The sequence below is a fragment of the Shewanella sp. TB7-MNA-CIBAN-0143 genome (genome assembly GCF_040310065.1).
GTDB lineage: Bacteria > Pseudomonadota > Gammaproteobacteria > Enterobacterales > Shewanellaceae > Shewanella.
In genome coordinates, this window is record NZ_JBEOPL010000025.1 from 1 (window position 1) to 57,671 (window position 57,671).

General features: G+C 40.7%; 48 protein-coding genes (1 of these 48 running past the window's edge). 26 read left to right on the top strand and 22 right to left on the bottom strand.

Annotated elements, in window-relative coordinates; all coding sequences use genetic code 11:
- Window positions 1-202: 202 nt before the first annotated feature.
- The 3 genes from AAEY97_RS17860 to AAEY97_RS17870 all read left to right on the top strand — a co-directional run bounded on the left by AAEY97_RS17860 (window position 203) and on the right by AAEY97_RS17870 (window position 3,699).
- Window positions 203-700: a VC2046/SO_2500 family protein gene (locus tag AAEY97_RS17860; RefSeq protein WP_101088401.1), complete on the top strand. Its 498-nt coding sequence runs from the start codon at window positions 203-205 to the stop codon at window positions 698-700.
- A 131-nt stretch (window positions 701-831) separates the two neighbouring features.
- Entirely contained in the window at window positions 832-1,119 is a 288-nt protein-coding gene (locus tag AAEY97_RS17865; protein WP_192114836.1) for a DUF406 family protein, read from the top strand.
- A gap of 339 nt (window positions 1,120-1,458) precedes the next feature.
- On the top strand, window positions 1,459-3,699 hold the full coding sequence (locus AAEY97_RS17870; protein WP_351000533.1) for a sensor domain-containing phosphodiesterase: 2,241 nt from the start codon (window positions 1,459-1,461) through the stop codon (window positions 3,697-3,699).
- Between the two features lie 198 nt (window positions 3,700-3,897).
- On the opposite strand, the gene AAEY97_RS17875 is transcribed toward AAEY97_RS17870, so the two are convergent.
- Window positions 3,898-4,389, bottom strand: a complete 492-nt coding sequence (locus AAEY97_RS17875) for a YchJ family protein (protein WP_351000536.1) — start codon at window positions 4,387-4,389, stop codon at window positions 3,898-3,900.
- A complete protein-coding gene (locus tag AAEY97_RS17880) occupies window positions 4,379-4,981 on the bottom strand; it encodes a YybH family protein (RefSeq protein ID WP_242445209.1) in 603 nt (200 codons plus the stop codon). Before AAEY97_RS17880 ends, AAEY97_RS17875 begins: the two co-directional genes overlap by 11 nt.
- 124 nt (window positions 4,982-5,105) lie before the next feature.
- Here AAEY97_RS17880 and smrA point away from each other — a divergent pair, with 124 nt between their 5' ends.
- The gene (smrA, locus tag AAEY97_RS17885; RefSeq protein WP_101088397.1) at window positions 5,106-5,708 is read left to right on the top strand and encodes a DNA endonuclease SmrA; all 603 of its coding nucleotides are present in this window, start codon (window positions 5,106-5,108) and stop codon (window positions 5,706-5,708) included.
- Window positions 5,709-5,933: 225 nt separating this feature from the next.
- Here the strand turns inward: smrA and AAEY97_RS17890 are convergent, their stop codons facing one another.
- Window positions 5,934-7,775, bottom strand: a complete 1,842-nt coding sequence (locus AAEY97_RS17890) for a M2 family metallopeptidase (RefSeq protein WP_101088396.1) — start codon at window positions 7,773-7,775, stop codon at window positions 5,934-5,936.
- 195 nt (window positions 7,776-7,970) lie between these two features.
- Here AAEY97_RS17890 and psrA point away from each other — a divergent pair, with 195 nt between their 5' ends.
- Together psrA and AAEY97_RS17900 are read left to right on the top strand one after the other, a co-directional pair.
- The gene (psrA, locus tag AAEY97_RS17895) at window positions 7,971-8,612 is read left to right on the top strand and encodes a TetR family transcriptional repressor PsrA (protein ID WP_101088395.1); all 642 of its coding nucleotides are present in this window, start codon (window positions 7,971-7,973) and stop codon (window positions 8,610-8,612) included.
- An 11-nt stretch (window positions 8,613-8,623) separates the two neighbouring features.
- Entirely contained in the window at window positions 8,624-10,900 is a 2,277-nt protein-coding gene (locus AAEY97_RS17900; RefSeq protein WP_162023030.1) for an acyl-CoA dehydrogenase, read from the top strand.
- 379 nt (window positions 10,901-11,279) lie between these two features.
- Here the strand turns inward: AAEY97_RS17900 and pyk are convergent, their stop codons facing one another.
- Complete coding sequence (gene pyk / locus AAEY97_RS17905; protein WP_101088393.1) at window positions 11,280-12,719, bottom strand: pyruvate kinase; 1,440 nt, start codon at window positions 12,717-12,719, stop codon at window positions 11,280-11,282.
- 425 nt (window positions 12,720-13,144) lie between these two features.
- Window positions 13,145-13,999: a MurR/RpiR family transcriptional regulator gene (locus AAEY97_RS17910; protein ID WP_011637353.1), complete on the bottom strand. Its 855-nt coding sequence runs from the start codon at window positions 13,997-13,999 to the stop codon at window positions 13,145-13,147.
- Between the two features lie 337 nt (window positions 14,000-14,336).
- On the opposite strand from AAEY97_RS17910, the gene zwf reads away from it, so the two are divergent.
- From zwf to AAEY97_RS17935, 5 genes are all read left to right on the top strand, one after another.
- Window positions 14,337-15,806, top strand: coding sequence for a glucose-6-phosphate dehydrogenase (zwf, locus tag AAEY97_RS17915; RefSeq protein ID WP_101088392.1), 1,470 nt, complete (start codon window positions 14,337-14,339; stop codon window positions 15,804-15,806).
- A gap of 9 nt (window positions 15,807-15,815) precedes the next feature.
- A complete protein-coding gene (gene pgl, locus AAEY97_RS17920) occupies window positions 15,816-16,514 on the top strand; it encodes a 6-phosphogluconolactonase (RefSeq protein WP_351000543.1) in 699 nt (232 codons plus the stop codon).
- 11 nt (window positions 16,515-16,525) lie between these two features.
- On the top strand, window positions 16,526-18,352 hold the full coding sequence (edd, locus tag AAEY97_RS17925; protein WP_162023032.1) for a phosphogluconate dehydratase: 1,827 nt from the start codon (window positions 16,526-16,528) through the stop codon (window positions 18,350-18,352).
- Between the two features lie 21 nt (window positions 18,353-18,373).
- Window positions 18,374-19,018, top strand: a complete 645-nt coding sequence (locus tag AAEY97_RS17930; protein ID WP_101088389.1) for a bifunctional 4-hydroxy-2-oxoglutarate aldolase/2-dehydro-3-deoxy-phosphogluconate aldolase — start codon at window positions 18,374-18,376, stop codon at window positions 19,016-19,018.
- A 268-nt stretch (window positions 19,019-19,286) separates the two neighbouring features.
- Entirely contained in the window at window positions 19,287-19,799 is a 513-nt protein-coding gene (locus tag AAEY97_RS17935) for a DUF1993 domain-containing protein (RefSeq protein WP_101088388.1), read from the top strand.
- Between the two features lie 73 nt (window positions 19,800-19,872).
- Here the strand turns inward: AAEY97_RS17935 and AAEY97_RS17940 are convergent, their stop codons facing one another.
- A complete protein-coding gene (locus tag AAEY97_RS17940; protein WP_351000547.1) occupies window positions 19,873-20,007 on the bottom strand; it encodes a hypothetical protein in 135 nt (44 codons plus the stop codon).
- A 62-nt stretch (window positions 20,008-20,069) separates the two neighbouring features.
- Between AAEY97_RS17940 and AAEY97_RS17945 the strand changes: the two genes are divergently transcribed.
- Window positions 20,070-20,765 (top strand): aspartate/glutamate racemase family protein, encoded by a 696-nt coding sequence (locus tag AAEY97_RS17945; RefSeq protein ID WP_351000550.1) that lies wholly within the window; start codon window positions 20,070-20,072, stop codon window positions 20,763-20,765.
- 161 nt (window positions 20,766-20,926) lie between these two features.
- Here AAEY97_RS17945 and adhE read toward each other — a convergent pair whose 3' ends face one another.
- The gene (adhE, locus tag AAEY97_RS17950) at window positions 20,927-23,524 is read right to left on the bottom strand and encodes a bifunctional acetaldehyde-CoA/alcohol dehydrogenase (protein WP_101088386.1); all 2,598 of its coding nucleotides are present in this window, start codon (window positions 23,522-23,524) and stop codon (window positions 20,927-20,929) included.
- Window positions 23,525-24,250: 726 nt separating this feature from the next.
- Between adhE and AAEY97_RS17955 the strand changes: the two genes are divergently transcribed.
- From AAEY97_RS17955 to AAEY97_RS17975, 5 genes are all read left to right on the top strand, one after another.
- Window positions 24,251-24,934, top strand: a complete 684-nt coding sequence (locus AAEY97_RS17955; RefSeq protein WP_351000553.1) for an HAD family hydrolase — start codon at window positions 24,251-24,253, stop codon at window positions 24,932-24,934.
- Between the two features lie 20 nt (window positions 24,935-24,954).
- Window positions 24,955-25,917, top strand: a complete 963-nt coding sequence (locus AAEY97_RS17960) for a sugar-binding transcriptional regulator (protein ID WP_101088384.1) — start codon at window positions 24,955-24,957, stop codon at window positions 25,915-25,917.
- 200 nt (window positions 25,918-26,117) lie between these two features.
- Window positions 26,118-27,833, top strand: a complete 1,716-nt coding sequence (locus tag AAEY97_RS17965; RefSeq protein WP_351000556.1) for a purine-cytosine permease family protein — start codon at window positions 26,118-26,120, stop codon at window positions 27,831-27,833.
- Between the two features lie 150 nt (window positions 27,834-27,983).
- Window positions 27,984-29,504, top strand: coding sequence for a mannitol dehydrogenase family protein (locus AAEY97_RS17970; protein WP_351000559.1), 1,521 nt, complete (start codon window positions 27,984-27,986; stop codon window positions 29,502-29,504).
- Window positions 29,505-29,509: 5 nt separating this feature from the next.
- Complete coding sequence (locus AAEY97_RS17975; RefSeq protein ID WP_101088381.1) at window positions 29,510-30,430, top strand: carbohydrate kinase family protein; 921 nt, start codon at window positions 29,510-29,512, stop codon at window positions 30,428-30,430.
- A 131-nt stretch (window positions 30,431-30,561) separates the two neighbouring features.
- Here the strand turns inward: AAEY97_RS17975 and AAEY97_RS17980 are convergent, their stop codons facing one another.
- From AAEY97_RS17980 to AAEY97_RS18020, 9 genes are all read right to left on the bottom strand, one after another.
- The gene (locus AAEY97_RS17980; protein WP_351000563.1) at window positions 30,562-31,938 is read right to left on the bottom strand and encodes an anti-phage deoxyguanosine triphosphatase; all 1,377 of its coding nucleotides are present in this window, start codon (window positions 31,936-31,938) and stop codon (window positions 30,562-30,564) included.
- A gap of 9 nt (window positions 31,939-31,947) precedes the next feature.
- Window positions 31,948-32,535 (bottom strand): 5'-deoxynucleotidase, encoded by a 588-nt coding sequence (yfbR, locus tag AAEY97_RS17985; RefSeq protein WP_162023040.1) that lies wholly within the window; start codon window positions 32,533-32,535, stop codon window positions 31,948-31,950.
- Between the two features lie 112 nt (window positions 32,536-32,647).
- Window positions 32,648-33,862, bottom strand: a complete 1,215-nt coding sequence (locus tag AAEY97_RS17990) for a pyridoxal phosphate-dependent aminotransferase (RefSeq protein ID WP_351000567.1) — start codon at window positions 33,860-33,862, stop codon at window positions 32,648-32,650.
- Between the two features lie 280 nt (window positions 33,863-34,142).
- Window positions 34,143-34,703: an elongation factor P gene (gene efp / locus AAEY97_RS17995; RefSeq protein ID WP_011637369.1), complete on the bottom strand. Its 561-nt coding sequence runs from the start codon at window positions 34,701-34,703 to the stop codon at window positions 34,143-34,145.
- Between the two features lie 49 nt (window positions 34,704-34,752).
- Window positions 34,753-35,940 carry an elongation factor P maturation arginine rhamnosyltransferase EarP gene (gene earP, locus AAEY97_RS18000; protein ID WP_351000570.1) on the bottom strand — a complete coding sequence of 396 codons (1,188 nt, stop codon included), beginning with the start codon at window positions 35,938-35,940 and terminating at the stop codon, window positions 34,753-34,755.
- Window positions 35,941-36,033: 93 nt separating this feature from the next.
- Window positions 36,034-36,561 carry a flavodoxin FldA gene (gene fldA / locus AAEY97_RS18005; protein ID WP_101088376.1) on the bottom strand — a complete coding sequence of 176 codons (528 nt, stop codon included), beginning with the start codon at window positions 36,559-36,561 and terminating at the stop codon, window positions 36,034-36,036.
- 51 nt (window positions 36,562-36,612) lie between these two features.
- Window positions 36,613-36,885 (bottom strand): LexA regulated protein, encoded by a 273-nt coding sequence (gene ybfE, locus AAEY97_RS18010; protein WP_011637372.1) that lies wholly within the window; start codon window positions 36,883-36,885, stop codon window positions 36,613-36,615.
- An 8-nt stretch (window positions 36,886-36,893) separates the two neighbouring features.
- Window positions 36,894-37,115 carry a DUF2788 domain-containing protein gene (locus AAEY97_RS18015; protein ID WP_059744892.1) on the bottom strand — a complete coding sequence of 74 codons (222 nt, stop codon included), beginning with the start codon at window positions 37,113-37,115 and terminating at the stop codon, window positions 36,894-36,896.
- Window positions 37,116-37,213: 98 nt separating this feature from the next.
- Window positions 37,214-37,987, bottom strand: coding sequence for an alpha/beta fold hydrolase (locus AAEY97_RS18020; RefSeq protein ID WP_351000573.1), 774 nt, complete (start codon window positions 37,985-37,987; stop codon window positions 37,214-37,216).
- A 299-nt stretch (window positions 37,988-38,286) separates the two neighbouring features.
- On the opposite strand from AAEY97_RS18020, the gene seqA reads away from it, so the two are divergent.
- From seqA to AAEY97_RS18035, 3 genes are all read left to right on the top strand, one after another.
- Entirely contained in the window at window positions 38,287-38,910 is a 624-nt protein-coding gene (seqA, locus tag AAEY97_RS18025; RefSeq protein ID WP_351000576.1) for a replication initiation negative regulator SeqA, read from the top strand.
- 53 nt (window positions 38,911-38,963) lie between these two features.
- Window positions 38,964-40,607: a phosphoglucomutase (alpha-D-glucose-1,6-bisphosphate-dependent) gene (gene pgm, locus AAEY97_RS18030; protein WP_101088373.1), complete on the top strand. Its 1,644-nt coding sequence runs from the start codon at window positions 38,964-38,966 to the stop codon at window positions 40,605-40,607.
- Window positions 40,608-40,746: 139 nt separating this feature from the next.
- Window positions 40,747-41,214 carry a hypothetical protein gene (locus AAEY97_RS18035; RefSeq protein ID WP_351000579.1) on the top strand — a complete coding sequence of 156 codons (468 nt, stop codon included), beginning with the start codon at window positions 40,747-40,749 and terminating at the stop codon, window positions 41,212-41,214.
- A gap of 117 nt (window positions 41,215-41,331) precedes the next feature.
- Here the strand turns inward: AAEY97_RS18035 and katG are convergent, their stop codons facing one another.
- From katG to dacB, 4 genes are all read right to left on the bottom strand, one after another.
- Window positions 41,332-43,518: a catalase/peroxidase HPI gene (gene katG / locus AAEY97_RS18040; protein WP_351000582.1), complete on the bottom strand. Its 2,187-nt coding sequence runs from the start codon at window positions 43,516-43,518 to the stop codon at window positions 41,332-41,334.
- 243 nt (window positions 43,519-43,761) lie between these two features.
- Window positions 43,762-45,309 carry a putative bifunctional diguanylate cyclase/phosphodiesterase gene (locus AAEY97_RS18045; RefSeq protein WP_351000585.1) on the bottom strand — a complete coding sequence of 516 codons (1,548 nt, stop codon included), beginning with the start codon at window positions 45,307-45,309 and terminating at the stop codon, window positions 43,762-43,764.
- Between the two features lie 391 nt (window positions 45,310-45,700).
- Window positions 45,701-47,113, bottom strand: coding sequence for a TonB-dependent receptor (locus AAEY97_RS18050; protein WP_335692329.1), 1,413 nt, complete (start codon window positions 47,111-47,113; stop codon window positions 45,701-45,703).
- A 285-nt stretch (window positions 47,114-47,398) separates the two neighbouring features.
- On the bottom strand, window positions 47,399-48,970 hold the full coding sequence (dacB, locus tag AAEY97_RS18055; RefSeq protein WP_351000588.1) for a D-alanyl-D-alanine carboxypeptidase/D-alanyl-D-alanine endopeptidase: 1,572 nt from the start codon (window positions 48,968-48,970) through the stop codon (window positions 47,399-47,401).
- 717 nt (window positions 48,971-49,687) lie between these two features.
- Here dacB and pssA point away from each other — a divergent pair.
- The 5 genes from pssA (at window position 49,688) to AAEY97_RS18080 (ending at window position 54,824) form a co-directional block, all read left to right on the top strand.
- Window positions 49,688-51,028, top strand: coding sequence for a CDP-diacylglycerol--serine O-phosphatidyltransferase (pssA, locus tag AAEY97_RS18060; protein ID WP_192114855.1), 1,341 nt, complete (start codon window positions 49,688-49,690; stop codon window positions 51,026-51,028).
- 71 nt (window positions 51,029-51,099) lie between these two features.
- Window positions 51,100-51,903: a tRNA-uridine aminocarboxypropyltransferase gene (locus AAEY97_RS18065; protein ID WP_192114856.1), complete on the top strand. Its 804-nt coding sequence runs from the start codon at window positions 51,100-51,102 to the stop codon at window positions 51,901-51,903.
- Window positions 51,904-52,053: 150 nt separating this feature from the next.
- Window positions 52,054-52,407, top strand: a complete 354-nt coding sequence (locus tag AAEY97_RS18070; RefSeq protein WP_101088488.1) for a hypothetical protein — start codon at window positions 52,054-52,056, stop codon at window positions 52,405-52,407.
- A 135-nt stretch (window positions 52,408-52,542) separates the two neighbouring features.
- The gene (locus AAEY97_RS18075; protein ID WP_351000592.1) at window positions 52,543-54,552 is read left to right on the top strand and encodes a RecQ family ATP-dependent DNA helicase; all 2,010 of its coding nucleotides are present in this window, start codon (window positions 52,543-52,545) and stop codon (window positions 54,550-54,552) included.
- Window positions 54,549-54,824: a hypothetical protein gene (locus AAEY97_RS18080; protein ID WP_011637386.1), complete on the top strand. Its 276-nt coding sequence runs from the start codon at window positions 54,549-54,551 to the stop codon at window positions 54,822-54,824. The genes AAEY97_RS18075 and AAEY97_RS18080 overlap by 4 nt, the downstream gene beginning before the upstream one ends.
- A gap of 325 nt (window positions 54,825-55,149) precedes the next feature.
- On the opposite strand, the gene eco is transcribed toward AAEY97_RS18080, so the two are convergent.
- The gene (gene eco, locus AAEY97_RS18085) at window positions 55,150-55,716 is read right to left on the bottom strand and encodes a serine protease inhibitor ecotin (protein ID WP_351000593.1); all 567 of its coding nucleotides are present in this window, start codon (window positions 55,714-55,716) and stop codon (window positions 55,150-55,152) included.
- A gap of 398 nt (window positions 55,717-56,114) precedes the next feature.
- Between eco and AAEY97_RS18090 the strand changes: the two genes are divergently transcribed.
- Window positions 56,115-57,137 (top strand): GGDEF domain-containing protein, encoded by a 1,023-nt coding sequence (locus AAEY97_RS18090; protein WP_351000595.1) that lies wholly within the window; start codon window positions 56,115-56,117, stop codon window positions 57,135-57,137.
- Window positions 57,138-57,335: 198 nt separating this feature from the next.
- Here AAEY97_RS18090 and AAEY97_RS18095 read toward each other — a convergent pair whose 3' ends face one another.
- Window positions 57,336-57,671: the 3' portion of a bifunctional acetate--CoA ligase family protein/GNAT family N-acetyltransferase gene (locus AAEY97_RS18095; protein WP_101088362.1), read on the bottom strand. The gene runs 2,367 nt beyond the window's last position; the window shows 336 of its 2,703 coding nt (coding positions 2,368-2,703); its start codon lies off the right edge, out of view; it ends in the stop codon at window positions 57,336-57,338.

Below are 57,671 nucleotides of genomic sequence, written 5' to 3' on the forward strand. Positions count from 1 at the left end.
GGAGAAGGATTCGAACCTTCGAAGGCTGAGCCGTCAGATTTACAGTCTGATCCCTTTGGCCACTCGGGAACCCCTCCTCAATTGCGGTCGCCATAGTAGTCAGAAACCTTTTATATGTAAAGTGGATAATTGAATATTTTACTAAAGTTTATGACTGTTTGGTCGATAAAAAAGCATCGAGCAGTGGTAGTGATGTTTTTATATGCAAATTGAGTCAACATTAGTCAATGAGTTACAAATAGGGAGCCGATTAAACGTTGCGATTGAAAACAATCGTCGCGGTGAATTTGGTTTGCTATTGGCTATGTTGTCAGTTGATGCTCGCGATATGGCTCAATTTCAGTTAGATAATGATGTAGAAAGCACACAAAAACTGCGACAACAATTTTCTGTACCTCAACCCCAGTTATTAGTAGATGATATTTCTATTCACCCAGACACTATTGATAACGCGATGTTATTTCAGCAGCAAGGCGCACGGCAGTTTCAACTACAACAAGCATTGACACCTGAAGCGCTAGTGATAAGAGGCGCTCAATCTGATGCGATGGTTGAAGTATTAAGTAACTGTGATTACTTAACTAAGCATAAAGCGATTAATGCTTACCAACAACACACCCCATTAGAAGATATGCATTTTTTAGAACAACTCAGCACGCAACGTAAAATATCTAATACGTTATCTTTACAACTGGCTTAACTGCTGAGATTTCAGGCTAAAATCCTGAGACTATCATTTAATTTTGATAATTGTGAGCATGGCAAATAAAAGCTTGCCAAAACTCAGTTATATTTGCCATTTGACGTGGTTCAAACAGATGGGGTGACATAATGATTAAGCAAATTAAACAGCAGCAAGGAAATGTCAGTGACAGTTGTACTGAATGCGGCAGTTATGTAGATATTGGCGCTGTTGTGGAAGCAGAAGATACGTTATTACTGCTTAGCTTTGTAGGAGACGATGCCTTATTGCAAGCTCAATCTATGCTGCAAGTGGCTCAAGAGCGTTTTCCTGAAACTAAAGCGGACATTATTGATGAAGATAGCACTATTTCTTTAAAGCTTGATTTTGCGTTCAGCGTAGAGAAAATGATTTTTCAACTTGAAAATCAACTGTAGATTTCAGTCGTTTGTATTAGAAATATACACTGTCATATAATTGATGTTAAACACATTTTGTGGGAGTGGGTTTAGCGTGTCAACAATCCAAATAAAGCGTAACAATATATTAGTAAAGGATTGCTGTTTTTGAGTATCGCGTGTAATCTGCTTTACATAACAAAAAGGTATAGTAGCGCATGATAATATAACGTTATTCATACCTTTAACGCGAACTTCACTCCCTATGTATTATTGTAACATTATCACTCAAATTCTGATTTTCAGAACTAATAATAACAAGTGTACTGATTAATAATGTAAAAATTTAGGGTTATGAAGCCATTTTTCGGGATGTAAATGAATCGAAAAGAGCAACAGCACTTATTGGAATTAATTGTAAATTCCAGTGCTAAACAACAAGGTGATTTCACAAAAACTGCAGAGTTAGTGTGTCAACTGCTGCGTGAGTATTTCGCTGCGTCATTTGTATCCGTGTGGACTCTCGTAAGTCAATCTGCGAATGATGATTTTACTGCTGATGATGAAGACAATTTTACTTGTCAGCATACTCTAGTAGCCAGTAAGATTGATGAAACATTGAGTCATTTATCTCACCTGAGACACATCACAATAGATCCTCAATATTTTAATGAATTACGATCTCACCGCTATATTTTATCCTCTGATAACTCGCACATAAATCTCGTTGAAACATTTTCAGATTACTACCAACATCATAATATTGTCACCAGTATCGATATTGCCATCCGAATTAATGGACATATTGAAGGTGTGTTATCGGTTGAAAGCTGTGAAAAGGTCAATTGGATAAAATCTGATATTCAGTTTGCTATTCAATGTGCTGACCAATTAGCTTTGACGCTAGCGACTCGTTATACCTATGATAGCAATGAACAAATTTACTTATTGCGCAATGCAACCGAGCAATCCGAACATGTCGTGATGCTGGTGAATACCGATAGTCTAATCATCGAGTATGTTAATAGTGCCCATGAGAAAATGACAGGGTTGCCACGGGAAACTGTTGAGCACCATAGTGCATCGAGTCTCGATATTTTTAGAAATACCCCACAATTACTTGACCATGTAATCAGTAAATTACGTAATAGTGAGATTGTTAAAGGTAACCTTAAGCTCGCGCGGATTGATGGCAGTGAATATTGGTTAAATTACCATATTACCCCGTTTGTAACGGAGCAGGGTAAGCATTATGCGTTAGTGTCTAGTTATGATAATTCGGCAGAATATTTACACAAAGCGGAATTAGAGCGTTTAGCATGGCATTGTTCTTTGACAGGCTTGCACAATCGTAGTCATTTTACTCCTCAATTAGATCGTGCCACTGCTGGGATACTGATTCTGATTGATTTATTAGGCTTCAAGCGCTTTAACGATACCCATGGTCATGTTCAAGGCGATAGTCTTTTAATCGAAATCGCACGGCGCTTAAAACACTTTGCTGTATCTGTTAATGCTATTGATGTTGCCAGAATAGGTAGCGATGAATTTGCTGTGTTATTGCCACCCATGCACTCTGGGACCGATATTGAACAAATGATCAGCCGGCTATATATGAACCTAGCTGCGCCATCGGTTATCTCGCGTGAGAAAGTTGAGCCCAAACCGGCGCTTGCAGTGGTTGATATTAAGTCTGTTGTTGGGATGTTTGCCCCGTTATCTTGTGCCGATATTACCTTGCAACATGCAAAAAAGAAAAATGGTGCACATTACCAGTTTTTTAATGAAGCACTACTTGAAACGTTTACCACCAACGCTGAAATAGAGCGTGATTTACATAGTGCTATTCGTGGCCGAGAATTTGAGTTGTATTATCAACCCTTAATGGATTTACAACATAATCAGTATATTGGCGCTGAAGCATTAATCCGTTGGAATCACCCTAAAAAAGGCGTGTTATATCCAGGTGCGTTTATCGAAATCGCAGAACAAACCGGGTTGATTAACCAAATTGGCGAATGGGTATTAGAAACGGCCTGTAAGCAACTGAATTTATGGCAGCATAAAAACGTCAATATTACGATGCATGTGAATGTTGCTGCGAGGCAATTTTTTAGTGGCAACTTGTACGAACAAGTTTGGCGCTTAATCACCCGTTATCGTATCAAGCCTAAAACGTTAATTCTTGAAATCACTGAAACTGAACTCATGGGTGACATTCGCTATGCTATCAATCTATGCCATGAGTTGGCAGAGTTAGGCGTCGGTTTAGCGATTGATGACTTTGGGACGGGTTACAGTTCAATGAAGTACTTAAAGCAATTTCCGATATCTAAATTAAAAATTGATCGCTCGTTTATCATGGATATATCTTCTAGCCACGAAAGTCGTGAGATTGTCAGTGCGATTATCGCGATGGCAAAAGCATTGAATATTTCGTTAACTGCTGAAGGGGTTGAAACTAAAGAGCAAGAGGAGTTTTTAACATTAAGTGCTTGTCATCATGCACAAGGATTTTTGTATAGCCCTGCAATCCGTGTTAATGATTTTGCTTTGTTTATTAATGCCCATGAGTCTAAACCGCAGAAGTTAGTATTAATGAGCAATTCATTGGTTTAGTCAGCGTATTCCTTGTTGTGCGAATCGGACTTTACTGATGACGATTAAGATTGTGCAACTCGCATCGATTGCTATTTCGTCTCTATTGTTAATTAGTGCCCATTTAAATAATGGTTTTTACGATTGCTCAGTATCTACATCGTCACTCTGCACCAGTATTTATTATCAATAATAAGGGCTAAGCATTATCTATTGATGTTAACTCATGCGCTTAGCACAACACTGTTTAAACTTTTTTCCGCTGTAACAGATACAAGCATCATTTCTGCCGGGTAAACGAGTTTGCATTTGCTGTCCATCGGTGTAAAACCATAAGCCATCTTTTTTGATAAATGACGAACATTCATAAACCGCATCAATATGCTTATTTTCAATAAACCACGCTTTAAATGTCACTTCACCACAGTCAGCCTGTTGATTCGATGATAATACCTGTAAACCTAACCACTGAGTTTTACCTTGGGCAAGCTGTTGTTCAGTCAAGCCGTGTAAATAGTCTGGATGATGCGTGGCAATCAAGTAGCTAAACTGACGTAATACAAAAGCACTATAGCGAGAGCGCATTAAACGCTCTGGCATCTCTGCTACAACAAGACCGGCATGATAGGCTGCACAGCACTGGTAGTAGGGCAAACTACTGCCACACGGACAAGATGCCTGCTTTATCGCGGATAAATCACTATTGTTCATCAGGTAATTCTTTTGACGTGGCAGCGATAAATTGTCGGCCGTAATAAAGATTCGGTACTGGTTTAGCGTCATAGTAAAAATGTGGCGCGGCGTGAGTGTTAGAGTCGACACTAATTTTCCACTGTTGTTTACTGTCTTTGGTAAACACAGTCACAAATTTACCGGCAAACTCACTGACCGGTTCGCCAGATTCTTTTCCTGGGTGAAAACGGACTAAATAATAACCGATGTCAGTTGCGCTATTTGGCTCGCTATAACGTACAAGTACACGAAAATCGACTTCAAGTTTAGCGTTCTTACGTTTAATTTTATTAAAAAATCGGCTATACAGATTGAGGATATTTTCTTTACCGCTAATAATTCCTCTGTCTTGTGTTTCAGAAATATAAACTGCATCGTCAGTATATATGTTTTCCATAGCGGCTAAATCGAGTTGTTCAAAAGCGTTAGTCAATTTTGTAAAATTGGCATTCAAAACCTGGTGAGGGATCGATTCAGTGGCATAAACATTCGAACTGCTAACGCACAGGCTCACTGCAAGAAGCAGTGAAGATAGCCATGGCGTATTCAAAATGGTCAATATTCTTATCAAGGAATTATTCTCTTTTTATCTAATGTAAATCAATAATGGCAAGCGATACCGTTAGCACAACTATAAATTATTGAGCAACTTTGCTAAAGGATAGAATCTTTACAAAGTATGTAGGAGGTGACATATGTCGTTAAGTGATGACGAATTATTTTTGCAAGAAATGGCCGATGTGACCCCTCTTAAATATGAACATCAACCACAAACCACCCAAATATGGCTTAATCCATTAAGTTTAACAGATGCGCAACTGGCAAAGCGAGCGGCAGCTGAGCAACATGAGTTGTTACAGTTATTACCCACTGAGGCTTATTTATTTGCACCCCTTAAGCCAGACGATGTGGTGAGTTATAAAATGGATGGCATCCAAGACCAAGTATTTAAACAACTTAGTCTTGGAAAATACCGTTTTCAAACCGTATTAGACTTACATGAATATCGGCTTTTACAGGCTCGTGAAAGCTTACTTAATTGTGTGTTAAGTGCTTATGAGCGCGGCGAACGTAACATACTGGTTATCCATGGAAAGGGGTATAAAAGTAAACCTTATCCAGGATTGCTTAAATCCGCAGTCTGTCATTGGTTACGCTTTATTGACCCCGTAATCGCATACCATTCGGCTACTAAACAGAGTGGTGGCGTTGGCGCTGTATTTGTGATGCTAAAAAAATCACAGCAAAAAAGGATTGAAAATAGTGAGCTGAATAGAAAAGGTCGCGGTTTTAGATAGGTTTTAAGCTAATTAATTATCGGTATAAATAAAAAGGACGCCAATTTATATTGGCGTCCTTTTCAAGAGTGAATTAATTAGATGATAAAATGCGAGTTTCTGAGTGACCATTTATTTGAGTCAGCTACTGATTCAGCCCTATTATTTATTAATTCAACTAATTGCTATAACCCTTTAGTACAGATCATTAGTACAGTTCATTAGTACAATTGGTCATCACTAGCGTTACCAGCCACACTGACGATTAGCTTGGGTATTTTGCTCATCTAACCACACTTGCAAAGGTGCAAAGTAATCTAATACTGCCTTGGCATCCATTTTATCGGAACCCGTCACTACACTCAGTGCTTCCGGCCAAGGTTTGCTGGCGCCCATTTCGAGCATTTCATTCAACTTAGCCCCCGCTTCTTTATTTCCATAAATGCTACAGCGATGAACTGGGCCGGTATCACCTGCAATATCACACAGTGCTTTGTGGAATTGGAACTGCAAAACATGCGCTAAGAAATAACGCGTATAGGGAACATTACCAGGAACATGGTATTTAGCACCAGGGTCGAAGTCGGCTTCAGTACGTTCAATTGGCGCTTTAACACCTTGGTACTTTTCACGTAAGTCCCACCAGGCTTGGTTATATTGCTCCGGTTTAATGGTGCCGTTAAATACTTGCCAGCGCCATTGGTCGATCATCAAACCGAAAGGCATAAAGGCAATTTTATCTAATGCTTGCTTTAACAATAAGCCGATGTCTTTTGACGCATCGGGTACGGTTTCGAGCAAGCCAATTTTTTGCAAATATTTAGGAGTAATCGATAAGGCAATCGTGTCACCAATGGCTTCATGGAAACCATCGTTGGCAGAGTTTTTAAAGATAAACGGCTGATTTTTATAAGCACGTTGATAAAAGTTATGGCCTAATTCGTGATGAATAACGCTAAAGTCTTCAGCATTTTTCTGAATGCACATCTTTATCCGAAGATCATCTTGGTCGTCTAAATCCCATGCAGATGCATGACACACCACATCACGGTCTTGAGGCTGAACAAACATTGAGCGAGTCCAGAATGTTTCTGGTAATGCACCAAAGCCAAGTGAAGTGAAAAAGCCTTCAGCTTGTTTGACCATTTTTGTTTCATCGTAGCCATTCTGGGCTAACAATTCGGTAACGTTGTAACCTGGGTCTGCATCTTTAGGTGCGACACTATTATAAATCGTGCCCCATTGCTGAGCCCACATATTGCCCAATAAATGTGCAGGGATAGGGCCTGTTTTAGGTGCAACGTCGTCACCGTATTGCTCATTTAGTTCACCACGAACATAACAATGTAATGAATCATATAGAGGCTTAATTTGTGCCCATAGACGATCTAATTCGGCAGAGAATGCTTCTGGCTCCATGTCATACTGACTTCGCCATAATTCAGATAAGTCGGCGTAGCCTAAATCTTGTGCACCTTGATTAGCTAATTCGACTTCTCGTTCAAATAGTGGACGCATTGGTTTGGCTATTTCACGCCAACCTTTCCAAGCTTCTAAAAGCACTGCAGGGTCTTTCGACTCTGCCATTATATTGGAAAGCTCTGGTTGAGTGAGGCAGCGACCGTCGGCAAAGCAGTATTTGCCTTTACCATATAAACCGTTAAGTTCAGACGCGATGCTGGCAAGTTCTGCGTTTTTAGCTGGGTCTAGAGGGGCTGGTAAAACAAGGCTACTGCGTAAGCTGTTAAGTTTTCTTGCATTAACAGCATCAAGCTCTACATTGGCATATTTCGCCGCTTCAGTTGCATAGCGCACAGATGTTGAGGTGACTTTTTCACCCATAGCGGCAGACAACGCCGCGGTGTCATCAGTGATAAAATTGGAATAAATCCATTCAGCCCGATTAGCTTCAATTGATAAATTGGCTAAATCGGCTTCAGCTCTATTGACAAAATCGATAGCCGCAGCAGTATCTATCTTTTCAGTAGGTATCTGAGTGGTCGCAGTCGTGTCGCTACAGGCACTTAAGCCTAATGCTATTGAAACAATAAGTGCAATTTGAGACGGTCGTTTTAAAGGCAAGTTCATGTTGTGTGCATCCTTGTTTTTATTATCGGCATCAGTGTACCGAAAAACAGCATGTATTGCATATTAGTTAACAATCTGGTGTGGTTGTTACGATTTTTGTTATTTGTCTTAATAAAGAAAGCTGACAATTTCGATTGACATCTGTGCGCTCAATGATTAATTTAAACAGGTGTTTAAATTAACTTGGGTCTGGGAATGGCAAGCCGTACTGATACAAAAACAAGAATACTCGATGCAGCTGAAAAGTTGTTTGCTGAAAGAGGTTTTTCTGAAACGTCGTTACGACTGATCACCAGCAAAGCTGAAGTCAATTTGGCATCTGTTAATTACCATTTTGGTTCAAAAAAAGAATTAATTCGAGCTGTGTTAGCAAGATACTTAGATGTCTTTATGCCCAGCGCCGCGGTAGAGATTAAACGTATACATCATGCGCCTGAGAATGCGTCACTAAACGAGATTTTTTCTGCTTTAATTAAACCGTTACTTGAACTCAATAAAGTACGCAACGGTGGCACGATTATTTTCTTGCAGCTGTTAGGTCGCGGTTATATTGAAAGCCAAGGTCATTTGCGCTGGTTTATTACCACGCATTATGGTGAGCATTTAGCGACGTTTGTACAAGCGGTATCAGCCAGTGCACCTCACATACCTGCAGCAGAAATGTTTTGGCGTTTGCACTTCACTTTAGGGACTATTGTGTTCACTATGGCTTCTGCAGATGCATTAAATGAAATTGCCACAGCAGATTATGGTGAACATAACAATATTGAAGCCATTATCCGTAAAGTAATCCCCTACATGGCAGCAGGCGTTGCTGTCCCTGTGTTAACAAACTAAGAAGGTATAAAATGAGTATCGTCATATTGCTAGTTATAGCGATCATTGTCCTCTTTGGCGTGCGTAATATCAGGATGCAATTTATTACGCGTCCAGTATTTTCGTTTTTCAAAAAAGTATTGCCTCCTTTGTCGAGTACCGAGAAAGAAGCAATGGAAGCGGGTGATGTTTGGTGGGAAGGTGAGTTATTCCGCGGAAAGCCAAACTGGAATACCTTACACAGCTACGGTAAACCAACGTTAAGCGCTGAAGAACAAGACTTTATTGATAATCAAGTTCAAACCGCATTAACCATGATCGACGATTTTGATATCGTCCACAATCGCAAAGATCTTCCGCCAGAGTTATGGCAATACTTTAAAGAACAAGGTTTCTTTGCGTTAATCATTCCTAAAAAGTACGGTGGACGCGAGTTTTCTGCTTATGCAAACTCAACGATTGTAGCCAAGATAGCCACGCGTAGTGTCAGTGCTGCCGTGACCGTAATGGTACCTAACTCTTTAGGCCCTGGAGAGTTGTTGACCCATTATGGTACTCAAGAGCAAAAGGAGCGTTGGTTACCTTCACTTGCTGTTGGTAAAGACATTCCCTGTTTCGCGCTCACGGGCCCAGAAGCGGGCAGTGATGCTGGTGCGATACCCGATATCGGTGTTGTTTGCCTGCGCGAATTTGAAGGCGAAGAGACATTAGGTTTAAGCCTAACGTGGAACAAACGCTATATTACCTTAGCACCAGTTGCTACCGTGCTCGGTTTAGCGTTCCAAATGCGCGATCCGGACGGTTTACTCGGTGACGTTAAAAACATAGGCATTACGTGTGCGTTGATCCCAACTGACCATAAAGGTGTTGAGATTGGTCGTCGTCATAACCCATTAATGATGGCGTTTATGAACGGTACAACAAGTGGTGAAGATGTATTTATTCCATTAGATTGGATTATTGGTGGACCACAGTTTGCCGGTAAAGGCTGGCGTATGCTGGTTGAATGCTTATCTGCAGGACGTGGTATCTCATTACCTGCTCTGGCAACCGCATCTGGCCATGTCTGTACCAAAACGACCACAGCCTACAGTTACGTTCGTCAGCAGTTTGGTATGCCTATTGGTCTTTTTGAAGGCGTACAAGAAGCGATGGCGCGTATCATCGCCAATACTTACCAGCTGGAAGCTGCACGACGTTTAACCACACAAGGTATCGACTTAAAAGTTAAACCTTCAGTGGTGACCGCAATTGCAAAATACCACATGACAGAGCTAGGCCGTGATGTGTTAGAAGATGCGATGGACATCCAGTCAGGTAAAGGTATTCAATTAGGGCCTAAAAATTATTTAGGTCATGCTTATATGGCAACACCTATTTCAATTACTGTAGAAGGTGCAAACATTCTTACTCGTTCATTGATGATTTTTGGTCAAGGTGCAACCCGTTGTCATCCATATGTTTTGGCTGAAATGGAAGCCGCAGCAATGGAAGATGAAACTTCTGCATTAGATCGTTTTGATTCTTTGTTGCTAGGTCACATTGGTTATGCGATGGGTAATGCATTACGTTCATTTGGTAGTGCATTAACAGGCAGCCGTTTTGCCAGTGCACCAGTGAGTGGCCCAACGCAGCAGTATTATCGTGACATGACGCGTATCTCTTCGTCACTGGCCATTATGACTGATTTATCGATGTTAATTATGGGCGGGGACCTTAAGCGTAAAGAAATGCTTTCTGCGCGTATGGGGGATGTACTAAGTCAGTTATATCTTGCATCTGCAACGTTAAAACTGTTTGAAGACAATGGTCGTCAGCAAGATGATTTACCAGCCGTACATTATGTGATGACTGAGCGTTTACATTTAGCGGCTAAAGCGCTTAATGACGCGATTCGTAATTTCCCGAGTAAAATTGCTGCGGTATTACTACGAGTGTTGATTTTCCCATTAGGTAACCACTTTAATGCACCAAGTGATAAATATGCAGTTGATTTAGTCAAAGGTATGCTTAAGCCTGGACCTGCTCGTGATCGCATTACTTTCCTTTGTGGAGAGTTTGAAGGTGACACTAGTGGTATTGCTGAAGTTGAAAATGCGTTCTTAGCTAAATATGCAGCGAAAGATTTGTACAAGAAGCTTAAGAAGGCACAACGTAGTGGCCATATAAAATCTAAGCTTCCTATGCTTGAGTTATTTGACGTGGCGTTAGAGAAAGACATTATCACTGAAGCTGAGCATAAACAGCTTGTTGAGGCGGACGTATTACGTTTAGCTGCTATCAACGTGAATGACTTCGAGAAATTATAATCTCAGTTGATTAATTTGATATAGATCTTTGAAACAAATTGGCCCTGACTTTGTCGGGGCTTTTTTTATCCATCACGTTCTGGGGGGGAAGCTGTTAAGCGAATAAGCGAACAAGCGAATAAGCGAATAAGCGAATAAGCGAATAAGCGAATAAGCGAATAAGCGAATAAGCGAATAAGCGAATAAGCGGATAAGCGAATAAGCGAATAAGCGAACAAGCGAATAAGCGGTTGCGAGGTTTAACGTCACTTTATTGCGCTATGTCGCAAGAGCTCAAAAATAACGGATAAAAAAGCCAATCCGAAGATTGGCTTTATTATTAACGAGTGTATATCACTGCATGTACGTTAGTGAATGTTACTCGTTATGCTCGGCTTGATTAAGCAACGATCAACACTTTGCAAGTGTTAGTGCCACCGATGGTTTCCATCGCGTCACCTTTAGTCATCAAGACCATATCACCACTGACTAAATAACCTCTGTTCACCATGCAATTTAATGCTTCTTTAGCTAGCTCATCGGCAGGGTACGCAGTTGAGTCAAACTCAATTGGTTGTACACCACGGTACATTGCCATGCTGGCTAATGTCTTTTGATGACGAGATAATGCAAAAATAGGTAAACCAGAGCTAATACGTGACATTAATTTAGCTGTCGCGCCAGATTCTGTTAACGAAATAATCGCTTTAACGCCAGGTAAATGGTTAGCCGCATACATGGTTGAAAGGGCAATTGTTTCTTCAACAGAAGAGAAGCGTTGATCCATGCGGTGCTTAGACACATTGACACTTGGGTGTAATTCAGCGCCTAAACAAACGTTAGCCATTGCCATAACGGTTTCTTCAGGGAAGTCACCAGCGGCAGTTTCTGCTGAAAGCATTACCGCATCAGTACCGTCTAACACTGCGTTAGCCACGTCCATTACTTCTGCACGTGTTGGCATTGGGCTGGTAATCATCGACTCCATCATCTGGGTCGCAGTGATCACAGCTTTGTTGAGTTGACGCGAGCGTTCAATTAGGCGTTTTTGTACGGCAACAAGTGCAGCATCACCAATTTCGACACCCAAATCACCACGAGCAACCATGACTACATCTGATGCGCGGATAACATCATCCATTGCTTCATCGCTTTCAACGGCTTCAGCACGTTCAACTTTAGCGACAATTAGCGCTTTACTGCCGGCTTCAAGTGCTAACGCACGTGCTAGATCAAGATCAGCACCAGTACGTGGGAATGATACAGCTAAAAAATCAACATCAATTAAGGCTGCAGTTTTAATATCTGCCATGTCTTTTTCAGTTAGGGCCGGAGCGGTTAAGCCGCCACCTTTCTTATTGATGCCTTTGTTATTAGATAACGGGCCAGCTACAGTAACCGTTGTGAAGACTTTGTGGCCTTCAACACGGTCAACTCTTAACTGCACTCGACCATCATCAAGCATTAGTATATCGCCAATGACTACATCATTAGGCAATTGCTTGTAATCAATACCAACTTGTTTATCATCGCCTTCGCCTTTTGCTAAGTCAGCATCAAGAATAAAGCTATCACCTAAGTTAAGTTTGATTTTTTGGTTATCTTTGAAGGTAGAAATACGTATTTTAGGACCTTGTAAGTCACCTAAAATAGCGACATGCTTGCCCAATTCTTTAGCGATTCTACGTGTATCTGTAGCACGTTTTAAATGATCTTCTGGTGAACCATGTGAGAAGTTAAGTCTAACAACGTTAGCTCCTGCGGCGATAATTTTACGCAAATTGTCATCGCGGTCAGTTGCTGGTCCAAGTGTCGTAACGATTTTAGTTCTGCGGAACATAAGATACTCCGTTAATGATAAGAAAGATTTTTTGTTAAATTGAATTTGGTTATTTAAAGTACTTAAACAATCTTAGCACTTAAATGATGCAACTATATTAACAGACATTCTGGGAAAATGTAGTAAAGTTACCAACAAAATGATCGTTTTTAATATGTAATTTATGTGACAGATTAGCGATTTTTATAATAAAAAAGGCCAAACAGACTAAACCGTTTGGCCTTAAGAACAATATTTGATTGCTGTCGATGAGATTTTACGCGATCAAACATAACTGAATTGTGTAATTATTTACCAGTTATCTTGAAAGCTTCATGCAAAATTATCACTTTATAGAGTATAGACTCTATCTTTATGCAGCCTAAAACAAACAATTTACGCAGTTAAATAATCCAAAAGATATGTTTATTTAACCGTCCATCAATTTAGATGGTTAAATCCTTGTTCACGCGAGATTCTTTCAACACTTCTTTTACACGTTTTAAATTATCACGGAAACGAGGGCCGCGGCGTAAGGTAAAGCCTGTTGCCAACACATCTATAGTAACCAATTGCGCTAAGCGCGATGCCATCGGTAAATACATGTCGGTGTCTTCGGGCACTTCCATCGTTACAGGCAATGTACACTCATAAGACAATGGTGAGTTACGGGCGGTAATACCAATCACAGCAGCGCCGTTTTCACGTGCAATACGAGCTATTTCAATCAGTGATTTAGTCCGGCCAGTATGCGAAATCAATACGACCACATCGCCTTCATTACAGTTAATACAGCTCATTCGCTGCATTAACACGTCATCGAAGCATATTACTGGTACATTAAAACGAAAGAACTTGTTTTGTGCATCGTGGGCTACAGACGCTGATGCACCAAGGCCAAAAAACGAAATAGTCTTGGCTTGAGTGAGAATATCGACCGCTTTATTTATCGCTGATGTATCTAAACTTTGACGGGCAGTATCGAGCGATGCCATTGAAGATTCGAAGATTTTTGTTGTGTACGATTCAGGCGTATCATCTTCTTCAACATGTCGACTAACATAAGGTGTACCGTTAGCAAGACTTTGAGCCAAATGTAACTTAAAATCAGGGAACCCTTTTGTGTCTAATCGACGACAAAATCGGTTAACAGTTGGTTCACTAACATCAGCCATTTTGGCTAATGTGGCAATACTTGAATGTATAGCTGTTTGCGGTGAGGCTAATATGACTTCGGCAACTTTACGTTCCGATTTACTAAATTGGGTAAGGCTTTTTTGAACCTTTTCAAGGGTATTCATAAGCAAGCATCCGCTAAAAAGTAGCTAAAAGTAGGTAATGTAATTTTATATCATAACTTACAGGAATTACGTGATTTAAGTTATTTATTTACCTTTGACAGTAATCTGTAGTTATTTTTCAAGACATAGATCACGATTGAATGGTTCTCAAGCCTTGTAATTGGTAGAAAATCATAGCAGATAATAGATACACATGACTAGATTAACAACAATAGAATAAATGCAAATTAAAGATGCAATATTTAAATTCTGTTGTTATATTACAACAAAAGTGTGCTTTTATTCATCGACCGAATTCGAACATGACACACACATATTATTAGGAGAGCTTTCAGCAATGGGCAAATCAATTGGAGCCAAGGCTTGCGACTTCGTACTTTTCGGTACAAAAGGCGATTTAGCTAGGCGTAAATTATTACCTTCTCTATATCAGCTAGATAAAGCAGAATTACTTGATAAAGAAACCAAGGTAATCGGTGTAGCAAAAGACGCATTCACTCAAGAAGAGTTTATCGCCCTCGTTACTAAAGCACTAAATACATTTGTTAAAGACGAACTTTGCCCAACAACGTTAGCGCGCTTCCTCAGTCGTTGTCATTATATCGGTACTAATTTTACAGATCCTGAAGGCTACAGTGCCTTCCACGATTTACTTGAACCAAGTAAACGCGTCATGGTGAACTACTTCGCGACACCTCCTTCGATTTTCGGTGCCATCTGCCGTTGTTTACATGCACAAGACCTTATTCAATCTGATACCCGTGTTGTGCTGGAAAAGCCAATTGGTACCGATTTAGAATCATCGCATGTGATTAATGACCAAGTTGCCGAGTTCTTTAATGAGAACCAGGTTTACCGCATAGACCATTACTTAGGTAAAGAAACAGTACAAAACTTGATTGCTTTGCGTTTTGCTAACTCATTGTTTGCCTCTAAGTGGGATAATCGCACGATTGATCATGTCCAGATTACTGTAGCTGAAGAAGTAGGTATTGAAGGGCGCTGGGGCTACTTTGATGGCGCAGGCCAAATGCGTGACATGATCCAAAACCATTTACTACAAGTGTTAACTTTGGTTGCGATGGATCCTCCAGTCAATTTAGACGCTGACAGTATTCGTGATGAAAAAGTAAAAGTACTCAAGTCACTGCGTCCAATTAACCAAGACAATGTGTATGAAAATACCGTTCGTGGTCAATACAGTGCGGGTTTCTTAAAAGGCTCGCCTGTTCCTGGTTATCTCGAAGAAGAAGATGCCAATACACAATCAAACACCGAAACCTTTGTGGCACTTCGTGTTGATATTGATAATTGGCGTTGGGCTGGTGTGCCATTCTATTTACGTAGTGGCAAGCGTATGCCGTTCAAGAGCAGTGAAATTGTGGTGTATTTTAAAAACCCACCGCATAACTTGTACCGAGCAAGCTTGCGTAATCTGCCACCAAACAAATTGACCATCCGCTTACAACCTCATGAAGGGGTTGAAATTCAGATGATGAACAAAGTTCCTGGTCTTGAGCAAAAGCAACGTCTACAAACGACCAAGCTTGATTTAAGTTTCAGTGACACTTTCAAAAACGAACGTATTGCAGATGCATATGAACGTTTGTTATTAGAAGCGATGCTTGGTAATCAAGCGCTGTTTGTGCGTCGTGATGAAGTTGAGCAAGCGTGGAAATGGGTCGATGGCATCATTCAATCTTGGGAACAAAGTGGCGAAAGGCCTAAGCCTTATCCTTGTGGAACATGGGGACCTGTGGCATCGGTTGCATTGATAACCAAAGATGGTCGTTCTTGGGACGAGTAGGGAGCTTACATGATTAAAGATACTGTATTTAAATCGTTCGACACTCCAGCTGATTTAGAAGCTAAATTAGCCGACAAAATTGCGAAGCAATTACAAGATGCTGTCGACACTCGTGGCAAAGCCAGCTTAGTAGTATCGGGTGGTTCAACACCGTTGAAATTATTTGAGCTATTAAGCCATAAGCTCGTCGACTGGAGTGATGTTTATATTACCTTGGCTGATGAACGTTGGGTTGGCTCTGATGAAAAAGATTCAAATGAAAGATTGGTTCGCGAGCATTTATTGCAAAACCGCGCTGCCAGTGGAAAGTTTCGTGGTTTAAAAAATATGTTCGCAACCCCTGAAGCCGGTTGTGATATGACCAGCGAATCATTGGCTAATTTCCCGCGTCCTTTTGATGTGGTGATATTGGGGATGGGTACTGATGGGCATACTTGTTCGTGGTTCCCTTGCAGCGCAGAACTTGATAATGCATTAACCACTAAAGCTTTGTGTGTTGCGGTCAATCCGACTACGGCTCCACATGCACGTATCACTTTGTCTAAAGATGCCATTTTAAATAGTCGTCAGATTTATTTGCATCTTGTCGGAGAACCAAAATTATCTGTTTATCATCAGGCTCTTGAGAATGATGATGTTACCCAAATGCCCATTAGAGCCGTATTAGCGCAGCGTAAAACGCCCGTTGATGTGTTCTATAGCGCGTAAGGAGTTTTACCATGCACTCAGTAGTACAAGCCGTCACCGATAGAATTATCGCACGCAGTAAACAGTCTCGTTCAACGTATTTAACGGCCTTAAACGATGCCAAAGCTAAAGGTGTTCATCGTAGCGCCCTAAGTTGTGGCAATTTGGCTCATGGATTCGCGGCCTGTCAGCCAGCGGACAAAGACTCTTTACGTCAACTGACGAAAGCCAATATTGGTATCGTAACCGCATTTAACGACATGTTGTCAGCGCATCAACCCTACGAAACCTATCCAAATATGCTTAAGCAAGCATGTGTGGACGTAGGCAGTGTGGCGCAGGTTGCTGCCGGTGTTCCTGCTATGTGTGACGGCGTGACTCAAGGTCAGCCGGGCATGGAGTTAAGTCTACTGAGTCGTGAAGTCATTGCGATGTCTACTGCGATAGGTTTATCGCACAACATGTTTGATGGCGCGTTACTGCTGGGTATTTGCGACAAAATCGTCCCGGGTTTATTAATTGGCGCGTTAAGTTTTGGTCATTTGCCGATGCTATTTGTGCCTGCTGGGCCAATGAAGTCGGGTATTCCAAACAAAGAAAAAGCGCGTATTCGTCAACAATTTGCTCAAGGGCAAGTTGATCGTGCTGTACTGCTTGAAGCTGAAGCTAAGTCATATCATAGCGCTGGCACTTGTACTTTCTATGGTACGGCTAACTCTAACCAGTTAATGCTTGAAATTATGGGCTTACAATTACCTGGTTCATCGTTTGTTAATCCTGACGATCCATTACGTGATGAATTGAGCAAAATGGCTGCTAAACAAGTTTGTCGTTTAACGTCAATGGGCACTCAGTACACACCAATTGGTGAAGTGGTATCTGAAAAGTCAGTAGTGAACGGCATTGTGGGTATTCTTGCGACAGGTGGTTCAACTAACTTAACCATGCACATTGTCGCAGCAGCTCGCGCCGCTGGCATTATCGTTAATTGGGATGATTTTTCTGATTTATCTGACGCAGTACCATTATTAGCCCGCGTATATCCAAATGGTCATGCCGACATTAATCACTTCCACGCTGCTGGCGGCATGGCATTGTTGATTAAAGAGTTACTTGATGGCGGTTTATTGCATGAAGATGTCAATACCGTTGCTGGTTACGGCTTGCGTCGTTATACCCAAGAACCTCGTTTGCTTGATGGCGAACTTAAGTGGGTTGATGGTGTGACAGAAAGCTTAGACAAAGAAGTATTAACCCACCTTGCTACACCGTTTCAAAGCAATGGCGGCTTGAAATTATTGAAAGGTAATTTAGGTCGTGCGGTGATTAAAGTGTCTGCAGTACCTGATAATAATCGTGTGATTGAAGGTCCTGCGATTGTGATTGATGATCAAAACAAACTCGACGCACTATTTCAGGCAGGCGAGCTTGACAGAGATTGTGTTGTGGTTGTTCGAGGTCAAGGCCCTAAAGCTAATGGTATGCCTGAGCTTCACAAGCTCACACCTTATTTAGGCACCTTACAGGACAAAGGTTTTAAAGTGGCGTTGGTCACCGATGGCCGTATGTCTGGAGCTTCTGGTAAGGTTCCTGCTGCCATTCATTTAACCCCAGAAGCACTTGATGGTGGTCTGATTGCCAAAGTTGAAAACGGCGATGTGATTCGTGTTGATGCGACAACGGGTGAATTAACCCTGTTTGTAGACGAGAAAACACTTGCAAGTCGAACTGCAGGTAAAGTGGATTTGCATCATTCAAGTTATGGCATGGGCCGTGAATTGTTTGGCGCGCTTCGACGTAGTTTAAGCAGCCCTGAAACAGGTGCTCGCAGTACTAACGCTATTGATGAATTATATTAAAAATAAAAGGAAGTCGGTAATATGATTGAGCCTAATAACTGGTTGCTTCAACCACATGACGTGTTTAAACGCAGCCCGGTAGTTCCGGTCATGGTCATTAATAAAATTGAACATGCTGTACCTTTAGCAAAAGCCTTAGTGGCTGGCGGAATTAGTGTTTTAGAAGTTACTTTACGTACTCCTTGTGCGTTAGAAGCGATTGCTAAAATTGCTAAAGAAGTGCCTGAAGCATTGGTAGGCGCAGGGACTATTTTAAATGAAGCTCAGCTAAACCAAGCGGTTGCTGCTGGTTCACAGTTTATTATCACTCCTGGTGCAACGGTTGATTTACTAAAAGCCGCCAAGAAAGGTACTGTGCCATTGATCCCCGGTGTGGCTAGTATTTCTGAGATCATGGTGGGTATGGAGTTGGGTTACACTCACTTCAAGTTTTTCCCAGCAGAAGCTTCTGGTGGCGTCAATGCACTGAAATCATTCTCTGGCCCATTGTCTGATATTCGTTTCTGTCCAACAGGCGGTATTAGCCCTGCGACTTATAAAGATTACTTAGCACTATCAAATGTTGATTGTATTGGCGGTAGCTGGATAGCACCGACTGATGCAGTAGACAACGAAGAGTGGGATCGCATTACCCAACTGTGTAAAGAAGCACTTGCTGCACTGTAATCTCTTTATTGTGTGATGATTCAAAAACCAGCATCTGCTGGTTTTTTTATATGTATTTACTGGTGTTTTATTAGAAACCGTATAATGTTTAGCACATTGATGCAGCTTACTAAAATACTCACTAATCACTATGATATGTGAGATAAACTTTTCATAGCAGCACCATTCATCGCGATTCCATAAAATGATGATGAATGATTTAACACAAATTTATTGATGGTTTAAGTCGATAACAAAGCAAGTTCATTCATATTAAGAGGTATTCTCCATGCTTTATGATTTAACGGTTGTACAATTTAGTAAAATGCTTAATAACCTAAGTGCAATCCTTGTCAAAGGTGAAGGCTTTGCAGAAGCTAAAAAAATTGAAATGTCGGTGTTACTTAATTCACGTTTAGCGCCTGATCAATTTAACTTAACTCGCCAAGTGCAAATTGCGTGCGATACAGCCAAATTAGCCGTCGCGCGTTTAACTGGCCAAGAAGATAGTGCGCCAAAACATGAAGATAATGAGACGACATTAGCGGAGTTACAAGCTCGTATCGCTTCTGTTGTCGATTATTTGGCCACGTTTACAGCCGAAGACTTTGCTGGTGCAGAAACGCGTAAAATTACTCATCGTCGTTGGGAAGATAAATATCTTACTGGGCGTGATTTCGCTTTTGAACATGCCATTCCTAATATTTATTTCCATGTGACAACTACCTATGCAATTTTGCGTCATAATGGTGTTGAAGTGGGCAAAAAAGACTACTTAGGTGCAATGCCATTTAAGTCGTAACCAACAAAACACTTATCCATTGATAGCACCATTTTATATGGCTAGAATAAAACCAGCATTAGCTGGTTTTTTGTTATCTACCTAAAAATGAATCTACCACAGTCAGGTATTTATCGTCAGTCAAGACACCTTGGAGCCACAAAGCGGTTAATCGACCTAAACCTGAAATAGACAATATCGATCCGCCATTAAGCTTGTTATCCCACATTATGTTTCTATCATGATAATAATGTCTTTATAGACCTACAGCATTCAGTGACCGGAGTGAGTATGAAAACAATCGGTATGATAGGTGGTATGAGTTGGGAGTCGACACTCAATTACTACAAAGCCATTAATCAAGGCGTGAAGTCTGCTCTAGGCGGACTGCATTCAGCCAAGATTTGTTTATACAGTGTTGATTTTGCTGAAATAGAAACCCTACAACATAAGGGGATGTGGAATGACACTGCTATTCACTTATCGACTGCAGCGAAAGCGGTTGAAGCTGGCGGGGCAGATTTTTTGTTGATTTGTACCAATACCATGCACAAAGTGGCTGATGAGATCCAAGCACAAATCTCTATACCCATTTTGCATATTGCTGATGCCACTGCTGAGGTGTTGTTAGCCGATGGGATCAGTAAAGTCGGCCTACTCGGCACGCGCTTTACCATGGAACAGGACTTTTATAAGCAGCGGATAAGCGATAACTATCCCATTGAAGTACTAGTACCTTCATCAGACGAGCAAACATTAATCCATGACGTGATATATCAAGAGTTATGTCTGGGCACGATTAATCCGCAATCACGGCAATGCTATCTTGGTATTATTGATAAATTATATGCACAAGGAGCTGAGGCGGTAATTTTAGGTTGTACTGAAATAGCCTTGCTAGTGCAGCAGCAACATACCCATGTTCCTTTGTATGATACGACTCAAATACATGCCAATAAGGCCGTTATGCTGGCATTAGCTCAGTAGACAGTTTTCGAGATAATCAACAGATTGTAAACGACACTTTGCTCCGCTAGCCGTGTTGATTTGAAACAGACTCGTTTTCGGATGCATGTTTAAGACATAAAAAACGCCTTACAATATGGTAAGGCGTAATGTTAAAAGCTTACTGCTTATTATCGAATCGACTAGTCTTTATAAGCTCGGCCATAGAAGCTGTCTAATAACACTTGTTTTAGCTCTTTAATCAACGGGTAACGTGGATTGGCGCCAGTACACTGATCATCAAATGCATCTTCAGCCAGTTCATCCAGTTTGGCGATAAAATCTGCTTCATTAACGCCAGCATCTTGAATTGATGCAGGAATACCAATAGTTGTTTTTAGCTGTTCGATTTTCTCAATCAGTTTTTCAACTTTTTGAGCATCCGTTTTACCGCCTAGCTTTAAATAATCTGCAATGGCCGCATAACGACATAAGGCTTTAGGGCGGTCGTATTGACTAAATGCTGCTTGCTTGGTGGGCATATCTGTCGCGTTAAAGCGGATCACGTTAGAGATTAATAATGCATTAGCCAAACCATGAGCTAAGTGAAACTCAGCACCTAATTTGTGCGCCATTGAGTGACAAACGCCTAAGAATGCATTGGCAAAAGCAATACCGGCTATGGTGGCACCATTATGGACTTTTTCACGAGCAACGGGTGCTTTAGCACCAAATTCATAAGAGTCCGGTAGGTACTTAAACAATAGGTCTAATGCCTGCAGTGCTTGGCCATCACTGTATTCGTTTGCCATCACGCTCACATAAGCTTCTAACGCATGTGTGACAGCATCAATACCACCAAAAGCGGTCAGTGATTTTGGCATGTCCATGACTAAGTTAGGATCGACAATCGCCATATTTGGGGTTAATTGATAGTCCGCAATAGGGTATTTCTTTCCGGTTACTTCATCGGTTACCACGGCAAAAGGAGTCACTTCTGATCCAGTACCTGAGGTTGTCGGAATGGCAACCATTTGAGCTTTAACGCCCATCTTAGGAAATTTATAAATACGTTTACGAATGTCCATGAAACGCAGCGCTAGATCGGCAAAATCAACTTCAGGATGTTCGTACATAACCCAAATGATTTTAGCAGCATCCATTGGCGAACCACCGCCTAATGCAATAATCACATCAGGTTGGAAGCTTTGCGCAACTTTAGCGCCTTGGCGCACAATGGCTAAGGTTGGGTCAGCTTCTACTTCATAAAAAATTTCGGTTTCAAGCCCCTGTGCTTTCAGAATTTTTAAGGTTTCATTACAGTAACCGTTATTAAATAAAAACTTGTCAGTAATGATCAGCGCACGTTTTTTATCACTTAACTCTTCAAGTGCTATTGGTAAGCTACCGCGACGGAAATAAATAGATGATGGAAGCTTATGCCACAACATGTTTTCAGCCCTCTTAGCGACCATTTTTTTATTGATTAAGTGACTTGGTCCGACGTTCTCAGAAATTGAATTACCGCCCCATGAACCACAACCTAGTGTTAATGATGGGGCTAACTTGAAGTTATATAAGTCACCAATACCACCTTGAGAAGCAGGAGTGTTAATCAAAATACGGGCTGTTTTCATTCTAAAACCAAAGGCTTTAACGCGCTCATCCTGGGTGTCTTGATTGGTATATAAACCAGATGTATGACCAATACCGCCCAAGGTCACTAAGGCTTCCGCTTTGTCCATTGCCTCATTAAAGTCTTTTGCTTTATACATCCCTAATAACGGAGATAATTTCTCGTGAGCAAAGGCTTCAGCATCATCAATATCAGTCACTTCACCAATAAGCACTTTAGTGGTACTAGGCACTTCAAAACCTGCCATTGCGGCTATCGCAACAGCACTCTGGCCAACGATATCGGCATTAAGGCCACCGTTTTTAAGGATGACACTTTGCATTGCCGCAGTTTCCGCTTTAGACAGAATATGACCACCGTGACTAATAAAACGCTCTTTAACTTGCTTATAAATGCTGTCGACTACAATCACCGCTTGTTCAGAAGCACATACCACACCATTGTCAAAGGTCTTTGACATTAATATAGAGCTTACCGCGCGTTTGATGTCTGCTGTTTCATCGATAACAATAGGTGTATTGCCTGCGCCAACACCAATGGCTGGTTTACCTGATGAATATGCTGCTTTAACCATGCCTGGTCCACCGGTGGCTAAAATGAGGTTAACTTTTGCATGAGTCATTAACTGATTAGACAATGCAACACTAGGTTGGTCAATCCAGCCAATAATATCTTTAGGTGCACCTGCTGCAACTGCGGCATCTAATACAATTTTAGCCGCTGTAGTCGTTGAGTTTTTAGCTCTTGGGTGTGGTGAGAAAATAATGCCATTACGGGTTTTTAAGCTAATAAGCGCTTTAAAAATAGCAGTAGAAGTAGGGTTAGTTGTGGGGACAATACCGCAAATAATTCCGACCGGCTCTGCAATAGTAATGGTACCGAAGGTTAAGTCCTCAGATAAAATACCGCAGGTTTTTTCATCTTTGTATTTGTTATAAATGTATTCAGATGCGAAGTGGTTTTTAATCACTTTATCTTCTAATACACCCATGCCGGTTTCGGTTACGGCCATTTTTGCCAGAGATATGCGTGCATCTGCTGCAGCTAAAGCAGCCGCTCTAAAGATAGTATCGACTTTTTCTTGGCTAAAGTTTGCAAACTCGGCTTGAGCTTTGGCAACGCGCTCAACTAATAAATCAAGCTCTTGTGTATTGGTAACTGTCATAGTGGTTTCCTTTAAAAATATTCAACAAATCAGTTTTGCAAAATATTCTTTGTAAATAAAATTACAACTTTAATGCTCTATTTGCTGTGATGATAACCACAAATGCATAACGGAATGTAATTTTATTACAGTAATAGCTTGTTTTATGAACGCTATATTTTGTTGAATATTTAACTTCCGTATGTCTAGGCATGTAAACATCACCCAAATTGGCATTAATTCATAACTAAGACCTGTTTTTAGCACCAAAGTAATGCATATATTGCGTGTTCATTCTTTATCTTGTTGCTTACCTTTAGTACGATTTTCAACTAAAAAAGCGATAATTTACAATTGTTTTACAATAGAAATAGTCTGTTTTTTGAACTTTTACATTGATGAAATAACAAATTGAATCAACTATGTTGAAAATATTCTATTGAATTTAAATAATATTTTATAATTGGGTTGCATGTATAAGCAATCGCTAAAGCTTGTTTTGCTTATTTAATTAGAGAATTGTGATTGACATCAATATTTATAAAAGGGAATATGCTCACTGCTAGGGCATATGCTCACTCGTGGTGCGAATGTTTACTCTAGTTAGTGTAATGTGGTCACTTATCCACGTTATTTGAGTTTTGTAGAACTCTACAGAATGTGATGTTGGATTTATTATTGTGGTTTCAGGTTCAGCACGCTGTAAAATATGGTTAGTTATCTGACTTGATCTGGTAAGGCGAGCATATGAACATAAATACACAATTAATAATATTCGACTGCGATGGGGTTGTGATCGACAGTGAGGTGATTAGCGCTAATGTGTTAATCGAAAAACTTGCTCAATTAGGCGCCTGCATTGATATGGCTTTTGTACAACAGCATTTTCTAGGTTGTCAATTTGCTACCGTCGCCGACAAAGTAAAGCGTTTGCTGGCACTGACATTACCTGAACAGTTTGAAGCAGAATATCGTCAGCAACTATTGTCTGAGTTTGAGCGTAATTTAACCGTAACAGACGGTATTAGATCGATATTGGCAGATTTGAAAGTACCGTATTGCATAGCAACCAGCAGCAGTTTACCGCGTACAACTAGCGCATTAGAAGTAGTAGGGTTAACGGATGTGTTTGGTTTGAATATTTTTACGGCCAGCGAAGTCAAACGAGGTAAGCCGGCACCTGATTTGTTTTTGTATGCGGCTAAACGCATGGGGGTCGAGCCACAGCATTGTTTGGTGATTGAAGATAGCTTTTTTGGCGTTAGTGCAGCTGTCGCGGCCAAAATGAAAGTGATTCATTATATTGGCGGTGGTCATATAGTCGATAACGTTAGCGATGAGTTACACCCAGTGTCACAGGCTTACCCTGAGATTGCTGTACTAAGTCATTGGCAACATTTTAAACGTCTAATGCCAGCGTTAATGCGTTGATACTGAATATAAGGGACAACATGGATAACAAGTCGAATTCAGAACTCGCGCGATTAGAGCAAGCGGCAAGAGCTGCGTGGTTATATTACGTCGCGAAGAATACTCAAGATGAAATTGCCCAAAAATTAGAAGTATCAAGACAGTCAGCGCAACGTTTAGTCGCATTAGCGGTTAGTGAAGGGTTAATTAAAGTCCGTTTAGATCACCCCATTGGTAAATGTATGGAGTTGGGCCAACAGTTAACCCAAGCTTTTAATTTATTGGAATGCGAAATTGTCCCCAGCGATCCTGCTGATGACAGTTCCGTGCACGGTTTAGCGCAATGTGGTGCAGGCGTGTTAGAGCGGTACTTAAAGTCTGAACAACCTAAAACTTTAGCCTTTGGTACCGGACGAGCACTCAAAGCTTGTATCGATGAGTTACCTTCGATGCAATGTCCACAGCATAAAATAGTGTCGTTATTAGGCAACATGATGTTAGACGGTTCTGCATCAGCATTTGATATCGTAGTCAGCATGGCTAATCGAGTGCAGGCCAAGCATTACCCTATGCCATTACCCGTTATTGCGACTTCAGTAGCGGAAAAGCAGTTATTGCATGACTTAGCGCCGGTAAAAAGTATTTTTGAATTAGTTAAACAAGCAGATGCCACTTTTGTTGGTATTGGGCATATGGGCGCAGAGTCACCATTATTGCTCGATGGTTTCATTAATCAGTCACAGTTAACCGAGCTAATTAATGACAATGCCACTGGTGAAATTATCAGTTGGGTGTATAACCAGCAAGGGCAGTTACTCGAGCATTCAATGAATCAATTGGTGATGAGCTCACCGTTGAGAATTGATTCAAATAAACCTGTTTATGGCATTGCTGCTGGTCAACATAAAGTTGATGCAATATTTTCAGCATTGCAAGGTCGCTTAATTAATTCATTAATAACCAATGAATATACAGCTGAAAGAATATTAGCAAAGCTAAAGTAAATGATTAAATAAAATGATGTTTAACATTGAAATTAGATCAATAACGCGTGAATAATTTATAAAAATAATGTGAATATGAATGGGGTTATTATTTCAACTCAATAGAAATAATAAATAGTCAGTAAAGGAGATGTAGTATCACTTTATCATCGATTTTTGGTGAGGGTTTTACTTATTCCCTAAATAGGAATATAAAAATAATGACAATAAGTCAACATGAGGCTTCATTCAAACAAATGAATGAAGAGCAGCTGCCTGTAGCTAAAAATAAATTACATGGTTGGAAACACTTTGCAGGTTTATATGCTGGGGAGCATGTTGCCGCGACGGAGTTTGTTATTGGTGCCACTTTTGTTGCTCTAGGTGCCTCAACTATTGATATATTACTTGGACTATTAATTGGTAATCTATTGGCGATGTGTTCGTGGTGGTTATTAACGGCACCTATTGCTGTTGAAACTCGACTCAGTTTATATAATTATTTAAATAAGATTGCCGGCGACTCAATGACCAAGCTCTATAACTGGGCAAATGTCGTTATCTTCTCGGTGATATCCGCAGCGATGATCACAGTATCGTCGACAGCCGTTCGTTTCTTATTCGACATTCCGGCACAATTAAATTGGTACCCTAGCAGTCTATGGTTTGTGATGATTGTGTTAGCGGTAGGATCTATCGTCGTTGTCGTCGCCATGTATGGTTTCTCTACCGTGGCTGACTTTTCTAAAATTTGTGCGCCGTGGTTATTTGTTATTTTTATTGCCGGTTCATTTACCTTATTTCCAGTGTTATCAAATCATGTGATTGGCAGTACCACATTAACGGGCTGGCAAGACTTCATGACCATAGGTGACAGCTCAATTTGGACTGGATTAAATGACAAAGGTGAACCCGGTATTGGTTTACTTGAAGTGATAGGCTTTGCGTGGGCAGCTAACTCAATTACTCACTTCGGTTTGATAGACATGGCTATTTTCCGCTTCGCAAAGCGTAAAAGTTATGGTTTGATTTCAGGTGTTGGCATGTTCTTCGGCCACTACTTAGCATGGATCTCTGCTGGTATTATGGGGGCAGGTACTGCTGTACTATTAAAAACTACTATTACTCAACTCGATCCAGGTGATGTTGCTTACCATGCTTTAGGTTTTTCAGGCTTTGTGATTATCATTATCGCTGGTTGGACAACGGCTAACGCGAATTTATACCGTGCAGGCCTTGCCGCGCAGTCAATCTTTGTAAACCAATCTCGTGAACGTACTACCGCCATTGTAGGTTTAGTCACTGTAGTGATAGCGTGTTTCCCATTTGTGTTTTCGCAGATGTTACCGTTATTGACGTATGCAGGTCTATTAGTTGTACCAGTGGGGGGGATTGTATTTGCTGAGCACGTGTTGTTCCCTAAAATTGGCTTAACCCGCTATTGGGCTAAGTATCAAAACCTGTCTAAAAGTACACCGGCAATTGCATCTTGGGCATTAGCGTTAGTATTTGGGTTTGGTTTAAATAGTCTTGATATTATTTCATTCTATTACTTATTTATTCCAACATGGATATTCACCATTATTATTTATACTGTATTAGCTAAAAAATATGGTGCCGATTTAGATTATACAGACGCTATATTATTAGATGAGAAAGAACAGCAACAAATTGCCGAATACCAAGATGAAATGGCTAAAGATGATAAGCCTCATGTTGAAGACTGCAGTCAGTTCACCAAGGTATTAAATAGCTTTGCGGTTGTTTCTTTAGTGGTTATTAGCATACTGGCTGCGAAAGTGATGTTTTATAGCCCAACAATGACAATCTATGCAGAGAATAAATCTTTATTTGAAACAGTTTGTTTTGTCTGTACGATAATTTATTTTAGTTGTTCATATGTTGCTCTTAAACGACATAAAAAAATAAACTCGTAATCGCAGTATTAATAACTCAAGGCTAACGGCTGATCTTAATAGCTTAAGGCTAATGATGTTAATAAAACATTAGTCTTGAGTTAGCCGTGTTATTTCATTAGATAACACAACCATCCATATTGTTTAATTATTTTATGAGGCACAATCCACATGGATCATTCTCAAGATTCAAATGTTCAACTGAACACGTTAAACCTACAAAGTTTGTCAACATTACCTGCTAATGTTGATGTGCCGAAATACGATCGTAGCCAGTTAACCGCTGGGATTGTGCATATTGGTGTCGGTGGCTTTCATCGTGCTCATCAAGCAATGTATATCAATGAGTTATTGAAGCAACCTGGTTCTGAGTCTTGGGCGATTTGTGGTGTCGGTTTGTTAGAAGCTAACCGCAGTCTACGTGATGTGTTGGTGAAACAAGACTATCTGTACAGTTTAACGGTACGTCACCCGAATGGTCAGATTGATCATCAAGTGATGGGCTCGATGATTGACTTTTTATTTGCACCAGAAAACAAACAACAGGTCATTGATAAACTGATTCACTCAGACACTAAAATTGTGTCATTGACCATCACAGAAGGCGGTTATAACTTTAATCCTGCAACCGGTGAGTTTGATTTCAACAATCCAGACATAATCCATGATATGGCGAATCCTAATGACCCAATCACCGCGTTTGGTTATTTAACTGCAGCACTTAAACAGCGTAAAGCCAAGGGCATGAAGCCTTTTACCATTCAGTCTTGTGACAACATTCAGCATAACGGCGACATGACCCGTAAAATGCTACTGGCGTTTGTGAATAAAAATGACGCTGATTTAGGCCAATGGATTGAAACGAATGTAGCGTTTCCAAACGCAATGGTTGACCGTATTACCCCAGTGACAACCAAAGCAGACATCGAATATGTGGCTAACACATTACACATTAACGATGAATGGCCAATCACGTGCGAAGCCTTCACTCAATGGGTCATAGAAGACAACTTTAGTGATGGCCGTCCGGCGTTAGATACCGTTGGTGCACAATTTGTCAGTGACGTGACTCCATTTGAAAAAATGAAGATCCGTTTGTTAAACGCAGGCCATTCAGTATTAGGTTTATTAGGTTCTATACATGGTTTTGCGACGATTGATGAATCGGTATCTGATCCTTTATTTGCAACATATTTGCGTAAATTTATGGACGATGAAGTCACGCCGTTAATTGAGCAACTTGAAGGCATTGATTTAACTCAATACAAAGATACGCTAATTGAACGTTTTTCCAATCCGAACATTAAAGACAGCTTGGCGCGAATTTGTCTCGAAAGCTCAGCCAAGTTACCAAAATTTCTCATTGCTTCTATTAATGAAAATATCGAATTAGGCCGTGATACATCACTGGCCACATTGGTCATTGCTACCTGGTGTTTATACAGTGATAAACGTGTTGATCAGCAAGGGCAAGCGTTAGACATTAACGACCAAATGTCAGCACAGTTACATGAGTTTGCTAGCAGAACAGCACAAGATCCGTTAGCATTTTTACAGCTAACTGACTTATTTGGTGATCTAAATAATCAAGCAAGCTTTTGTAAAGATTATCGTCAAGCGATTACGGCCTTATATGCACCGGGCAGTGACATTAAATCGATTATGCAAGCAAGATTACAAGCGAAAGGTTAAGCCGTATGAATAGCATATTAATTAATCATAAAGCTAAGGCCGACATTAACATCAGTTGTTTTGGCGAAGTATTGTGGGATTGTTTCCCTGATGGCAAGCGTGTTGGCGGGGCACCTTTAAATGTGTGCGTCAGACTTAATGCCTTGGGCATTAAAGGTTCGATGATCAGTGCCGTTGGCGATGATTTATTAGGTCGCGAGTTACTGAGTTTTATTGACGATCGCGGTGTTAATCGTGACTGTATCGCCATAGACCCCGTTAAAAGCACCAGCACAGTACAAGTCACTTTAGACAACAATGGGTCAGCGTCTTATGACATTGTCGCCGATACTGCGTGGGATAATATCGCATTAACGGAAGATATAATTGAGCAAGTTAATCGTGCTGACGTGTTGGTTTTTGGCAGTTTAATTGGTCGCAATGATGTGTCTCTCAATACCTTAACCGCCGTAGTTGAATTGGCTTCGTTTTCGGTATTTGACGTTAACTTACGTGCACCGCATTACCAGATTGATAGTGTGGTTAGTTTGATGAAAAAAGCAGATTTTATCAAATTAAATGATGATGAACTGTATGAAATTGCTAAAGCCATGGGCTCGCCATTTAATTCATTAGAACAAAACTTGGATTATATTGCTGAGCAAACCCAAACCAATTATCTGTGTGTTACCAAAGGCAGTCATGGAGCATTACTGAGTGTTGCAGGGCAGAAGTATTATAATTCAGGTTATTTAGTCAATGTAGTTGATACCGTCGGCGCCGGAGATTCATTTTTAGGCTCGTTACTGTACCAATTATGCAGTGATAGTAATCCGCAGTATGCGATTGATTTTGCTTGCGCTGTGGGTGCTATGGTTGCTCAGTCTCATGGCGCTACGCCAATGCTCACGTTAAATGAAATACAAGCGTTTATGCACCCGGTATAAATTGATTGGTGTTTTTGTTAGTGAAGTGTGAAGTGTGAAATTTGGGTTATTTCCCCTTTATATAACCCGTTAGCGCTTGGTTGTTATAACCAAGCGCTTTTTTTATCGAAAATCAACAGAGGCAATAAATGTTATTGCTCGCGACTTAACTCCATAATGCCTGCGGTTTTTGAACCAAATAATTGCTGATGTAAGCGACCGGCAAATTCATCGGTCATCCCAGAAATATAATCAGCAATCACCCGCATTGGATTATTATTGTCATTACGCTCTGCTAACCATCGGTCTCGAGTATTAAGTGGTAACAGACGTTCAGGATCCGAGGCAAACGCTTCAAACAATTCCATCACAACCTGTTGGCCCTTATATTCCAGCATCTGGATTTCAGGTTTACGAATAACATACTTGAAAACTAATTGTTTCAGTACATGTAATGCTGCTGCAAAGTCTGGCTCTAATTCGGCATTATATTTTAATAAGTCTTCGTCAAATTGTGGGTTGGTACTAATGCCAATCGCGGTGACGAAACCGTTGACTAAGGTACCGATAGCATCTTTGCGTAAATGATGTTCATGAGAGAATAGCTTGTCACCAATGTTAGCGATTTCCGATATCAGCCATTGATCTTTGATTTCAGTTAACTGCCCAACCACATCGCGCTGCCACTGATGTTGGTTGACAATTCCCATTACAATAGCATCCTCGAGATCGTGTACCGCATAAGCAATGTCATCTGCCAATTCCATAATCGAGCAATCAAATGACTTATAGCGCGTTTTTAAATGGGGATAATCTACATGTGTATGGCTTTGTTCACTGCTAATAAACAACTGCCTATCCGATTCTGATAATGCCGCTAATACCCAATCAATAATGGGTATATCATCATCAAATAATCCTTTTACCGGTGGCCATTCTGAGGGTTTTAGTTGGCGATGATTGGCTATGTCTGGCCTATTTTGATTGATATACAATTGCGAATACGTTGCTGGGTATTTCATTACCCCAAGTAAAGTACGCCGAGTAAGGTTCATCCCCCATGAAGGGGTATAGGGTTCTAAACGAGTTAAAATTCGAAAGGTTTGGCCGTTGCCTTCAAAACCACCGTGATGGCGCATCATGTAATTTAATGCGACTTCACCGCCGTGGCCAAAAGGTGGATGACCGATGTCGTGAGCCAAACAAATCGATTCAATGAGGCTCATTGAATTGAGTAAATACCTAAGGTCCGGATATTTTCGACGTAGTTGAGCAGTAATGCCAGTACCAATTTGTGACACTTCTAATGAATGTGTTAGCCGAGTACGGTAAAAGTCATTCATGCCAACGCCAAGCACTTGCGTTTTGGCTTGAAGCCGACGAAATGCTGCTGAATGCAGAATACGTGCGCGGTCTCGTTGATATGGGCTGCGATGATCATTACGGCGCTGTTTATCTTCACCGAGTAAACGTTGCTGCCAACGACTGTTCTGTTCTGTATTACTGGACTCGATGGTGTTATCAGGCATAAAATTCCTTTACAACATTTGATTAATTTCGTCTAAATTCAATGTAAAACTTGGAATAAAACAATCACGGAAATAACCTACGGCAGGGTTAGGGTTGTCGTCTAACATTTGTTCTAAACGTTTACGGGCACTATTAAATTCACTGTTACCGGCTTTTTGTTCTTCTAAGCACTTTAAATATGCGCAGAGAGTATCAGCTGCTTTCACAATGGCTTTGTATTGTGGATCCGCTGCTTCACTGATAAACAGGCTGCGGTAATCGTCTTTAAATTCATCTGGTACCATTTCTAACATTCTCTGTTCAGCTATGGCTTCAATCTTTTTATATTCGGCTTCGATTTCTTTATTAAAGTATTTTACTGGTGTGGGTAAATCGCCAGTTAAAATTTCGCTAGCATCATGATAGATGGCAATGGTTGCCGCTTTATTGGCGTCTAAGTCGGTAGCGAATTTTTTATTGCTGATAATCACTAAAGCGTGAGCGACCATCGCCACTTGTAGTGAATGCTCTTGAACGTTTTCGCGGCGCACGTTATGCATTAACGGCCAACGTTGGATCAGTTTCATCCGAGATAAATGGGCAAATAAATGACTCATGAGACTCCTTACTGCGCTCAATAGTTTGTCTCAGCTTACAGGAGCTTATCAATAAAAAAAAGCGACTGTTCAGTCGCTTAGTGTTTTATTGAACAGATATCTCGTTAAGGTGCTATTGGCGATAGTCTTCCAAGAAATCACCAAACTCGGTGAGCGCTTTAGCCAAGTCTTCTTTATAGGGTAAAAAAACCACTCTAAGGTGATCTGGCTCAGGCCAGTTAAAGGCAGTTCCTTGTACTAACAGAATTTTTTTGGTTTTTAACAAATCAAGCACCAAACGTTCATCATCACGTAAATTAAACTTCTTCATGTCTAATTTCGGGAATGCGTACAAGGCACCTTTAGGTTTTTTACAGCTGACCCCAGGAATTTGATTAAGCAATTCGTACACCGCATCGCGTTGTATGGTTAAGCGGCCGTTAGGTAATATCAGCTCATTAATTGACTGATAACCACCTAATGCGGTTTGAATAGCATGTTGATTGGGTACATTGGCACACAGACGCATAGACGCCAGCATTTCTAGGCCTTCAATGTAACTTTTGGCCGCTTTTAAATTACCCGATAACATCATCCAACCCACACGGAAACCTGCGGCGCGATAGGCTTTAGATAAGCCATTAAAGGTGATAGTCAGAATGTCATCAGATAAACCAGCGGCAGGGATGTGCTTGGCCTCGTCGTATAAAATTTTATCGTAAATTTCATCGGCGAATAATATCAAATCGTGTTGACGACATAGCTCAACAACCTCTAGCAGCAATTCTTTACTGTAAACCGCACCGGTAGGGTTGTTTGGGTTGATCATCACAATCGCACGTGTGCGGCTGCTGATTTTACTCTTTATGTCATCTAAATCAGGAAACCAATCGGCTTCTTCATCGCAGCTATAATGTACTGCTTTACCACCAGCGAGGTTTGCCGCTGCAGTCCATAATGGATAATCAGGTGATGGGATCAGTACTTCATCATCGGTGTTAAGCAGCCCTTGCATGGCCATTACGATCAATTCAGAGACACCATTGCCTATGTAGATATCTTCAATATCGACGCCAAAAATACCTTGAGCTTGGTAATGCTGCACAATGGCTTTACGCGCAGAGAATAAGCCTTTTGACTCGCAGTAACCTTGGGCACTGGGTAAGTTTAAAATAACGTCTCGAACGATTTCTTCTGGGGCTTCAAATCCAAAGGGGGCAGGGTTGCCGATATTAAGCTTTAAAATACGATGACCTTCGTCTTCTAACCGACGGGCCTCTTTATGTACTGGTCCGCGGATGTCATAACAAACGGAATCAAGCTTATTGGATTTGATAATGGGTCGCATACTACTACTCTCGATAACTAAATACGGCTTAAGTTAGCGAACCATAACGAATTTATTGGCATTGTGAAAGAGGCAAACAAGCAAAATGAATAATAATATTAGTGTTAAATGCTGATTCTGTCAGTAAATTAGCTATCGCTTCAGTGTTAAATGCTGTTTTTAGGTTGTGAATCAGTATGTGTATAGTGTTTGACAACAAAAAAGCCAGCACTTAGTGCTGGCTTTTGCTGAGTTGACTTGTGTTATTACTATTTTACTAATAACTCAAATTAACTGACGCTTAAACGCGCTTCTTGAACTCGCCTGTACGAGTATCAATTTCAATCTTGTCACCGACTTTAACAAAATCAGCAACGGTAACAGTACCACCACCAGTAATGGTAGCTGGCTTCATTACTTTGCCTGAAGTGTCACCACGAGCAGAAGGCTCGGTGTAGATAACTTCACGGACAATGTGAACTGGTAATTCAACAGAAATAGCCTTGCCTTCATAGAAGGTGACTTGGCAAACGTCTTCCATACCATCAATGATATAGTCAGCAGCATCACCTAAGTTGTCAGCTTCTACATCATACTGGTTGTATTCTTCATCCATGAATACATACATAGGGTCAGCGAAGTATGAGTAAGTACAATCAAGACGTTCTAGAATGATATCGTCTAATTTGTCTTCACCTTTGAAGGTTTGTTCAGTGCCAGAATCTAGCAATACGTTCTTTAATTTTAACTTAACGATTGCAGCGTTACGGCCAGAACGAGTTGTTTCAGTCTTCTGAACAACCCATGGGCTGCCATCTAACATGATCACGTTACCAGGACGGATTTCATGAGCAGTTTTCATTTCACTATTTCCTATATATTTAGATTTTTTTTATTTATAGAGCAGTATCTTAGCTATTTTTAACGAATTGAACTAGTCGACTCGCAAGATCTGCTTCATTTAACGCGTTAATTGGCCATTCAATAGCATGTTGCATTAAAGACAAATTAACAGAATGTAATTGTTGCCAGTGCATTACTACCGCGTTTGTATTCCCCTGGTTGAAGGCCAAATTCACCTCAGACCAAGAGGCAGCAATTTCTGGAGCAAGATTATCGCAGTAAATTTGCATAAAAGCTTGTAATTTTACCAAGTGATAATCATCTTCTTGAGGATAAATGTGCCATATGAAGGGTTTTGCAGCCCATTGAGCACGTAAAAACGAATCTTCACCCCGCACAATATTAAAATCACAGCTCCATAGCAAGCGATCAAAAGCATTTTGATCAGTCATGGGTAATATATGTAGGGTTAAGTTACCTATTGTAAATTGTTGACCGGGCATCAAATCTTTAATGTCACAGGGCAATATGCTCGTTAAGCTATGTAAACTGCGTCCTTTAGGGATTAGTGCATGAATTGGGCTTGGCGATGTTTGCCATAATTCACACAAAGCAGCTAAGGCTGGCGTTTCATAACTAAAGACACTGATAACCGTGTCTTTAGCATCTATTCCCTGTAACCCCAGTTTGTTGAACAATGCTAATTTATGTTTTGAGTCAGCTTGCCATTCGTCACGTTGTTTAAATAATTCCCGCTCACAGATAAGCCCGCCTGTCTTAGGGGTAAAACCTGGAAAATAGAACCACTTTTTAACCCCACCAGGCTGTGAAGAGGGCAACCCGTGACAACCCTCTACCCAATCTTCAGCACTGAGATATTCAAGGTTTAACCATGTAGGGGCTCGAGAAAGAGGGTGTTGATGTAATTGATTTATTATGGATTTTATTTGTGATGGTAATTCACAGGCAAATGCTTCAATAACGACATTACCAGCAATAAACTCTATATCTAGTGGGTTATTCCATTGAAATATATTCACACCACTGAATGTTTGCTTCGATTTATGTGGATCTAGCATGGGTAATATATGCGAAAAACTCAGTAAGTCATCGACCCATAAATTGATGGGAATATCATATTCAGCCACCAGTTGCTTAGCCAAACGCCAGGTGACACCTATGTCACCATAGTTATCGACCACGACACAAAAGATATCCCAATGAGGGTGTAATGGGTTGAAATTATTGACTGACATATTGGTGGTTACTTAACCGTTAAACCAAACTATAGACATAAAAAAGCGGCAATAAAGCCGCTTTCAATCACAAAACTAATCTGATGATGTGGGTTAGTCTTCTAACTCAGCTAGACACATTTCTTCATAAACTAGCTTCACCCAGCCGTCAACACGTTCTTCAGTTAGCTCAGGTTGACGATCTTCATCAATCCCTAAACCGACAAAGTGCTTGTCGTCTGCCATGCCCTTAGAGGCTTCAAAATTGTAGCTTTCAGATGGCCAATTACCAATGATAATACCGCCTCGAGCTTCAACGATGTCACGTATCATGCCCATCGCATCAAGGAAATATTCAGCATAATCTTCTTGGTCACCACAACCAAAAATAGCGACTAGCTTATCGGTAAAGTCAATTTGCTCAAGCTCTGGGAAAAAGTCATCCCAATCACACTGTGCTTCGCCGTAATACCATGTTGGAATACCAAACATAAGCAAATCGTATTCAGCAATTTGCTCCTTGGTACTCTTTGCGATGTCTTTAACATCGAGCATGCTTTTACCCAGTTTTTTCTGGATCATTTTGGCTACAGCTTCGGTGTTGCCAGTGTCGCTACCGAAAAAAAGACCTACAGTTGCCATTGTCTATCCTTTAAATATCTAGTTCGCGTTGTGCGATGTTCTAAAAACGTCTCAGTTGTCGAGTTGCTGTTGCAGAATAAATTCGATTAACTGGCTACGGCTGATGTTACTGTTCAAAGCTTGTTGGTTCAAGGCGTCATACAAATCTTGTGACACCTTTAACTCTATTCGCTTTAAACCGTTAGCGCGATCGCGCTGAATTTGGTTACGTTTATTGATCTTTAATTGCTGCTCCCGAGAAAGAGGGTTACTTCTCGGACGCCCACGGCGAGTTTCAGCGGCAAAAAGGTCAATAGTCGTTCTATCTGTTGTTTCTTTTGCCATTGTACTCTTTAACCGATCCCAGAGCCTTCCCAGGTCATCTGAATGATACCTTTTGCAATAAACCCGGCGCAGCCGAGGAATAACACTGCCCAAACAATATATCGACCAAATTTAGGGACTTCACCTTGTTTAAGCACATCATGGATAGCCATGCCGATAAAAAAGAATATCGATGCAAAAAACAAGTTCAAGCCTACTGCTTCAATTTGTTCCATGTATTGGTTTAACATACTTCTACCTTCGCTATTGAGTGTCTGGCGAAAAGAGGGCGCGAATATATCACATCACGATACAATCGGCTATGTTCAAAAAGGTAAATATTAAAAATTTACCCTTGGTTTTGTTCAATAAACTCAGACACGATGCGATTAAAGATCTCAGGCTTTTGTGCATGTAACCAATGGCCTGTACCGTTCAATGTTTTTGCACTGGCATGTGGAAATTGACGCATGATTTCATCACGATGCTCAGCAGTGACATAATTTGACTCACCGCCACGGATAAATAGTGCTGGTTTATCAAAATGATCGTTATCGGTTAAAGGCAAATTCCAACCTATAATACGGTCGTAAGATTCGATTAGCCCAGTTAAATTCATTTTCCACTCAAAGCCGCTGTCTGTGCGGTGTAGATTCTTGAGTAAGAATTGAGATGTCGGCTCATCAATACCGGCGTTGATTAAGTGTGCTATGGCCGACTTTCGAGTGGTATCGCTGTTTAATACTAAACTGGTTAAGCCTGCAAATACGGTTTGATGTCTTGGGCTGTATGCTACCGGCGCGATATCTGCAATCACTAAGCTTTTGACACGCTCTGGGTGTAAAAGAGCCATTGCCATCGCAATTTTTCCGCCCATAGAATGGCCGACCACATGGGCTTGTTCAATCTGCAAATCATCGAGTACATCAATCATGGCATCAGCCAGTTGAGAGTAATCCATGTTGTCCCAATGCTCGCTTAAGCCATGATTGGGTACATCAACCCTTATGACTTGATGTTGTTGCTCAAGCACACTGGCGAGGTTTTTTAGATTATCAAGATTACCAAACAGCCCATGAATAAGCAGGACGGCTTCACCTTGACCAGAAGATACATAATGCATAATTCAATAAGCTCATTGGACATTTAATGCGGAAGATTCTGCTGCAATGAGCCGGTCAAATCAAGTTTTGCTGACACATGTTGCCATAGTTGCTGATATTTTAAACTGCTTTCAAAAAAATATGAGTAATATAGGCCATTAAATGATTTTGTCACTTTATTAGTAGGTTAAGCATGGCTTACACTGAAGCAATATTTTTTTGATCGCATTATTATTAATTCGATCTGCGATCCCGACTTAATCTGATGCCAATGTAATCTTGGCAACAGTAATAGACTGATAGAAAAAGGATGACTCTGATGAAATACATTGAAATTGACGAAGAACTTTATCGCTTTATTGCCAGTAAAACTGAACGCATCGGCGAAAGCGCTTCCGATATTTTGCGTCGTTTATTGAACTTGTCAGTCGAAAATGTCGATATAAGCTTACCTACAGACATTAGTCACCCAAGTTTAGAGTCGCAATCGCCAGTAAATCGTCATCCAGTTTTTGATCAAGCCAAAGTAGCTGTTGAAAAAGTGATCGCTGAGCAAAAGAGTGCCATTCAGCACGTTCCATTAGAAGACATTGCAACGTCAACAACTATTGATTTTGATGCCATTGTAAGCCAACACTTATTAAGTCAGCAGAAAGGTGCCGTTGGGCGTTTTATGCATTTATTATCCAGCCTTGAATCTACTGCTCGTAGTGACTTTGACAAAGTGCTTAATGTGCAAGGCAAAGGACGTTTGTATTTTGCCCGCTCTAAACAGGCGTTATTAACGTCAAGTAAATCTTCTAATCCAAAAGAAATCGCATCAAGTGGATTTTGGGTCACCACCAATAACAATACCGCCAAAAAACAAACTATTCTAACAGAGGTATTGGAACATTTAGGTTGTGACAGTGAAAGAGCGAAGAGCATCGCCGAACACATTTAACCTTTGAGTTTTGTCGAAGATTCATTTTTTATTTACTAACTAGGAGACCACTCGTGGCCATTCATCAACGCGCAGGACAGCAAGCTTTACAAACGGATTTAGTGAATATTCCTAAATTGATGAGTCATTATTATCGCATTATTCCTAATGTGGAAGACGTGCAACAAAAAGTGACATTTGGTACATCGGGTCATCGAGGCAGTGCGTTTTCATCGAGTTTCAATCAAAACCACATTTGGGCTATCACCCAAGCAGTTGTCGATTATCGTCATTCCGCCAATATAAGCGGGCCAATGATTGTGGGTTTTGACACCCATGCATTGTCTTATGCAGCATTTATGTCGGTGGTCGAAGTATTAACTGCAAACCAAGTTAAAATGCTAATTCAACAGCATGATGGTTTTACCCCAACACCAGTGGTGTCTCAAGCGATTGTTCGTGCAAATTCGTCAGCACCTGCTGCGTTAATCGATGGGTTAATTATTACTCCTTCGCACAATCCTCCACAAGATGGTGGCATTAAGTACAATCCACCTCATGGCGGTCCTGCTGAAGGTGAAATTACTAAAATCATCGAAACAAAAGCCAATGAATATCTTGCCAATCAACTCTCAGGCGTTAAAAAAGTTAATTACGGTGTCGCGGTTAAATCGGGTTGGATTGATGAAGTCGATTTTATTGCACCTTATGTTGAATCTCTTGCTGAAGTCATTGATATGGAAGCGATTAAAAAAGCCAACATTCGTATAGGTGTTGATCCTTTAGGTGGGTCGGGTATTTACTACTGGGAGCAAATTGCCGCTCACTATGGTGTAGATATTACCTTAGTCAATGATAAAGTTGATCCCACATTTGGCTTTATGCCATTAGATAAAGACGGCAAAATCCGGATGGATTGCTCGTCTCCTTATGCCATGGCAGGTTTGTTAGCGTACAGCGAAGATTATGATTTGTGCGTCGGTAATGACCCGGATTATGACCGTCACGGTATTGTGTGCCCTGGCTTTGGACTGATGAACCCTAACCATTATTTGGCGGTGGCGATAGACTATTTAATGACTCATCGTCCACAATGGGCTGAGTCACTCGCAGTGGGTAAAACCTTAGTATCAAGTGCAATGATTGATCGTGTTTGTAATGCGTTAGGTCGACAATGCTTAGAAGTGCCTGTGGGCTTTAAATGGTTTGTTGATGGCTTAGCAAATAGCACCATTGCATTTGGTGGCGAAGAAAGTGCTGGTGCAGCGTTTTTAAAACGTGATGGCAGTACCTGGTGTACTGATAAAGACGGCTTTATTTTAGCATTACTAGCGGCTGAGATTTTAGCCGTAACAGGCAAAACACCTGCACAACGCTATAAAGAGTTAACCGATCAATTTGGTGAAAGTTTTTACACTCGTATCGATAGCCCAATTAGTCTTAAGAAAAAAGCTAAGTTTGAACAGTTAAATCGTGACAGCTTTACCGACACAGAATTAGCGGGTGAGGCGATTACAGCAATATTAAGTCATGCGCCTGGTAATAATGCGGCGATTGGCGGGATTAAAGTCACTACCGAAAATGGCTGGTTTGCTGCGCGTCCATCAGGTACTGAAGCCTTGTTTAAAATCTACGCCGAAAGCTTTATTAGTCAGCAGCATTTGGATGACATTATTACTCAAGCACAGACTATGATTGATCAAGCTTTGAAAGGTTAAGTTAACTGTTACTTGTTTAATAAAAAAAAGCACTGATTTTCAGTGCTTTTTTTGCTTCTATTGATGCGATTTTTTTGTCAGTATGGCTTAACTGTTCGTTGTTAATAATTAATGTTAAGTCATTTCAAGGAAGATATTAATGAATAAATATATGTCACTACTTTCTTTACCTGTGATTATTTTATCGGGTTGCCAAACTCAAACTCAAACTCAAACTCAAACTCAAACTCAAACTCAAACTCAAACTCAAACTCAAACTCAAACTCAAACCGTTCAAGTACCTCAAGCCGTGTTTAATACAAAGGTAATCACTATTGAAAATTCTCAACTCAATCAATATTGGTCATTGGAGCAGATTAAACCTGTAATGTTAAACAAACGTCCTGATTGGTTACCAAGAGGTGCAGGTAAGGGCGAATATTATATTACGATTGACTCAAACGGTAACGAAGTCAGCAAAGAGCTTATTAGCTCGCAGCCAGAGGGCTGGATGACGCAAGCATTAGTCAATAAGATGCCAAAACAGCAGTATGTGCCAGCGGCATCGAATATTAAGCGAGTACCAGTGAAAGTGAAAATGGATTTTGAAGTAAAGCGTATGAATTGATCTTGAGGTTACTTAACCTGCATTGAGCGATTTAACCAAATATAATTCGAGGGCAGAATAATACATTCCGCCCTCGATATTATTTTACAAACTATACATTATTACTAACCGTCGTCACTAGGCTAGGTCAAACCTGTCTGCATTCATTACTTTAGTCCACGTTTTAACAAAGTCTTTAACAAACTTCTCTTTTGCGTCGTCTTGTGCATAAATCTCTGCATACGAACGTAAAATAGAGTTTGAGCCAAAGACTAAATCAACTCGAGTTGCAGTCCATTTCACTTTATCAGTGCTGCGCTCCACAATGTGATACAGATTTTTACCTGCAGGCTTCCAGTTGTACGACATATCAGTTAAGTTGACAAAAAAGTCATTTGATAACACGCCAACATTGTCGGTAAATACACCGTGTTGACTGTTGTCGTAGTTGGTTCCTAATACTCGCATACCACCAACCAATACTGTCATTTCATGCGCGGTTAGCCCCATTAATTGAGTACGGTCGAGCATCATTTCTTCTGGCTGAACGATATAGTCTTTCTTTTGCCAGTTTCTAAATGCATCGTGTAGAGGCTCTAACACATCAAAAGACTCAACATCAGTTTGAGCTTGCGTTGCATCGCCACGTCCGGCAACAAAAGGCACCGATATCTTAACGCCAGCAGCATGAGCAGCTTGCTCTACTGCGGCTGATCCTCCGAGCACAATTAAATCTGCAATACTAACCGGCTTAGTTAGGCCTGCTTGAATAGTGGTTAACACCGCTAATACTTTTTGTAACCTTGTCGGCTCGTTACCTTGCCAGTCTTTTTGTGGCGCTAAACGAATACGTGCACCGTTGGCTCCGCCACGAAAATCTGAACCACGGAAAGTGCGGGCACTGTCCCAAGCCGTAGCCACAAGTTCAGCAATACTTAATCCACTGGCCAGAATCTTAGCTTTAGTGTCGGTAACTTCTTGTTCGGTTAAGCTGTAATCAACTTGTGGAACAGGATCTTGCCATATTAACTCTTCAGCAGGTACATCCGTGCCTAAATAACGACTTTTAGGACCCAAATCTCTGTGGGTAAGCTTAAACCAAGCACGAGCAAACACATCCGAGAAATAAGCTGGATCTTGATAAAAACGCTCTGAAATTTTTCTATACTCTGGGTCCATCTTCATCGCCATATCAGCGTCGGTCATGATAGGACTTAGGCGAATCGATGGATCTTCAACATCAACAGGCTTATGCTCTTCTTTGATGTCGATTGGCTGCCATTGCCATGCACCAGCAGGGCTCTTTTTAAGTTCCCACTCGTAGTTAAGCAATAACTCAAAGTAGCCATTGTCCCACTGAGTTGGGTTGGTTGTCCAAGCGCCTTCAATACCGCTTGTTACCGTGTCACGGCCAATACCGCGGCTTGTTTTGTTTAACCAGCCTAAACCTTGGTCTTCGAGTTCAGCCCCTTCAGGAGCGGCTTCGAGCTTTTCTGCACGACCATTGCCGTGACATTTACCGACAGTGTGACCACCAGCAGTAAGCGCGACGGTTTCTTCGTCATTCATTGCCATGCGTTCAAAGGTGACACGAATGTCTTGTGCGGTTCTCAGTGGGTCTGGCTTGCCATCAGGACCTTCAGGATTGACATAAATTAATCCCATCATTACGGCGGCTAATGGATTTTCGAGATCTCGTTCGCCTGAATAGCGGCTATTGGGTGTATCGCTTGTTGCCAGCCATTCTTTTTCTGAACCCCAGTATATGTCTTTCTCTGGATGCCAGATGTCAGCTCGGCCGCCAGCAAACCCAAAGGTTTTTAGGCCCATAGATTCATAAGCAATGGTGCCAGCGAGAATGATCAAATCAGCCCAAGACAACTTATTGCCATATTTCTTTTTAATTGGCCACAGTAATCTACGTGCTTTGTCTAAATTGGCGTTATCTGGCCAGCTGTTGAGTGGCGCAAAACGTTGGTTACCAGTTCCTGCACCGCCGCGACCGTCTGCTATACGATAAGTACCAGCAGAGTGCCAAGCCATACGGATCATCAGTCCACCATAATGGCCCCAGTCGGCTGGCCACCAATCTTTGCTATCAGTCATGAGTGCGTGGAGATCTTGTTTTACCGCAGACAAGTCGAGGCTTTTAAACGCCTCGCGGTAATCGAAGTTAGGATCCATTGGATCGGTTTTATTGTCATGCTGATGAAGAATATCGAGATTAAGTGCATTAGGCCACCACTCCATAACGTCGCTCGCGACTGTGGTATTGCCGCCGTGGTTTACTGGGCATTTGCCTTGGGTTTGTTGTGCTTTGTCCATGATAGGTTCCTTTATCACTAAAAATAGCATAAATTTTATGCATCACTGGATTTCTATAATAGGCTAACTGACTGTGACTACGAATGAAAGCGACTTTTTTCGGTCCGGCTAATCGATTTTATTGATGAATAAGATTAGTCATGCTGACTGTTAAAAATCGTTCGATAATAGAACAGTATGTTGATAGAGATTAGGCCAATAATTTGGTGTAAGTCATGGTCCAAGTCATTAAAGACTATGATGCTAGACTGCGGTGCTCATTGATTGTTGTACTTGAATATAATGGGCAAAAGATGACATGGGCATAGGTTTACTATAGTAGTAACCTTGGGCGAGATCGCAACCCAGTGATGCTAGTAATGTCGCCGTTTCACTGTTCTCTACGCCTTCTGCTACAACATTACAATTTAAGTGTTGGGACAGAAAAATGACTGATTTTACTATTGCCAAGTCTGCATCGCTATGATGGATACTGTTGATAAATGAACCATCAATTTTAATTTGGGTAACAGGAAGGTCACGCAGTAGTTCTAGCGAAGAAAACCCCGTTCCAAAATCATCAATACTGAATGCTCCCCCCGCAGCGGTAATCTGTGTCATCGCATCTTTAGCTTGTGCAACATTGGTCATCATTGCACTTTCGGTTATTTCAAACATTATCTTCTGCGATGAGTGATTGCCGTTAACAAGTGACACACTTTTATTGATTAGGGTTGGATCTTGTAAATCTTTAGCGGACAAATTGAGATGGATACACAAAGACAACCCCAAGGATTCAAAATGCTCAACGTCCTTTGCAACTTGTTGCATTACCCAATCGGTTATTTGGTTTATAAGGGTAGTTTGTTCGGCAATATTAATAAACACACTTGGGGGCGTGTAACTGCCATCTGGACGAGGCCAGCGAATAAGCGCTTCGACGCCGTAAAGGCTGTTGTCGCGAAGATTTATGATAGGTTGATACCAGAGTTCAAACTCCTGTTGTTCAATCGCGCGTTTTAATAAAGCACTGATATTCACTTTTTCGGCGGCATTGGTTTCAAGGCTATGATCATAGGTGGTATATAAGGTGGCTAGTTTTTTACTTGAGTACATAGCAATATCGGCTTGCTGTAACAATTGACCTATTTCACTTGCGTAGCTGGGATAGTGAGATAATCCTACGCTAGCGCCCACTAATAAATCATAACTCTCAATGCAAAATGTCTTTTCAAGCGCCTGGTGTATAGCGTTAATGGTGTGTTGAACCTGAGCTAATTCTACTTGAGTGACAATGACAGCAAATTCGTCTCCGCCAAGTCTAAATAACGTTGCATCATCGGGTAAATGTTCAGAAACACTCTTACCGACTTCAATTAAGAGTAAGTCACCATAATAATGGCCTAAAGCATCATTGACTTGTTTAAAACGGTTTAAATCAATCAGCAACAGGCTGAATGGCAGTCCAACATCGACATGATGACTTAACGAGTTCATTAAATATTGTCGATTAGGTAGACCTGTTAAGCTATCGTGCAGCGCATTACTGCGCTCATTGATGACTAATTTTTCGACTTTAAGCAAACTCATTAAACTCAGTCGAGTGACCAACACAACAAATCCGCCACCAAAAAACATGATGATGCAAAAAATGACATCTGATATTGCCAAGTCAGATTGTTTACACAGGTAATAAAAAACCCCTGTATAGCCCAGCACGAAAAAGATGATCAATCCTCTAAGCACTCGCCAGCCAGTATTATTGTCCTTAACACAAATTTTGTTTACTGCTCTTAAACTAAAGACCAGCATACAGAGTCCTAAAATAAGCATTGATAAAGCCAATATCTGCAACAATCGCTATTTCCTGTGGTAAGAAGGGAAGGATAATCGATAAAACGAGCGAGCTGTTATTAAAGATTGCTGTAAAATGTAGTTGTGAAGGTGTGTTGTTCGTGTAGATTTATTAAGGACAGTGTATTTAAAATAGCGTAAAAAAGGTGCCTGTTAAGTAAATGGCTAACCCAAGATAGGTTAACCATTTAAATACTAGTGTACTAATGCTGTTTTTGCGTACTCAAAGTAGAAAATGAAATCAATTATTTAACGACGATTCTCATCATATTTAGTCATTGCACGTTGAGGTATCAAACATCTAACCGCGCAATGACATCTTGCCTTATACAGAATCAATATGTATTCATTAGCCGCGGTAACCAAATAATTTTTGTTCCATGATGGCTTTACTGACGGCCTCGGGTACGGCGTTAACCCATTCCCCTTGACCGCGACAAATTTGTTGTAAAATTTCTCGAGAAAAAATATTAAACAAATCAAGATTGCTTGATTCAATACTGGTGATAAAGCCGTTATCAAGCACGTGGCGGAATAAATAACGCAAGTTACTAGGCACACTGACATTGGTTAAGTCATTTAGCTCGCCTTTTTCATCCCGCTCTGGGTAGACAAACAAACGCGTATTATCAGGAAATAACTTACCAAAAGCTTCAAGAATGCCGCCTTCCATGCCACGATAATATTCTTCATCAAAAATTTGTTTAATGTTAACAATACCCACCACAATGCCAATTTGTAATTGGGTGTACTGACGAAAATAAGCACGTAATGAAAAATAGCGGGTGTAATCAGAAATCATTACGTTATAGCCTAATAAGTTAAGCAATTTAACCCGTTCCATAATGTCCTTCTCGGTCATATTGGCATCTTTACCGTGTAAGTCATTCAGTGATATTTCTGCGATTAACACGGTATTTTTATCGGTTACCCCTTCTAATGTCGAAAAGGCTTTGTAGCCTTGCTCAATCATATCGACATTAAGGTTGGTAATGGGTTTAAATGAACCACGAATGGTTAACACGTTCTTTTTGTACAGCATATCGGCAGGTACCGCGACACTGCCATCGGCTTTGAACATAATCGCGCGAGTTTTCCAGCTGCGAATAAGATGAATATTCTTGGCTTGATTGTCGACATCTTCAAAGTAGGGACCTTGAAAGTCGATACAATCAATTTCAATCCGATTGGCTTTTAGGCTGTCGGTTAACGAATCGATAATCATTTTTGGATCTTCAAAATAATAATAGCTGGCGTAAATAAGGTTTACACCTAAAATACCCAGCGCTTGTTGTTGTGCTTCAGCGCTGTCATCGAACATGCGTACATGGACAATAATATTAGACGGCTCAGCACCAGGGTACATTTGAATACGCACCCCGCACCATGCATGGCATTCGTTTTTACGATTAAAGCTCTTGGCTGAGACAGTAGCTGCATAGGTAAAATATCGTGAAGACTTAGAGCGAATGGCTCCAACACGATCGACCACTAAATCAAACTCTTGCTCCATCATCGCTAGCACACGAGCTTTACTGACATAACGGCCATCTTCTTGGACACCATAGATGGCATCTGAAAATTTCATATCGTAGGCCGACATGGTTTTCGCTATCGTACCCGCAGCAGCGCCAGCCACAAAAAAGTTACGTGCGACTTCTTGTCCTGCACCAATTTCAACAATGGTGCCGTACTTTTTTTCGTCTAGATTTAAACGAAGGGCTTTTTCTTTTGTGCCACGCGAACTGACTTGCTTATCCATATTATCTCCACACGATAAAATATTCATATCTTAAGGTTACGGCTAACAATGTTATAGCAAGTTGAAATATGCGCTAGTGCTGAAAGGAAAAATGTGTCGATATAATGATGATTTTACGTTAATTGTTACTTTATTGATGTTTATAGTGGCATTTTTACTCAGGTCGTCGATGCAGATGGCCAGAATCATTATTTTTAGATTAAACAGAAGATAGCCGCCACAGTTTTAACAAAATGTGGCGGCTATGGTGATGTTATCTCGAGTCCAGGCTATCTCTCGTACTGGTTATCTTGGGACATCCATCATGGTTTGCAAAAACACCGCCGAAAAAGGCGCTTTTTGTTGTTTTTTAATCTGTGGACTTAACCCATTTTCAAATAAAACAAATAAATAATCATGACCATTACTGACATTCACTCTGCCAGCTAGGTTTGCAATGCCCAACATACTGCCTGTTTTAGCAAACACATGGTTTTTCAACGGTGATTTATTGAAATAGCGTTTATAGCGTAAAGTGCCACTAACACCAGATTCTGGTAACAACTCGAGTAAAAAGTGGTACTCAGGTTGTTGGTATAAGGTGGTGAGTACACTTAATACGTGTTCAGGCGTGAGTAAGTTATAACGCGACAAACCAGAGCCATCGGCGATGTTTGCATTTGATAAATCGATGCCAATAGAATACAGAATGGTTTTTAATGCTTGGCCACTTCGGGCAAAATCACTGGGTGCTCGATAATAAACCTCACCCAATTTTTTTAATAAACTGTCGGCAATTAAATTATCTGATTTAAGCAACATGGTTTCGAGCAATTTAGGCAAGGCTGCAGATTGGTGGCTGGCGATCACTTGTCTTTGAGCCATAAACTGCGGTTCTGTATTCATTTTTTGTGCTGTAATGGGTTGCTGATGCACAATGCCTAAAGAAGCCAATTGTTTGGCTACGATCTGTTGCGCGTACAGTTGTGGTTCGGTAATGGCTATTGCCAAAGGCAATGATTTAGCGCCGACATGGCAGCCACTAAGATGATAGCGATTATTATCGAAACGGCTTAACGTTAACTGACACTGTGGTACTGATTCTGTTAGATATGCAGGAAGAACAACCGCATCGGTTAATGTCTTCACTGTGGGCTTAGCAACAGGTCGGTTGATGATTGGGGTGACAAAATAAGCATCATTGGTGATTTCAATGGGTCGGTTTCCCATCATGGTGATGTTGGCCACTTTATTGTAGCCAGTTGTTGCTAATCGACCATAGACACAATTTTTATCAATGATGAAAGGCGATATTGGCGCTGCGTAGCAAATCCCTAAATCATCCCATACCCAGCCGGGTGCCTGCAGTTGGCTATCTTGCTCACTGGTTAATACAATATTGCCCGTCAGTTCAGTGATACCTAGCAGACTTAAAGAGGCGAGTAACTGTCGCAAATCTTGATATTTTAAGGTTGGGTCGCCACTAAATTCTATGTAAATGTCGCCAGAATATATGCCATTATCAATTTGGCTTTTATCTAAAGGTTGCTCTGCTAACGTAGTTAAACGGGTTTGATAGGTATAGTCTTTACCGAGTTGTTTAGTTGCAGCCAATGCGGTTAACAGTTTTTGAACGCTGGCAGGTTGCATTAACGATTGGTTGTTGTACTCAAAGACTGTTTGTTGAGTCGTCATGTCCCACACTGTGATGCCGAGCTGTGAATGTGTTGGTTTTAGTAACTGGAGCATATTATCAAGATACAATGCTGCAGGTTGCTGGTTAGTACTATCACTATGAATTGTTTGTGGCTGACTGAGTGCTACTTGGTCGGGTGTTTCTGCTGCGATTGCAACATTCAACAGGCTTGTGATAATCAATGCTCCTAGCAGACATAAGCCTTGAGTGAACCGCAAAGAGGGTTGTTCATAAAAGAAACGAGGCTGGGGGAGACAAAAAAGAAGGGAATTCATAAAAGCCTATTGTGAGAGTTCAGTAACGATAGGTTATGTTAGCTGATGATATCCTTAGCTGATATGCATTTGATGTTTTTTGGTTATATTTCCTCATTTATGATAATTAGAATTAATGTTTAACTCATTATCATTGACGCTTTAGTTGACTAGTTAGCAAGCAATCTCGCTTTATTACGCAAATTATCAACAAAAAAGCGTACTAAAACCGCAGCTAAGTAAGAAAAATCTTGCTCATCACCTTGTTAGTCGGTAATTTCTATCAGCTTAACAGAACGCCAAGCTCACTAATCTTCAGAATTAGATGCCTCAGAGCTGCAATAGTTCTATTTTGCAGCATATTGTGGTGTGATATAAGTTGATTAGAGCGGATAGACAGACCACGATAGACCATTCAGCAATGATATTTATAATTGTAAAGGTTATCTCGTTAGCACTATCGATATTGCGTTAAAAGAAACATCATCAATTGAGGTTGACGTTACTTATTCTGAAGTCACTTATTCCCTCAATTTATCTGTAAGCATGGCATGTATTACTTGCTAAACAGTTGAACAGCGTACTTACAATTACAATATATCGCTGTGATGTTTTTTAAATTTGATCCCATTACTGATTATGGTAATGGTCACCTATTTTAAGGAGGATGCCTTGCTGGATAAGCTAGGTGGTATTGCCCTAAATGCAGATGCTGTGTCTTGGTTGCTTAAGCCAAAAGATTTTAAGCAAGCCTTACTAACTAAAATTGCATCGGCAACATCTTCAATTTACATCGCAGCATTATATGTTGAAGATGATGAAGCTGGCCGTGAGGTATTGCAGGCGTTATTAGACGCAAAGAACCAAAACCCACAATTAGATATCAAAGTGTTAGTGGATTATCATCGTGCACGCCGAGGCCTAATAGGTCAAAAGGGCGACAGTGGTAATTATATTTTATATCGCCAATTAATGGACCAAGCAACGCATCCGTTTGATATTGTCGGTGTGCCGGTGAAGTCTCGCGAATTTATGGGTGTACTGCATCTTAAAGGCTTTATCATCGACGACACTGTTATTTACAGTGGCGCGAGCATTAACAACATTTATTTACAACAGCAAGAAAAATACCGTTTCGATAGATACCATGTTATCGATTGTCCTGAGCTGGCTCGCAGTATGCGTGACATGATAAAGCAGAATATCGTTAGCGATCCTGCCGTAAGTGTATTAAGTCAAGCTGCAGACAATGAAGATAACCCTGAAAAGAACGATGTAAAAAGTTTTAAACATCGTCTATCTCAGGCCCGTTATCAGTATACCTCTACCACAGTGGGTAACCGTGTTACGCCATTGATCGGTTTAGGCAGAAAAAACAACGGATTAAATGACACTATTGTTAAGTTAGTCGATGAATCAACTAAAGAGTTGTTTATTTGTACGCCTTATTTCAACCCGCCAACGATTTTAACTCGTGCATTGGCAAGACATCTGCGTGATGGCAAAAAAATAGATATTGTCGTTGGTGACAAAACGGCGAATGACTTCTACATTCCGCCGGATCAAGATTTTTCAACGATTGGTGCGTTGCCGTACATGTACGAGCAATCACTGCGTAAATTTGCCAAAAACCAGCAATGGGCTATTGAGAACGGACAACTGAATATTCATTTATGGAAAGATGGTATTAACAGTTTTCATTTGAAGGGCATCAGTGCCGATAATCGAAAGCATCTGATAACGGGTTCGAACCTAAACCCACGAGCGTGGGCATTGGATTTAGAAAATGGCTTATTATTGCATGATGAGTCAGGATCTTGGAAAGAGTCGTTTATTCAAGAGCAGCAATATATCTTGCTACACACTGAGCGATTATTCCATTACAGCCAAATTGATACTTTGCAGAAATACCCTAAACCGGTAAAGAAAATAATGAATCGAATTCGCCGTTTAAAAGCAGACTTTTTATTACGCCGTATTCTATAATTTCCTCATAATGCGTTTATCAGTTCATCACCAGCATTGGTGATGAACTTTTTTCATCTTAGAGTTGCAGAATGTCAGAATTACCGACTAAACCCACTAAAGCGCCAATTCATGCGGTTCACCGTTTGCATGAGTATCGAAAATCCTTGTCGACAAAGCCCTTTGGCGCGCGAGGAAAGAAACTTATTAGATGTAATTTGTGCCTCTTGGGTGAATTATTTTGCACCTGTAAACATCGTCAATACTTGAATACCAACACCAGCTTTATGTTGATTATGTATAACGATGAAGTATTAAAACCAACCAATAGTGGTAGGCTGATTGCCGACTTAATTCCTGATACCCATGCGTTTTTGTGGACTCGAACCGAGACCGATACTGCAATGTTGGCTTTATTGTCTAATCCAACTTATCAACCATTTTTAGTCTTCCCACAACAATATATTGAGAACGATCAAGCCGTCGTTGAGCAAATAACGGCCACTTCGTTGACGACTGAGCAGGGCATAACCAAAATACCTTTGTTAGTTATGCTTGATGGCAGTTGGCGTGAAGCCATTAAAATGTATCGTAAAAGCCCGTATTTACAACAAATGCCAGTGCTTTCATTTGCACCTGAAACCTTAGCAACCTACGCTCTGCGTAAAGGCAGCCATGATTTTCAACTGGGCACAGCAGAAGTCGCGGCAATGGCATTAACCGCAGCTCAAGAGCCTCAAAATGGGTTAGCATTATCGACTTGGTTTGATTTATTCGTAGAATCTTCCTTGCTTGGGCGTAACCGTCGGGCAAAAGAAACCTTAACGCCAATTTCTGAGTTTATTGATGCTTTTAAACATGCATTACAGGCTAGTCATGAGGGCGGTAAAAAATAGCTTAATCGGCGCCAAACGGTTGCATATTGTGTTAAATTACGTGATGCTAACTGAACGTTAATGGTGTTAGTTATCGCTATTAGGTTATCAATTTTACCTAAGCAACATTCTAATCTGCAGGATTTTATTAAGGATCGTTTCGTACACATTATGGAAGAGTTGATAAACAGTGCTAGAGAGATAAATACTAAAAAATTAGTTGTTTTGTGTCGTCTTGAACCCGGTTGTTTGGGACCAGATGGTGCTGAGCATATCAACACTTTTTGCCAGGTGGCCGAGCGAGCATTAGTAAACTTAAATGCTGATGTGTGTCATTGGTTTCTTGCGCCTCGCTTAGACAAAAGCTTAATAGAAATTCAATACAGCCTTGCAGGTAAGGTGTTGTCTCGTGATAAAGCGGTTAAGTTTATTAGCTCGTTTGATCAAGACCTTGATGACATAGAAGAACGTTTTGAAGATAAATTGACCCAATTAATTAATCAATATATTGCCCGTAAACGGTAAATGTAGCTCATGTGTTTTAGATTCCTTTCATAGCACTTTAGCCTGTACTTTAACTCTCCCCATAGTGCTAAGGCTTACCGTTTTATCAATTATCGTATAATCCTATGTTGTTTGGGGTTAATAACAGGATTTTATATGACTCCCTTAGCATATAGTGACGCAGCAACTTCTGACGCCGCTCCAATATTTTTCGATCAACAGACGCTACACCAATTGTTGCAGCAACAATTTGGTTTTACTGAGTTCAGAGAAGGCCAACAAGCCGTTATTGAAACCATTTTGGCCGGTCATTCTGCGTTAGCTATATTTCCTACGGGTTCAGGTAAGTCCTTGTGTTATCAGTTTTGTGCCCAACAGTTACCCAACCTAACCTTAGTTATTTCGCCTTTGCTGGCTTTAATGAAAGATCAGCTGGCATTTTTAGCCAGTAAAGGCATCGCCGCCGCCAGTATTGATTCAAGTTTAACTTATGAACAAACGCAACAAGTGATGCGCGATGTACGAGATCAACGTACACGAATTTTAATGGTGTCAGTTGAGCGTTTTAAAAATGAGCGTTTTAGGCAATTTCTTAAGTCAGTCCCTATTTCGTTGTTGGTGGTTGATGAAGCGCATTGTATTTCAGAATGGGGACACAATTTCAGGCCTGATTACTTAAAAATCCCTCAATATGGCCAAGAATTTTCAATCCCTCAAAGTTTGTTATTAACAGCGACGGCAACTGAGCAAGTTAAATTGGATATGGCTAAACGTTTTGGTTTGATACCAGAGCAGGTGGTGCAAACCGGTTTTTATCGGCCGAATTTAGATTTGTCTGTTGTCGCGGTTAATCAGCAACAAAAGCTCACTCAGCTCGCGTATACCGTTAAAAACTATCAAGGTGCTGGCATAGTATATGTAACCCTACAGAAAACCGCTGAGGACGTTGCTGCGCATTTAATCAGTCAAGGGATCAATGCTGCTGCGTACCATGCAGGTATGGATCAAACTGTTCGACAACATATTCAACAACAATTTATGCAGAACCACATTCAAGTGATAGTGGCGACTATCGCTTTTGGCATGGGCATTGATAAATCCGATATTCGATTTGTTATCCATTTTGATTTACCTAAGTCGATTGAAAATTACAGCCAAGAAATCGGTCGAGCAGGGCGTGATGGTTTGCTAGCCCATTGTGTGACGTTAGCAAATTTAGACGGATTAAATACTGTTGAAAATTTTGTTTACGGTGATACACCTGAAGCAGATAATATAGGTCAATTATTAGGCATTATTGCAGCTGAAACCGAAAGTGGTCGCTGGGAAGTACAAGAAACGCCATTGTCCACAGCATGTAATATTCGTTCATTGCCGTTGAAAACATTATTTGTGCAGTTAGAACTTTTAGGCGTGATCCGCCCAAGCTATGCTTATTTTGCTGAATTTAAATATCGGTTTGTGGAAGACCAGCAAGCCATCCTCAGTCGGTTTAACGATCAGCGCCAGCAATTCTTGAGTCAGGTATTTGCCCATACGCAGTTTAAAAAGGTGTGGGGACAACTGGATTTTGACAGTTTATATCAACAACATGGTTGTGAACGACAACGAGTTGTTGCGGCATTAGACTATTTAGCTGAACAGAATTTGATAATTCTTGAGACAAAAAAAATCACTCAAGTGTATGATGTACAACAGCAGGCATTAGCGACACCGCAGCAATTACAACAATTGACCCAGCAACTCAGTCAATATTTTAGTGAGAATGAACATAAAGAGATTGTGCGGATTGGTAAGCTAGTCGATTTTTTTGAACTTGATCGTTGTTTAAGTGCAAATTTAGCTCACTATTTTGATGACCACTCGGTGCCACAAGTATGTGGTCACTGCAGCGTTTGTCGTGGGCAAATTGCCGTCTTATCCAAACAGGCTGTGGCTCCGTTACCAGACTCGGCCACAGTGACAACATTGCTTGAACCGTTAATTTTAGTGGCTCGAGCAAAATCGTTACCCACTCCAACCATTGCCACGCAGGCTAAATTTCTTGCTGGTATGATAATGCCAATGTTTAGTCGTTTGAAAGTTAAACAACTAGATGGCTTTGGACGTTTTAGTGCTTATCGATATCAAGATATTCTGGATACTGTTAAGAAGGTAAATTCATGAAACCGGTTCCTAAAATACTGTTAGAGCGACACGGTGAGTTAATACAAAGTGAAGGCGTGACGGTGGTGTCCCATATTCAACGGCAAGTTGGAGAATGGGTGGTTCAAACGTTAATGATTAAAGATTGCGATGTGCCATTTAAATACAAGCGACCTCAGCGTTTCAAGAGTTTGTTAGATCATAAAGTCAATTTAATTTACTACCCGGCAAAAGAAGTCGTGGGTGGATTTGAAATTGAAATAATGCAAGTGGTTAGGGTTCGCCGTTACTAATTCTAATCGATTAAGCTCAGCACACGATTGTCTCGGTGTGCTGAGTATTAAGAGTGGATCATTTGAGCTTTTCTCAATGTGATTCAACAATTGATGTGCCATTTTCATATCACGTTTCCAAGCATGGCAATATCGTCGCTTAGCCATTGTACAAGTGTAGTATCATCTCCCGCATCAATCTGCTCGACTAATGTCATTGCGCTTGCCACCGCCAACCACATTGGCCGTTAGGCAGGGTTCAACTAACCCAAATCAAATATCCATAAATCGTCAACAGATTAACAAGGTAGCCCGAGAATAAAGATAAACTCTTTGCGTCTAATCATTATTGGCCACTAAACACAAACTCGCTCGCAGTTTTCCACACTCTATATCGTAAGTCGGTGCCTTCGGGTAAATAAAACACTTTAGGTTGACGGCTGTCATAGCGTAATGTCAGTGCTTCATTAAGCACGATAAACTCAGCTGATTTAGCGTTAGTGCACATCATTTTGGTTGTCGGACCTTGCATCACTTTTTCGACTAGGTAATAGACATATCCCCAGCCGGCTAATGATACTTTGTCAATGTCACCGATGAGCTTGGTCTTATTACAATCGACGATTTGATTTTGACCTATTTGCACTTCAAACATGTAATCTTGCTCATTTTTCAGTTCAGGCAAGGTCAGTACATGTTGTACCATGCCCTCAGTGGGGGCAGGATACATTTTACTGGCTCGTTGCGGCTGATATTGACTGACATCCATAACCGTAGTGTTAATTTTCAGGGTGTTCAGATAATGATTGTCAACGGGACTGGTAGCTCGCGATCCAAACGAGATGACACCGGTACAGATGACCGTAACCGTCATCACGAATTTTATGGTATCAGTAACACTGATTCGTTTCATATTCTGTCCTTTTAAAATGCATGTAATACCATCTCGCATAAAACGGCATTGTATTGTCCGTATGCACACACAAACTCTACGGTATAGTGTGTACTTCTCACAATTAATCCCAGAAAAAGAGGCCAAATCGTCTTTTACTTACCAATTGCCATGTGCATATAATTCATAGCAGGTTTGGCATCAAACAATCCAGCTTAACCTTATTTACTCGCTCTTTCGTCAGAGTTGTATGAGTTAGTTAGTGTAAACGCTGCTTGGCATGAAAAGGGTTAAAATGATTATTTTTTATTTACGCTTGTTTATTGGACTACATCAATAATTGAGTTTAGTTCATAAGTATGACATAACATACTGATAACCTTTGACACATTGTATTTATTAATAAGGTATCGCCTTCGATGCATAATACCCAAAATCTTGAACAAACCTCGCATATACTGCATTTAGCGTTACCTAAAATGGCAGACTTAGCTATTCCTGTCACGCCAGAAAACTATGCTATTTGGTTTGATTATTTTGCTGAGAGTAACCTTAATCTAAAACGCGCAATTGACGGTTTAATTGCTAATGGTGTTCAATTTACTCCCGAAGTTAATTTAGGTTTATACAATCGATTTATTGAAGAACAATCACCAGAAATTATTGAAAACGTCCAAATCGAAACTCAAATTCTGATTAACAGCTTACTTAATAAGATTGAGCAGTTAAATGTTGGCACGGAATCTTTTTCATCTAACCTCAATCAATTTGGCGAAAAGCTGCAAACAAATCCTAATGCTGATGAGCTCAATCTTATCGTTGGTTCCATTGCCGCCGAAGTTGATCAAGTCATTGCTAATAATCGCCAAATGTCTGCGAGTCTCGAGTCATTATCTGAAGAAGTTGCTAACCTTAAAGACGAAATGGAAAATTTGAGTAAAGTGGCTATGACGGATGAACTTACATCGTTAAAAAACCGCCGCTCTTATGAGTTGTTTGCCGCAGAGCAGATGACCAAGTTTGTCGACACTCAAACGGTATGCAGTTTGTTGATGATTGATATTGATAATTTTAAGATGTTTAATGATACTTTTGGCCACTTAATTGGCGATAAAGTGTTGGCTTATGTGGCTTTAGCCATGAAAAATACCGTTAAAGGCGATGATTTGGTTGCTCGCTATGGTGGTGAAGAGTTTGTGGTAATGTTACCCAATGCCAAGCTTATTGATGCCGTTAACGTGGCGGAAAAAATACGTGAAAGAATTACATTAAAACAGCTTTCTATCGGTAAAGAAAAGAAACAAAACCTGGGGCATATTACCGTTTCTATTGGAGTGGCCACTATTCAAACGGGTGATGATGTAGATACCTTATTATCGCGGGCTGACGAACAACTTTATATTGCAAAAGCTGCCGGCAAAAACTGCGTCAAATTTGGTTAACATTAATCGGTGGTTTTACGGTGCGATGCTCTTTTAATTAGCTTGTTTGCAGTAACCAATATTTGTGGTAACAAATGTTTGCGGTAACCAATATTTGATTTAAAAAACGTTAAGCCCACAACGAATCAACTTTTTAGCGGTTGATCCATGTGGGCTTATGTTTATCTGCTGTTGATTACATTTAACACAACCAAAATGTTATTGCGCTTTTGGTTGTAAATCCATGTGCATCTTTATTAAATGTTCTTCCATATCAAATGATACGGTAAACCCAAGTGACTTGGCGAGGTTGGCCATACTGCGGTTTTCAAACATGGTAAAGCCCGTTAAATAAAGTGTATTGTTGGTTTTATAGTAAGCAATCAGTTTTTCCAGTAGTAACTTGCCTAAGCCAATCCCTTGATAATTACTGCGAACCGCCATAGCAAACTCGGCTTCGGTATTATCTGGGTCGATAGACGCCCTTACAGCCCCTAATGTTAGCTCTTCACCATCCTCTGTCATTGTCGTCGCAATAAAAGCCATCTCACGCGA

Excerpts from the sequence above, each read along its gene's own strand:
- AAEY97_RS17860 (WP_101088401.1), top strand. The coding sequence starts at position 203 with ATGCAAATTGAGTCAACATTAGTCAATGAGTTACAAATAGGGAGCCGA.
- AAEY97_RS17865 (WP_192114836.1), top strand. The coding sequence starts at position 832 with ATGATTAAGCAAATTAAACAGCAGCAAGGAAATGTCAGTGACAGTTGT.
- AAEY97_RS17870 (WP_351000533.1), top strand. The coding sequence starts at position 1,459 with ATGAATCGAAAAGAGCAACAGCACTTATTGGAATTAATTGTAAATTCC.
- AAEY97_RS17875 (WP_351000536.1), bottom strand. The coding sequence starts at position 4,389 with ATGAACAATAGTGATTTATCCGCGATAAAGCAGGCATCTTGTCCGTGT.
- smrA (WP_101088397.1), top strand. The coding sequence starts at position 5,106 with ATGTCGTTAAGTGATGACGAATTATTTTTGCAAGAAATGGCCGATGTG.
- AAEY97_RS17890 (WP_101088396.1), bottom strand. The coding sequence starts at position 7,775 with ATGAACTTGCCTTTAAAACGACCGTCTCAAATTGCACTTATTGTTTCA.
- psrA (WP_101088395.1), top strand. The coding sequence starts at position 7,971 with ATGGCAAGCCGTACTGATACAAAAACAAGAATACTCGATGCAGCTGAA.
- AAEY97_RS17900 (WP_162023030.1), top strand. The coding sequence starts at position 8,624 with ATGAGTATCGTCATATTGCTAGTTATAGCGATCATTGTCCTCTTTGGC.
- pyk (WP_101088393.1), bottom strand. The coding sequence starts at position 12,719 with ATGTTCCGCAGAACTAAAATCGTTACGACACTTGGACCAGCAACTGAC.
- AAEY97_RS17910 (WP_011637353.1), bottom strand. The coding sequence starts at position 13,999 with ATGAATACCCTTGAAAAGGTTCAAAAAAGCCTTACCCAATTTAGTAAA.
- zwf (WP_101088392.1), top strand. The coding sequence starts at position 14,337 with ATGGGCAAATCAATTGGAGCCAAGGCTTGCGACTTCGTACTTTTCGGT.
- pgl (WP_351000543.1), top strand. The coding sequence starts at position 15,816 with ATGATTAAAGATACTGTATTTAAATCGTTCGACACTCCAGCTGATTTA.
- edd (WP_162023032.1), top strand. The coding sequence starts at position 16,526 with ATGCACTCAGTAGTACAAGCCGTCACCGATAGAATTATCGCACGCAGT.
- AAEY97_RS17930 (WP_101088389.1), top strand. The coding sequence starts at position 18,374 with ATGATTGAGCCTAATAACTGGTTGCTTCAACCACATGACGTGTTTAAA.
- AAEY97_RS17935 (WP_101088388.1), top strand. The coding sequence starts at position 19,287 with ATGCTTTATGATTTAACGGTTGTACAATTTAGTAAAATGCTTAATAAC.
- AAEY97_RS17940 (WP_351000547.1), bottom strand. The coding sequence starts at position 20,007 with ATGTGGGATAACAAGCTTAATGGCGGATCGATATTGTCTATTTCAGGT.
- AAEY97_RS17945 (WP_351000550.1), top strand. The coding sequence starts at position 20,070 with ATGAAAACAATCGGTATGATAGGTGGTATGAGTTGGGAGTCGACACTC.
- adhE (WP_101088386.1), bottom strand. The coding sequence starts at position 23,524 with ATGACAGTTACCAATACACAAGAGCTTGATTTATTAGTTGAGCGCGTT.
- AAEY97_RS17955 (WP_351000553.1), top strand. The coding sequence starts at position 24,251 with ATGAACATAAATACACAATTAATAATATTCGACTGCGATGGGGTTGTG.
- AAEY97_RS17960 (WP_101088384.1), top strand. The coding sequence starts at position 24,955 with ATGGATAACAAGTCGAATTCAGAACTCGCGCGATTAGAGCAAGCGGCA.
- AAEY97_RS17965 (WP_351000556.1), top strand. The coding sequence starts at position 26,118 with ATGACAATAAGTCAACATGAGGCTTCATTCAAACAAATGAATGAAGAG.
- AAEY97_RS17970 (WP_351000559.1), top strand. The coding sequence starts at position 27,984 with ATGGATCATTCTCAAGATTCAAATGTTCAACTGAACACGTTAAACCTA.
- AAEY97_RS17975 (WP_101088381.1), top strand. The coding sequence starts at position 29,510 with ATGAATAGCATATTAATTAATCATAAAGCTAAGGCCGACATTAACATC.
- AAEY97_RS17980 (WP_351000563.1), bottom strand. The coding sequence starts at position 31,938 with ATGCCTGATAACACCATCGAGTCCAGTAATACAGAACAGAACAGTCGT.
- yfbR (WP_162023040.1), bottom strand. The coding sequence starts at position 32,535 with ATGAGTCATTTATTTGCCCATTTATCTCGGATGAAACTGATCCAACGT.
- AAEY97_RS17990 (WP_351000567.1), bottom strand. The coding sequence starts at position 33,862 with ATGCGACCCATTATCAAATCCAATAAGCTTGATTCCGTTTGTTATGAC.
- efp (WP_011637369.1), bottom strand. The coding sequence starts at position 34,703 with ATGAAAACTGCTCATGAAATCCGTCCTGGTAACGTGATCATGTTAGAT.
- earP (WP_351000570.1), bottom strand. The coding sequence starts at position 35,940 with ATGTCAGTCAATAATTTCAACCCATTACACCCTCATTGGGATATCTTT.
- fldA (WP_101088376.1), bottom strand. The coding sequence starts at position 36,561 with ATGGCAACTGTAGGTCTTTTTTTCGGTAGCGACACTGGCAACACCGAA.
- ybfE (WP_011637372.1), bottom strand. The coding sequence starts at position 36,885 with ATGGCAAAAGAAACAACAGATAGAACGACTATTGACCTTTTTGCCGCT.
- AAEY97_RS18015 (WP_059744892.1), bottom strand. The coding sequence starts at position 37,115 with ATGTTAAACCAATACATGGAACAAATTGAAGCAGTAGGCTTGAACTTG.
- AAEY97_RS18020 (WP_351000573.1), bottom strand. The coding sequence starts at position 37,987 with ATGCATTATGTATCTTCTGGTCAAGGTGAAGCCGTCCTGCTTATTCAT.
- seqA (WP_351000576.1), top strand. The coding sequence starts at position 38,287 with ATGAAATACATTGAAATTGACGAAGAACTTTATCGCTTTATTGCCAGT.
- AAEY97_RS18035 (WP_351000579.1), top strand. The coding sequence starts at position 40,747 with ATGAATAAATATATGTCACTACTTTCTTTACCTGTGATTATTTTATCG.
- katG (WP_351000582.1), bottom strand. The coding sequence starts at position 43,518 with ATGGACAAAGCACAACAAACCCAAGGCAAATGCCCAGTAAACCACGGC.
- AAEY97_RS18045 (WP_351000585.1), bottom strand. The coding sequence starts at position 45,309 with ATGCTGGTCTTTAGTTTAAGAGCAGTAAACAAAATTTGTGTTAAGGAC.
- AAEY97_RS18050 (WP_335692329.1), bottom strand. The coding sequence starts at position 47,113 with ATGGATAAGCAAGTCAGTTCGCGTGGCACAAAAGAAAAAGCCCTTCGT.
- pssA (WP_192114855.1), top strand. The coding sequence starts at position 49,688 with ATGGTCACCTATTTTAAGGAGGATGCCTTGCTGGATAAGCTAGGTGGT.
- AAEY97_RS18065 (WP_192114856.1), top strand. The coding sequence starts at position 51,100 with ATGTCAGAATTACCGACTAAACCCACTAAAGCGCCAATTCATGCGGTT.
- AAEY97_RS18070 (WP_101088488.1), top strand. The coding sequence starts at position 52,054 with ATGGAAGAGTTGATAAACAGTGCTAGAGAGATAAATACTAAAAAATTA.
- AAEY97_RS18075 (WP_351000592.1), top strand. The coding sequence starts at position 52,543 with ATGACTCCCTTAGCATATAGTGACGCAGCAACTTCTGACGCCGCTCCA.
- AAEY97_RS18080 (WP_011637386.1), top strand. The coding sequence starts at position 54,549 with ATGAAACCGGTTCCTAAAATACTGTTAGAGCGACACGGTGAGTTAATA.
- eco (WP_351000593.1), bottom strand. The coding sequence starts at position 55,716 with ATGAAACGAATCAGTGTTACTGATACCATAAAATTCGTGATGACGGTT.
- AAEY97_RS18090 (WP_351000595.1), top strand. The coding sequence starts at position 56,115 with ATGCATAATACCCAAAATCTTGAACAAACCTCGCATATACTGCATTTA.